At 34.4% G+C, this 57,671-nt stretch carries 50 protein-coding genes (1 of these 50 running past the window's edge); 21 read left to right on the top strand and 29 right to left on the bottom strand.

Annotation, left to right across the window (positions count from 1 at the left end):
- Positions 1-727: glucose/sorbosone dehydrogenase-like protein (locus H0V01_01225; GenBank protein ID MBA2581988.1), on the bottom strand; the 727-nt coding region annotated here is incomplete at its 3' end.
- 393 nt (positions 728-1,120) lie between these two features.
- Between H0V01_01225 and H0V01_01230 the strand changes: the two genes are divergently transcribed.
- The 8 genes from H0V01_01230 (at position 1,121) to H0V01_01265 (ending at position 8,888) form a co-directional block, all read left to right on the top strand.
- Complete coding sequence (locus H0V01_01230; GenBank protein MBA2581989.1) at positions 1,121-1,549, top strand: hypothetical protein; 429 nt, start codon at positions 1,121-1,123, stop codon at positions 1,547-1,549.
- A gap of 11 nt (positions 1,550-1,560) precedes the next feature.
- Positions 1,561-1,941, top strand: a complete 381-nt coding sequence (locus H0V01_01235) for a hypothetical protein (protein ID MBA2581990.1) — start codon at positions 1,561-1,563, stop codon at positions 1,939-1,941.
- Positions 1,942-2,155: 214 nt separating this feature from the next.
- Positions 2,156-2,503 (top strand): hypothetical protein, encoded by a 348-nt coding sequence (locus tag H0V01_01240; GenBank protein MBA2581991.1) that lies wholly within the window; start codon positions 2,156-2,158, stop codon positions 2,501-2,503.
- 71 nt (positions 2,504-2,574) lie between these two features.
- The gene (locus H0V01_01245; protein MBA2581992.1) at positions 2,575-2,823 is read left to right on the top strand and encodes a hypothetical protein; all 249 of its coding nucleotides are present in this window, start codon (positions 2,575-2,577) and stop codon (positions 2,821-2,823) included.
- Positions 2,824-2,984: 161 nt separating this feature from the next.
- Positions 2,985-6,545 (top strand): PAS domain S-box protein, encoded by a 3,561-nt coding sequence (locus H0V01_01250; GenBank protein MBA2581993.1) that lies wholly within the window; start codon positions 2,985-2,987, stop codon positions 6,543-6,545.
- Between the two features lie 361 nt (positions 6,546-6,906).
- Positions 6,907-7,539: a hypothetical protein gene (locus H0V01_01255; GenBank protein ID MBA2581994.1), complete on the top strand. Its 633-nt coding sequence runs from the start codon at positions 6,907-6,909 to the stop codon at positions 7,537-7,539.
- A 245-nt stretch (positions 7,540-7,784) separates the two neighbouring features.
- The gene (locus H0V01_01260; protein MBA2581995.1) at positions 7,785-7,931 is read left to right on the top strand and encodes a hypothetical protein; all 147 of its coding nucleotides are present in this window, start codon (positions 7,785-7,787) and stop codon (positions 7,929-7,931) included.
- Between the two features lie 255 nt (positions 7,932-8,186).
- Positions 8,187-8,888 carry a response regulator transcription factor gene (locus H0V01_01265; GenBank protein ID MBA2581996.1) on the top strand — a complete coding sequence of 234 codons (702 nt, stop codon included), beginning with the start codon at positions 8,187-8,189 and terminating at the stop codon, positions 8,886-8,888.
- 151 nt (positions 8,889-9,039) lie between these two features.
- On the opposite strand, the gene H0V01_01270 is transcribed toward H0V01_01265, so the two are convergent.
- Positions 9,040-9,258, bottom strand: coding sequence for a hypothetical protein (locus tag H0V01_01270; protein MBA2581997.1), 219 nt, complete (start codon positions 9,256-9,258; stop codon positions 9,040-9,042).
- A 186-nt stretch (positions 9,259-9,444) separates the two neighbouring features.
- Between H0V01_01270 and H0V01_01275 the strand changes: the two genes are divergently transcribed.
- Positions 9,445-9,714: a hypothetical protein gene (locus H0V01_01275; protein MBA2581998.1), complete on the top strand. Its 270-nt coding sequence runs from the start codon at positions 9,445-9,447 to the stop codon at positions 9,712-9,714.
- Here H0V01_01275 and H0V01_01280 read toward each other — a convergent pair.
- Together H0V01_01280 and H0V01_01285 are read right to left on the bottom strand one after the other, a co-directional pair.
- Positions 9,658-10,878, bottom strand: a complete 1,221-nt coding sequence (locus H0V01_01280) for a multicopper oxidase domain-containing protein (protein ID MBA2581999.1) — start codon at positions 10,876-10,878, stop codon at positions 9,658-9,660. The two genes, H0V01_01275 and H0V01_01280, sit on opposite strands and share 57 nt — an antisense overlap.
- A 317-nt stretch (positions 10,879-11,195) precedes the next feature.
- The gene (locus H0V01_01285) at positions 11,196-12,062 is read right to left on the bottom strand and encodes a multicopper oxidase domain-containing protein (protein ID MBA2582000.1); all 867 of its coding nucleotides are present in this window, start codon (positions 12,060-12,062) and stop codon (positions 11,196-11,198) included.
- 100 nt (positions 12,063-12,162) lie between these two features.
- Here H0V01_01285 and H0V01_01290 point away from each other — a divergent pair, with 100 nt between their 5' ends.
- The 4 genes from H0V01_01290 to H0V01_01305 all read left to right on the top strand — a co-directional run bounded on the left by H0V01_01290 (position 12,163) and on the right by H0V01_01305 (position 15,777).
- Complete coding sequence (locus H0V01_01290) at positions 12,163-12,639, top strand: hypothetical protein (protein MBA2582001.1); 477 nt, start codon at positions 12,163-12,165, stop codon at positions 12,637-12,639.
- A gap of 152 nt (positions 12,640-12,791) precedes the next feature.
- Positions 12,792-13,235 (top strand): hypothetical protein, encoded by a 444-nt coding sequence (locus tag H0V01_01295; GenBank protein MBA2582002.1) that lies wholly within the window; start codon positions 12,792-12,794, stop codon positions 13,233-13,235.
- Positions 13,236-13,273: 38 nt separating this feature from the next.
- Positions 13,274-14,260, top strand: coding sequence for a GHKL domain-containing protein (locus H0V01_01300; GenBank protein MBA2582003.1), 987 nt, complete (start codon positions 13,274-13,276; stop codon positions 14,258-14,260).
- Entirely contained in the window at positions 14,257-15,777 is a 1,521-nt protein-coding gene (locus tag H0V01_01305; protein MBA2582004.1) for a 2,3-bisphosphoglycerate-independent phosphoglycerate mutase, read from the top strand. The genes H0V01_01300 and H0V01_01305 overlap by 4 nt, the downstream gene beginning before the upstream one ends.
- 50 nt (positions 15,778-15,827) lie before the next feature.
- Here the strand turns inward: H0V01_01305 and H0V01_01310 are convergent, their stop codons facing one another.
- A complete protein-coding gene (locus H0V01_01310) occupies positions 15,828-18,989 on the bottom strand; it encodes a PKD domain-containing protein (protein ID MBA2582005.1) in 3,162 nt (1,053 codons plus the stop codon).
- A 200-nt stretch (positions 18,990-19,189) separates the two neighbouring features.
- Between H0V01_01310 and H0V01_01315 the strand changes: the two genes are divergently transcribed.
- From H0V01_01315 to H0V01_01325, 3 genes are all read left to right on the top strand, one after another.
- Positions 19,190-20,557: a dipeptidase gene (locus H0V01_01315; protein ID MBA2582006.1), complete on the top strand. Its 1,368-nt coding sequence runs from the start codon at positions 19,190-19,192 to the stop codon at positions 20,555-20,557.
- A gap of 197 nt (positions 20,558-20,754) precedes the next feature.
- A complete protein-coding gene (locus H0V01_01320; protein ID MBA2582007.1) occupies positions 20,755-21,219 on the top strand; it encodes an LEA type 2 family protein in 465 nt (154 codons plus the stop codon).
- A gap of 54 nt (positions 21,220-21,273) precedes the next feature.
- Positions 21,274-22,491, top strand: a complete 1,218-nt coding sequence (locus H0V01_01325) for an NAD(P)/FAD-dependent oxidoreductase (protein MBA2582008.1) — start codon at positions 21,274-21,276, stop codon at positions 22,489-22,491.
- A gap of 57 nt (positions 22,492-22,548) precedes the next feature.
- Here the strand turns inward: H0V01_01325 and H0V01_01330 are convergent, their stop codons facing one another.
- Positions 22,549-23,937, bottom strand: coding sequence for a zinc-dependent peptidase (locus H0V01_01330; protein MBA2582009.1), 1,389 nt, complete (start codon positions 23,935-23,937; stop codon positions 22,549-22,551).
- Positions 23,938-24,078: 141 nt separating this feature from the next.
- Between H0V01_01330 and H0V01_01335 the strand changes: the two genes are divergently transcribed.
- Positions 24,079-26,115, top strand: a complete 2,037-nt coding sequence (locus H0V01_01335) for a thioredoxin domain-containing protein (GenBank protein ID MBA2582010.1) — start codon at positions 24,079-24,081, stop codon at positions 26,113-26,115.
- 136 nt (positions 26,116-26,251) lie between these two features.
- Here the strand turns inward: H0V01_01335 and H0V01_01340 are convergent, their stop codons facing one another.
- Both H0V01_01340 and H0V01_01345 read right to left on the bottom strand, forming a co-directional pair.
- Positions 26,252-27,736: an MCP four helix bundle domain-containing protein gene (locus H0V01_01340; protein ID MBA2582011.1), complete on the bottom strand. Its 1,485-nt coding sequence runs from the start codon at positions 27,734-27,736 to the stop codon at positions 26,252-26,254.
- 228 nt (positions 27,737-27,964) lie between these two features.
- A complete protein-coding gene (locus H0V01_01345; GenBank protein MBA2582012.1) occupies positions 27,965-29,869 on the bottom strand; it encodes a tetratricopeptide repeat protein in 1,905 nt (634 codons plus the stop codon).
- Positions 29,870-30,082: 213 nt separating this feature from the next.
- On the opposite strand from H0V01_01345, the gene mscL reads away from it, so the two are divergent.
- From mscL to H0V01_01365, 4 genes are all read left to right on the top strand, one after another.
- On the top strand, positions 30,083-30,499 hold the full coding sequence (gene mscL / locus H0V01_01350) for a large-conductance mechanosensitive channel protein MscL (protein MBA2582013.1): 417 nt from the start codon (positions 30,083-30,085) through the stop codon (positions 30,497-30,499).
- 95 nt (positions 30,500-30,594) lie between these two features.
- Positions 30,595-31,224, top strand: a complete 630-nt coding sequence (locus tag H0V01_01355) for a hypothetical protein (protein ID MBA2582014.1) — start codon at positions 30,595-30,597, stop codon at positions 31,222-31,224.
- Between the two features lie 45 nt (positions 31,225-31,269).
- Entirely contained in the window at positions 31,270-31,818 is a 549-nt protein-coding gene (locus H0V01_01360; GenBank protein ID MBA2582015.1) for a WG repeat-containing protein, read from the top strand.
- A gap of 335 nt (positions 31,819-32,153) precedes the next feature.
- On the top strand, positions 32,154-33,053 hold the full coding sequence (locus H0V01_01365) for a hypothetical protein (GenBank protein MBA2582016.1): 900 nt from the start codon (positions 32,154-32,156) through the stop codon (positions 33,051-33,053).
- 31 nt (positions 33,054-33,084) lie between these two features.
- Here the strand turns inward: H0V01_01365 and tsaB are convergent, their stop codons facing one another.
- The 21 genes from tsaB to H0V01_01470 all read right to left on the bottom strand — a co-directional run.
- Positions 33,085-33,780: a tRNA (adenosine(37)-N6)-threonylcarbamoyltransferase complex dimerization subunit type 1 TsaB gene (tsaB, locus tag H0V01_01370; GenBank protein MBA2582017.1), complete on the bottom strand. Its 696-nt coding sequence runs from the start codon at positions 33,778-33,780 to the stop codon at positions 33,085-33,087.
- Between the two features lie 5 nt (positions 33,781-33,785).
- On the bottom strand, positions 33,786-35,114 hold the full coding sequence (locus H0V01_01375; protein MBA2582018.1) for an efflux RND transporter periplasmic adaptor subunit: 1,329 nt from the start codon (positions 35,112-35,114) through the stop codon (positions 33,786-33,788).
- A 14-nt stretch (positions 35,115-35,128) separates the two neighbouring features.
- Positions 35,129-36,565 carry a TolC family protein gene (locus tag H0V01_01380; GenBank protein MBA2582019.1) on the bottom strand — a complete coding sequence of 479 codons (1,437 nt, stop codon included), beginning with the start codon at positions 36,563-36,565 and terminating at the stop codon, positions 35,129-35,131.
- A 455-nt stretch (positions 36,566-37,020) separates the two neighbouring features.
- Positions 37,021-38,172: a SpoIIE family protein phosphatase gene (locus H0V01_01385; protein ID MBA2582020.1), complete on the bottom strand. Its 1,152-nt coding sequence runs from the start codon at positions 38,170-38,172 to the stop codon at positions 37,021-37,023.
- Positions 38,173-38,563: 391 nt separating this feature from the next.
- Complete coding sequence (gene metH, locus H0V01_01390) at positions 38,564-42,229, bottom strand: methionine synthase (protein ID MBA2582021.1); 3,666 nt, start codon at positions 42,227-42,229, stop codon at positions 38,564-38,566.
- A 100-nt stretch (positions 42,230-42,329) separates the two neighbouring features.
- On the bottom strand, positions 42,330-42,608 hold the full coding sequence (locus H0V01_01395; protein MBA2582022.1) for a hypothetical protein: 279 nt from the start codon (positions 42,606-42,608) through the stop codon (positions 42,330-42,332).
- A 22-nt stretch (positions 42,609-42,630) separates the two neighbouring features.
- Complete coding sequence (locus H0V01_01400) at positions 42,631-43,158, bottom strand: DUF420 domain-containing protein (GenBank protein MBA2582023.1); 528 nt, start codon at positions 43,156-43,158, stop codon at positions 42,631-42,633.
- On the bottom strand, positions 43,155-43,862 hold the full coding sequence (locus tag H0V01_01405) for an SCO family protein (protein MBA2582024.1): 708 nt from the start codon (positions 43,860-43,862) through the stop codon (positions 43,155-43,157). The genes H0V01_01400 and H0V01_01405 overlap by 4 nt, the downstream gene beginning before the upstream one ends.
- Positions 43,863-43,868: 6 nt before the next feature.
- The gene (locus H0V01_01410; protein MBA2582025.1) at positions 43,869-44,237 is read right to left on the bottom strand and encodes a cytochrome C oxidase subunit IV family protein; all 369 of its coding nucleotides are present in this window, start codon (positions 44,235-44,237) and stop codon (positions 43,869-43,871) included.
- A 38-nt stretch (positions 44,238-44,275) separates the two neighbouring features.
- Complete coding sequence (locus H0V01_01415; GenBank protein ID MBA2582026.1) at positions 44,276-45,073, bottom strand: cytochrome c oxidase subunit 3; 798 nt, start codon at positions 45,071-45,073, stop codon at positions 44,276-44,278.
- Positions 45,074-45,129: 56 nt separating this feature from the next.
- On the bottom strand, positions 45,130-45,711 hold the full coding sequence (locus tag H0V01_01420; GenBank protein MBA2582027.1) for a cytochrome c oxidase subunit 3: 582 nt from the start codon (positions 45,709-45,711) through the stop codon (positions 45,130-45,132).
- A gap of 3 nt (positions 45,712-45,714) precedes the next feature.
- Positions 45,715-46,644, bottom strand: coding sequence for a protoheme IX farnesyltransferase (cyoE, locus tag H0V01_01425; GenBank protein MBA2582028.1), 930 nt, complete (start codon positions 46,642-46,644; stop codon positions 45,715-45,717).
- Between the two features lie 90 nt (positions 46,645-46,734).
- Entirely contained in the window at positions 46,735-48,366 is a 1,632-nt protein-coding gene (locus H0V01_01430; GenBank protein ID MBA2582029.1) for a hypothetical protein, read from the bottom strand.
- Positions 48,363-49,424, bottom strand: coding sequence for an undecaprenyl/decaprenyl-phosphate alpha-N-acetylglucosaminyl 1-phosphate transferase (locus tag H0V01_01435; protein MBA2582030.1), 1,062 nt, complete (start codon positions 49,422-49,424; stop codon positions 48,363-48,365). Before H0V01_01435 ends, H0V01_01430 begins: the two co-directional genes overlap by 4 nt.
- A gap of 84 nt (positions 49,425-49,508) precedes the next feature.
- On the bottom strand, positions 49,509-51,116 hold the full coding sequence (locus H0V01_01440; protein MBA2582031.1) for a hypothetical protein: 1,608 nt from the start codon (positions 51,114-51,116) through the stop codon (positions 49,509-49,511).
- A 21-nt stretch (positions 51,117-51,137) separates the two neighbouring features.
- A complete protein-coding gene (locus H0V01_01445) occupies positions 51,138-52,073 on the bottom strand; it encodes a GDP-L-fucose synthase (protein MBA2582032.1) in 936 nt (311 codons plus the stop codon).
- A 23-nt stretch (positions 52,074-52,096) separates the two neighbouring features.
- Positions 52,097-53,191 carry a GDP-mannose 4,6-dehydratase gene (gene gmd / locus H0V01_01450; GenBank protein MBA2582033.1) on the bottom strand — a complete coding sequence of 365 codons (1,095 nt, stop codon included), beginning with the start codon at positions 53,189-53,191 and terminating at the stop codon, positions 52,097-52,099.
- A 21-nt stretch (positions 53,192-53,212) separates the two neighbouring features.
- A complete protein-coding gene (locus H0V01_01455) occupies positions 53,213-54,097 on the bottom strand; it encodes an aldehyde dehydrogenase family protein (protein MBA2582034.1) in 885 nt (294 codons plus the stop codon).
- 158 nt (positions 54,098-54,255) lie between these two features.
- Entirely contained in the window at positions 54,256-55,719 is a 1,464-nt protein-coding gene (locus H0V01_01460) for an aldehyde dehydrogenase family protein (protein MBA2582035.1), read from the bottom strand.
- Positions 55,720-55,822: 103 nt separating this feature from the next.
- A complete protein-coding gene (deoC, locus tag H0V01_01465; protein ID MBA2582036.1) occupies positions 55,823-56,716 on the bottom strand; it encodes a deoxyribose-phosphate aldolase in 894 nt (297 codons plus the stop codon).
- 277 nt (positions 56,717-56,993) lie between these two features.
- On the bottom strand, positions 56,994-57,671 hold the 3' portion of the coding sequence (locus tag H0V01_01470) for an energy transducer TonB (protein MBA2582037.1). Its footprint extends 21 nt past the window's final position; 678 of the gene's 699 nt are visible here — the last part of the coding sequence; the start codon falls outside the window, past its right edge — the gene reads right to left on this strand; its stop codon occupies positions 56,994-56,996.

Raw genomic sequence — 57,671 nt, forward strand, 5'->3', positions numbered from 1 at the left:
TACCTGTTTGCGGGGCAAAAGAACCGGACTCAGTAACAAACAAATTGTTTTCGAACCCGAATTCAGTACTGGTGGATGGGGCAAAACCAGTTACAGAAACAGACTGTCCAACTGTAGCAAAAGCATCCTTGACCACAAGGGTATTTGCGAAGCTTTGTGCGAACAAGGGCTCTGCACAATCAGTATCCTCTAAAACTGGCGAATCGCAGAACATGGGATCTGCTACGCTCAAAGGTTCATTGGTTACCGGATCGTGAAAATAATCAGGCCATCCGAAAAACTCCACAACACCACCTACCGTAATCTCAAACATATCGTCTTTGTCATTGAAGAGGGGACGGTTTCCTTGAATTACGTAAGTAGCAGGGTTAAGTGGATCATTAGGATCACCGGCCTGTCCGCGAATATCAGTTCCATTATTAGAAATGAACAATTGACTGGCGTTACTTGCGTCAAATGCTATTCCGAAGGGATTCCTAAGCCCCCAGCATTCGAGTACAAGTGAACCCGCTACATCAGCAGCCGATGGATCGAAAGAATATACTGAACCTACACCAGCGATTATCCAATCCTGAGGATTGTTTGGTGTAGCCGCGGCAACTACATACTCGCTGGTTTCTTCCCCAGTATCAAATGCACGGTATGCTGCAGTTACTGCGTTTGAATCTGGATCTAAAGGAGTTGGTACGCGGGCAGTAAAGCCATTGGGCGCGAATGTAATGTCCACAGGCGCCATGTCCCTGAAGCCAGGGGCATCTGCTACCCAATTAAATGCATTGTCCGAACCAACTACACCTGAGTTAGTGGCCGTACCAATGCTTATATACCCTCTTCCGTTCGGTGCGAATTCGATGGTATTGAGGGAATTGATTTTTTTTGCAAAAGTTGAAAATACACTCAGTTAATAGATTTTAAGGTTTGATTGAAAATTCCGTTTGGAATAGTAAAAGCCCTACAAAAGGCGCATTTTGCCCATTAATACAGGAAAATAGAGCATCCATTCATTCAGACTTGAGAGTATTTCATTCGGCATCTAATTAACCCCACTTACCGAAAAAAGCAACATTAGCAACCGGTTCTTTAATACTATTGTGCTATAATTAATTAAACACAAAAAATTATGAAAACTATTGTTATACTATTCCTTGTACTATTTGCTTCAAAAGCAAATTTTGCTCAAGATGCAAAACTTGGAGAAAATGCAAAACCAGAATTGAAAAAATTTACGGGTCAATATTACGATTCTAAATTGTATTTTAATTGGTTGGTTACAAATGTTAAGGATAATGGTGTATTTGTAATAGAGAAAAAAGCAAATAATTCTTATACTATTGTTGCAATTAAAGAGGCTATAGGTGTAAAGATTAGTTTGCCTATTTTATATTCTCACAATTTGGAGGATATCAGTTTTATAGGAGGAGTTTATAGAATAAGATTTATAAGTGATGGATATTCTTTTACAGGAAATGACATTCATGTAAACTGTAAAAATGTAGAAGAAACATTGTATCAGGCGGAAAAGCTGGGGGGAAGAAACAAAAATCATTAAAAGTTTAAATCATGAGCTATACTCTGATTGCGTTGCTAAATATTATTTCAATGGCAAACATTGCAATAATGCCTAATTCTGTTCCAGAAAAAAAGGGAGATATGACTGAATTTGTTGTATTATCTGGTGAATATCATTATCCGAACATTCAATTGCACTGGGTGGTTAAAAATGTAAATACCGATGGAGTTTTTTTGATTGAAGAAAAAGTGGATGATGTTTATAGTCCTATTGGTTTACAAAAAGTAGAATGTATTGAAATTGCAGAACTGCAGCATTTTTCCCATAATATTGATGATACATCTTTTAATAAAGGAATTTTTCGAATACGGTATATTAATAAAACGAATCACTGGATTGATGGACCAGATTTTACAGTAATGCTGAAATAAATTTTGAAATTTAATTCAAGAGCTATTCATGAAAAAAAAACAGGATTTTTTTTATTCATTTATTTATCAAATGGTTCTATGCCGGGATTAATTAATAAGATTTTTTATTCATTTATTGAGTCATTTATTTTTTTTACTTTTTATAACTTAATGCTTCCTTTTTTGACAATATTTATCAAACAGAGATCAACAATGAGATCTTAGTAAAGAAATTATGAAACAGAAAATTCTCGTAGTAAATGAAGATTGCACTTTACTGGCAATAACTAAAATAAGCATAGGGAAATTTGGTTATGATGTAAAAGCAATCTCAGAAAGCCAAAAGATTTATACATCGATAAAAGAATTTGGGCCCCACCTGATTATTCTTGAAGAAAGGCTCAACGAAAAGGAAGCCATGAAGCTTGACCAAATGATTAAAAGTGACGCTTCTATAAATACCCCATCTGTTATTTTATATTCCGGGCTTACTTACCCAGGTGAAGTGCATGTTGAAGATTTCATAGAAATGCCTTATGATATGTATTTTTATAATTGCACCTTGAAGCCTTTCTTACAATAAAAAAACAAAAGTCAATGTTTTCATTTATTGAACGAAGTAAAAAGTAGTATTGATATTTTAGTAGTAAAAATATGGAACCAGCAAAGAATATAAAAATATTAGAGAATACAAATTCAACCTCCTGGATGGATGAAAAGGGAATAATATATTCAGTTTCCAAAAAAGCTCCACAACCCACTATTGAACAATCAAAAAAAGACCTCGATGAATTCAGGAAACAATTCGGAGAAGGAAAGTTTTGCTTTCTAATGGATATTTCTGAATCAACACCATCCTCCAGGGAAGCAAGAGATTATGCCGCAGAAGAATTAAAAAAATGATTAAAGCGATGGATCTAATATCAAATTCAGCTGCTGGGCGTATGATTGCAAATCTTTTTTTTGGTTTAAAGCCTCCTTCTTTCCCCACTAAAATGTTTAACAACGAAAGTGTTGCAAGAGAATAGTTAAATCAATACTTGGATTAAAATTACAATTAAGATATGTCTGCATTAAAAAAATCAAACGAGGAAAAACGGTTAATAAAGGCTCTTAATCAACTATCGGAATTTTCAAAAGGCAATTATTCAGTTCGGGAAAAACCTTCAGGAAAGGGCGATGAATGGGATAAATTACTTTCTGGGATAAATGCACTTGGGGATGAATTATCTGCTAAAGTTTTGGCAATAGGGCAGGATGATCGTATGCATGCAATTTTGGAAGGGGCTCTTCAATTGAATTTAGGGAATTATCATCACACAATTCCCCTTTCTGAAAAAAACGATTCACTTGATGCTTTGTCTATTGCTTTAAATACGCTTTCTGATGAGTTAATGAATTCCAAAAAGGTAATCGATAGCTTTGAGGAAAGGATCAATGGAATTCTGGAAAGTCTTTTGAAATTCACTTTAATGGATTTTTCCCAGAAAGTGGAAGTGACAGGTAAAGGAGATGAGTTTGATGCCATTGCCATAGGCGTAAATACTTTAATTGAAGAACTGGAAGCATCATTTAGAGCAGAGAGGGAGCAGGCAAAAGAATTAGAGACAGCCACCAAAATATTAATGTTAAAAAACCAGGTATTGAAGGGGGTTGAGGAATTGAACGATGCAATTCGTGGTGAAAAATCAACAGAGGCGCTTGCACAAAGTATAATTAGTTACCTGGCCTCTCACCTTAACGCTCAAATAGGGGCTTTTTATGTTATCGAAAATAAAAAACATTTAAAGTTTATAGCTGGCTATGCATACAGTAAAAAACATCATGCTCAGGGAAATTTAATACATTTTGGAGAAGGGCTTGTAGGACAGGTTGCTCTTGAAAAGAAAAAGCTCGTATTAAGGAACATTCCAAAAGATTATATCAAAGTAAATTCAGCTACAGGAGAAACCTCACCTAATGAAATACTAATTATTCCATTCTTTTTTGAAGGGGAATTAATAGGGGTAATCGAACTGGGCACACTTGGTTTATTTAATGAGGAGCATCATGAGTTTTTAGAAATCATTAATCAAAAAATTGGTATTGCAATAAATTCTTCTCAGGACCGTGAACAATTGAAGTTGTTGTTAGAAGAAACCCAGGCCCAGGCTGAAGAATTGCAAACCAATCAGGAAGAACTAAGACTAACAAACGAGGAGTTGCAGGGAAAAACTTCTCATTTAGAAAATTCAGAAGCAGAGCTTAAATTACAACAAGAGGAGTTACAACAAACCAATGATGAGTTGAAAGAAAAAGCCAATCTTTGTGCAGAAGACAAGTTAAAAGAAAATGAAGCTTTTTTGAATTCCGTTTTGGATAACATGTGGGAAGGAGTAATAGTGGCAGATAAAGACGGGAGTATGATTTATTTTAATACTGCAGCAAAAAAATTGTTTGTTAAGGAATTTATCGATGATTTGCCTGGAAAAAAGTTAAAGGAGTTTTTGATTTATTATCCCGATACAATCACCCCCATTCCCAAAGAACAATCGCCTTTGTTTAAAGGGTTAAAAGGGAAAGAATCAATAAATGAAGAAGTTTTTGTTAAATACAATAGCAAATCTAAAGGTGTATTAGTTAATATTAGTTGCATGCCAATAAAAGGGTCGAATTCAGAAATTACTGGAGCCGTTCTTGTTTTTAAAGACATTACTAAGTACAAAATAGCGGAGCAGGCATTAATAGAAAGTGAATCAAGATTCAGAAATCTTTTCGAATTTGCTCCAAATCCTATGTGGGTATTTGATTTGGATACTTTTGAATTTCTGGTAGTAAATAAAGCAGCAGTAAAACATTATGGTTATTCTAAAGAAGAATTTCTAGCTATGAAGGCTACTGATTTAAGGCCAGAAGATCAATTCGAGAAGTTTTTTGATGCTTTAATAAGGATGAAAAAAGAAGATAAAAACCTTTGTTCTTCAACCGGGTGGGTTCATAAATTAAAAAACGGACAATTAATAGATGTTGATATAACCTCTCAACGTATAGAAATTAATGGAAGAAAAACCTTGTTAACCACAGCCATTGACATTACAAAATGGAAAAAAGCGAAGGAAGACTTAAATAAAGCAAAAGAACTGGCTGAAAATTTACTGAAAACACAAGAAATTTTCATTGCCAATTTCAGTCATGAAATAAGAACCCCAATGAATGCTATTTTAGGGTTTACCTCCCTTTTGAACCGATCGGAATTAAATCCCGAACAAAAAGAACAAATCAGTGCAGTTCAGCAATCAGGTGAAACACTATTAACTTTAATCAATGATATTTTAGATATGTCAAAAATAGAGTCAGGTTTAATAACCTTTGAAAAGACTCCATTTGACATTAAATTAATTCTTCAAAATTTAAAAACTATTCTTTATAAAAATGCAAAGGCTAAATCTGTTGTTTTTAAAATAACAGTTCAAAATGAAATTCCTAATTCAGTAATAGGCGATCCGGTAAGGTTAACACAGATTTTGTTAAACCTTATACATAATGCACTTAAATTTACAGAACAGGGTGAGGTAACCGTTTCGGTTAAATTAACAGAGGCCAGCGGTGATGATTTAAAAATACAATTTGAAATAAAGGATACAGGAGTTGGAATTCCTGCTGATAAAATAGACCTGATATTTCAAAGGTTTTTACAGGCAAATTCGGATACTACTCGAAAATTTGGTGGAACAGGCCTAGGCCTTAACATAGTAAAAAACCTGGTAGAATTACAAAATGGAACAATTCAGGTAAAAAGCACTGAAAATATAGGGTCGTTATTTACAGTTAACATGGTTTTTAAAGAGGATAAAAATTTAACATATTTAAAAAATGAAGCACTTGATTATTCTAAAATCACCATTAATAAGAGTACAAGAATTTTGTTTGTTGAGGATAATTTTTTCAATCAGAAATTAGCTGTAACTGTACTTAAAAATTTTGGGTTTGATATAGTAATAGCCAATAATGGCAAAGAAGCCGTTAGGATGGTAAAAGAAAATGCGTTTGATTTAATATTAATGGATTTGCAGATGCCGGAAATGGACGGGTATACGGCAAGCAAGGTAATAAGAAATGAGTTGTTATTGGATATTCCTATTATTGCAATGACAGCGCACGCCCTTCTCGGAGAAAAAGAAAGATGTATTAAACTAGGGATGAATGATTATATTTCAAAGCCCTTTAACGAACAAGATTTGTTAAAAAAGATTCTTTATTTTCAAAAACCATTTGGGAAAAATGAAGTGGTGAGTGTTAAAGAAAACCTTATAAACCTTGAATATTTAAAAAACCTTTCTACAAGCAATGAGAATTTTATTAAAGAAATGATACAGGTTTTTATTGATGGAGCACCTCTATTGATGATTGAACTAAAAGATGCTGTACAAAAGAATGATCTTACAAGGATTATGGTAAATGCGCATACTTTAAAATCAAATCTTGCATTTTTAGGTGTGAATAATTTGAAACATATATTAGAGCAATTGGAAATAAATGCGAAAGGGCTTGTAACAGGTTTTAATTATTCTGCCGAATTCCTCCACATTGAACCAGTTTTTAATGCTGTTCTTGAAGAAGCCAAAAGTAAAGTGGAAAAATTATAGAAATTATCATTAAAATTTCTCGATCCAATCCATAGCCAATTGGTATTATTCCCGCTGTTTCTTCTTTGCCTTTAAAGAATAGACGGTTTTAACCTGCTGTTTCAAAAATCATTTTAAATTTTACTATTTCAAGTCGAAATTAGTTTTTTTTTCAAATTCAAATGATGTAAATTCAACTTATGCTGCCTGATTATTTCTAGCAATATTGGGTGTTCTATGGTTTTAAATTAAATAAAAAGCACTCAGTCTTAATTTAGTTTTACTCAGCAGTGAAATTACTTCACTTAACGAAAGCCAAGAGTTATCCGCATTAGGTTTAAATACATTTGCTCCATAAACAAACAAACTTATAACGGACAACATGAAAACTCTAAACAACTCAAAAAAAGATTTGAAAAATTCTTTAAACAGAAAAAAGTCATTCAATTTATTTGGAAATAAAATGGCATTAAATTGTTTTGGCAGCTTATTTCTTTTCCTATTAACAGGATTAACAATTACAACAAGTGGTCAAAACAATTCAATTAAATACGGGGCCTCAATAAATAAGACTTTTACAGGCTCTGGAGTTAAAACTTTAATTAGTCCATCAGTATCAGTTCAAAAAGAGCGATTTTCACTTTCTGCCGGACCAAATATAAAAAATGTGAATTTCGATCTGTCTGGAGGCCATTTGGAAGTAAGGTTTCTCCCACCAATAGAAAATCCGACTGTTTCCCTTTTCTTTCATTATTCTTCAGTGCTAAATGTGCATACAACTATGAATTATTCTTGTGAAGTAGAACGCAAGGTTAATTTAAGTGAAAAACTGGACCAAAGGGTAAATGCCTATGAACATTATGTTGGCTTTGGTATTGAAAATACACTTACAAATGCAATTTTTCTACAAACTTCGATAGGTGTAGGTGCTATTCATACAACCTTTAGTGACGGAAGCAATCTTACCATGGCTACAGTAATGTTTAAATTAGGAATAAACATAAGGAGTTTGTAATAACTAAGCCTGGTATTTATTCTTATTTGTAAAACTACACCCTTTTTATCCTAAATGTTTTTTAAAAATAAATCAATGGAAAATATAATTGCATCAGAAACTGTAAAGCGAAAATTGTTTTCTTTTTGAACGTATTCATAATAGGAAAAAAGAAGAAAATCTGCTTAATTTGAAACGTATTTTTGATTTGTCACCAGATATAATTTGTATTGCTGGACCTGATGGCAATTTTAAACTTATAAAATATGGTGGACGAAAACCTTCAAAGTCCTCGTTATGCCAGAAGTTTGCAGGAGGATATTGTGCCTTATCCTAATTCTCTAGTGAACATTTTTCCTGATTCATTTATTTACAATAAACCAAAACAAATTGTATCGGGAGACTTTTTTTGATTTGATCAAACAGAAAACAATGCTTTTATATCTGTGGGTGACTGTACCGGTCACGGTGTGCCGGGGGCAATGCTATCAGTAATGGGTGTAAATGTTTTCTTTTTAACTAATTTTTTTATTTTTATATATCTATTATAATTATATTTGAATAAATATCATTTCCAATAGTTGTTGTTTTAGCAATAACAAACCGGATTGCAACAGTGAGTTGTAAAAATTTTTACTTCTAAAAATACAACAAAAATTAGTTCAGCTATGACCTGTGTAATTCTTGAAGATGATTCAATGGCAAGAAAACTGTTGGAACAAATGGTAAATGACACTGAATCCCTGGAATTAATTAAATCTTTTTCTTCATCTGTTGAATGTTATAAATTTTTAATGGTCAATAAGGTTGATTTGATTTTTTTAGATGTAGAAATGCCGGAAATGTCTGGATTGGAAATGATATCCAATCTTCCAACTGAACCGCTTGTTATATTTACAACAGGGAATAAAGATTATGCCATAAACAGCTTTGATCATAGGGTTGTGGATTATTTGGTGAAACCATTTAGTTATGTAAGAATTCTTAAAGCTGTTATGAAAGCAGAGGGTATATTAAACACCGGTACTGCTTCTGTTACTATTGAAAAAAATGAAAAAGATGCAAATCACTTGTTTATCAAACAAGCTGGCCAATATATAAAACTTCCTTTTTCAGATATTTTATATATTGAAGCTTTGGGCGATTACATTAACATTCATGTACAGGAAAAGAAATACATAATACATGAAACCATGAAAAGTTTTCTTGGCAGGCTTCCTCAAAATTTTCTCCGGGTTCACCGTTCATTTGTAGTAAATACAAATTTAATAACATCCATTGAGGACAATACAATTTATATTCAAAAAAAGGCAATACCAGTAGGCGTTTCTTATAGGGAAAGTGTATACAAGAGTTTGAAATTAAGTTGATTTAAACGCCTTTGTCCTGCAGGATTTTTTTTCGCATGATTACTATGAACGCCATGCTTTGAAATCTTTTCTTATCTCTTCTATTGTTGGGGGATTTGAGTGTGGAGATAAAAAGTTAGGTATTTGCCCTGGAAAGCCTTTTTTTTGTAATCTAATTTTCTGCTTTTGTTAATTTTATTGATGCAGATTTTTTTCTGTGTATCAATATGTAAATTAGTGGTAAAATACCTGCAGTATTAATAAGGGCAATACAAATAAACCAGGCAATATGATTGTTTCGCGCAGCTTTCCACATTGCTATTAATTTCCAAATGACTTCCCAAATAATTAGAATAATTATAAGTGGCATAAACCCTTCAAATACTTCCATGAAATAGTGTTTCTTGTCCATTTATTTTAAGTTTTTATTTTTAATTTCTATTGTTTAGTTTTTTCAATTTTTGGGGTAATTAAACCCTATAAACAAATATAATGTTTAATTAAACAAAATAGGATTTTTATTAGATGGAAAAAGTATATGTATTTGAAAGCATAAAAGCGCAATGCCTTAATTTTTATGCTGCACTTGCCCATTGTTAGTGCAGGATCAGCTCAAACCATTTGTGCAGGAGATGCAATTACACTTTCTGGTTCAGGAGCAGTATCCTACAATTGGAATAATGGAGTAACCGATATGATTTGCTTTTTAACTGTCAGCCCGATTTATCGGGATAGCCCTGTTATATTCATTAGCGTTTGTGAATGGTTCGTGCATGGCTATTTCTATTTTTTATCTCCCAATTATTATTTTTTTATTCAAATTATCATTCCCAATAAGAATGTTTAAATAATAGATTCCCGGGTTTAAATCACCGACTTCTAATATAAGACTTTCATGAGTTTTTTCAGAATTTCCTGATTTAACAACTTGACCAAGAGCATTTATTAAAGTAAAATTAATTTTATCCTTATCCTTATTTTTGAAGGAAATTTCCAAATAATTATCCGTGGGGTTTGGAAATACATGAACAGGGTTATCTAAAGTATTTTCATTTAATCCAACATAACCATTAATGGCAACAGGAACATATTGCACATTCCAAACTGAATCAGTATTCATATTTAAATATTTAACAATGACATTTCCAGTAAATTGACCAGAAGCATTAAGCATAACTTCAAAACGTTCACCTGGCATTATCTCCAGGGTATCACTTTGAATTGCATTAGGCATTGGCCTTCCATCTGAGGAAAGTATTGTAGCATTCAGTATTGAAGGAAAAATAATTCGGTTATTAAAATAGCCAATGTTCGCAAGCCGCATATAAATTTTTTCACCCTGGGTTCCTGTTATTTTAATGGAATCATCCTGAGCTATTTGTTGTTCAGATTTACCATTAATAAGAAAATAATCAGGCAAATAAGCAGGTACAAGTATCATATCGCTCACGGTATCATGTTGAGGAGGATTTAAATGCCATTGCGAGTCAATTTCTGTCATTAACCATTTATAATCTTTATCAAATGATGGCCCACCTGTCCATGCCGATTTAACTCCATTGGCAGCACGAACCACTATTAATCCATACATTCCCATTTGTAAATGCACCACATCTCCAACATGACAATGATAAATATAGGTGCCTGGATAATCAGCAACAAAAGTGTATGTAGTGTCCTGCATGTGGCTAAGCCAGAATGAAGTAGCAGGGTCTCCATCATTGCGCGTATCCACATCCAATCCATGTAAATGAACGGTATGATGCTCTCCCTGTGATACATTTCGGGCAGTAATAATTACAGTATCTCCTTGTTCTGCATAAAGTATTTTTGCAGGCAAAGTGGGTGGGGTTGATAAAGTAGAGGAAAAACCCCAAATTGCAACACTATTCCCGTCCCACATGCTTGCTGAACCGGTATTGCTACGCAGTATAACGGTATATTTAATTGTTTTTTGTGCCATTAACTGGAAAGAAGCTAAAAAAACAATCAGGGTAATTCTATATTTCATATGTAGATAATTTGTTTTTTTAAGGTCATCCCGATTTATCGGGATAGCCATGTTATATTCATTAGCGTTTGTGAACGGTTCGTGCATGGCTATTTCATATGTATATAATTTGTTTTTTTAAGGTCATATGGTATAGCCCTGTTATATTCATTAGCGTTTGTGAACAGTTCGTGCATGGCTATTTCATAATTTATTCGTTTTTTAATTATGCTCCAGGGAACTCATGAATGCTAAAGCATTTGTCTTTTAATTTTCATCCCCATATTCTGTACGCCTGTTAACTTCATCGGTCTGTGTGCGGGATTGCGTAGGGTTTTTCATTGTTCTACTTTCATAATTAAAAACATTCCATTTGGATGAATCCCTCCTCCTGAAACTGCTACTAAATTATGATCATGCACGCTGTATTCTCCAATTTTATCGGGAACCAGTTCCAGAACCATTGCATCCATCCTCCTAAAAGGAAAAGTATCTTTAGACCATCCTATTTGGTGATTCTGATTGGAATAAATGATGTTGCAATGAAAACCATGGAAATGTAAAGAATGGGCTGCCTGGCCTGTATTGGCTATAAAAATATGAATTGTATCTCCTACATTACATTTTACCCTTGCGGTTGTATCGTTTTGCAAATCGGGAAAACTCTTACCATTAATAGTAAAATAATCAGGATTGTACTGAGTCCAATCCACTGTATTGTTTTCAGAAATCAGGGTGTTAAATTCTGATTGAAAATCTTTTAAATTCCAGTAGTATTTTTTGGAAGTTGAATTGTTTACACAAATCATTCCACCCGCTCCCATGTTTTTGTAATTGGGATATTGATATTCATCATAATAAATGTAAAGCCCTTGAGCAGCAAAAGTTAGAGTATCAGTTATGGAATCTGCAGGACTAATTGTGGCATTAACACCTGAAAAGCCTTTAATATTAAAACCATGAATAATTGTGTCGTTGTTTATTATTTTAATTACAAGTGTATCGCTGGTTGTACAGCTTATCACTGTATTTAATGAAACAAATGAACCTGTTTCATTAAATACAAAGCAAGGAAAAGTTGTGTTATTTACAGTTGTAAAAGTTCCTGAATTAATAAACAGTGTCTGATTTTTTATCGCAGCACTACTGTTAATTACAAACAGCAATGGCAAACAAGTCAAAAATAATTTTATACTTAATTGCATCTTTTTCGTTTAATTGTAAATATATTGTAAATTTATTTAGCAGAGACTTTTCAAATTTGATTTTTTTAACTGCCTTGATGTAATTATAGTAAAACAAAGAATGGAAACCGCAACCGATCCTAAAAAAAAAGAATTAAAAAAGCAGCTTAAATCACATTGCATTTACCTTTTAGAGCAAAGAATAACAACCGCAAGAAAAGCCATGGAAATGGCCCAGGAATCGGCAAACAGTGAGGAAAAAAGCTCAGCTGGAGATAAGCATGAAACTGCCAGGGCTTCAAGCCAACTGGAACGGGATATGAATGCAAGACAACTTGACCAGGCAAAAAAGGAACTGGAACTTGCAAAAAAAATAGATGTCGAAAAGATTCATTCCTCTGCTTCAATTGGATCAGTTATAGTTACTTCTGAATTTTGGTTTTTTATTTCTATTGGATTAGGAGGAGTAACAATTGACGGAAAAAAAATTCTTTTCTTGTCTCCTAATGCCCCAGTTGCTGGATTATTGAATCAGAAAAAAACAGGAGAATCATTTATTTTTAATGGAAAAATTACTCAAATAAAAGAGGTTTTCTAAATTTAAGCATTTCCTGAAATTTTCTATATTCCTTTCACTCGTTTTCTATTTTAAATGCTGAACTATTTATATTGGTGCAAATGATTCTGAAATAGAATAACTTATAAATGTTTAAATTTGCAACAATGAAAAATGCCATGCGTTTCTGATTTATGTATCAATTTCTATCTTTATTTTTGCTAGTCCCTGTTTTTGCAATTAGCCAGGGAAATTATGCAGGAACCTATTCAGGTCAAAATTTTGAAAAAGATTCACAGTTAAAGATCATATCTCAGGTGAATCACAAACTTATTCTAGAAAAAGATTCCAGTTTTACTTATTCCAAAATCAACAGCACCAATCATTGCAATTCTATTTATGCAGGATATTGGGAAACAAAAAACAGGGAAATTGTATTAAATTTTATTGACGAGGATCCTCAATTTTTATTCGTTAACGAAAAGGCGGGCTTTTGCACTTTAGAAAGCAGGTCTGAGCAGCTTTCACTTACTAAACAAGGGCATAGGCTCTATGAATCTGAAAAAACAACAACAAAAGCAAATAATTTAAAAAAGAAGAGCAAAGAGCCGCCATGCCCAACGTTTAAAAAAAGATAAGATGAAAGCAATAGCATTGTTATGAATATTAGGCTAAAATGAATAAATCAAAACCTCTTTTTATTTTTTACCTGCTGGTAGGCTATGTATGCCTTCAGTTTATTTGGTGGGCCTTTATGTTGTTTGAATTAAACAATGAACTTTCTCAAAAGAAAGCTGAGTTATTGGTATCAAAACAAGAACAAGGAATCATTCAAAATGAAACACTTCCTGAACTAAAAGGAAAACTGCATAAAAAATGGTTGATGATAGCCGGAGAAGGAACGGTTTTTTTAATTCTTCTTATAGTAGGAATAGCTAAAACTCATAGCACATTTAAAAAAGAAATTGCTCTTTCGGACCAACAGAAAAACTTTCTGCTATCAATAACACATGAACTAAAATCACCACTTGCCTCAAACAAATTGCATCTGCAAACTCTTTTAAAACATGAGCTCGCAAGGGAAAAACAACAAGCATTATTACTTTCTGCCCTTAATGATACAGAGAGATTAATTAGTCTTGCGGATAATTTATTAATGGCTGCAAAAATTGATTCCAATACATTTGATTTACTTCTAGAGTCTACAGATTTAGCCAAACTTATTGAAAATACAATTTCCAATGCCGAACATTTGAAAAAAAACAAGCATACGATTAAATTAGATCTTCAGGCTGAAATATTTTTTCCTGTTGACAGGCTGACTTTCCCTTCTATTTTATTAAATTTATATGAAAATGCTGTTAAATATTCACCCAATGAAACTGAAATACATATTTCTCTGAATAAAAAAAACAGGCAAATATTTATAAACGTATCCGATGAGGGAAGCGGAATTCCTGAACTGGAAAGAGACAGGGTTTTTCAAAAATTTTACCGTATAGGAAATGAAGAAACAAGGAAAACAAAAGGTACTGGGCTAGGTTTATTCATAGTTAAGAATCTGGTGGAAAAACACAATGGAGTTATACATGTTAAAAACAACAATCCTAAAGGCAGTACAATTGAGATATGTTTTGACAACAATATAGAACAACGTACATGAATAATAAAAAAATAGCACTTCTTATACTGGATGGTTGGGGAAAGGGAAATGGATCAGAATCTGATGCAATTGCAAATGCACAAACCCCATTTATTAATAGTCTTTATAAAAAATATCCCCATTCCCAATTAGTAACTTCAGGGGAATCTGTTGGGTTGCCTGAGGGGCAAATGGGAAATTCAGAAGTTGGCCATTTGAATTTGGGAGCAGGAAGAATTGTTTACCAGGATTTAGGAAAAATAAACATGGCCATCAAGGACAAGAGTATTGAAACAAATGCTGTTCTTAATGATGCTTTTAATTATGCCAAAGAAAACAACAAACCTGTTCATTTTTTAGGTTTGCTATCTGAAGGGGGTGTTCATTCCTCGCAGGCTCATTTGCATAAATTATGTGATATGGCAAAAGATCATAAAATAGAAAATGTATATATTCATGCCTTTACAGATGGCAGGGACACGGATCCAAAAAGTGGGTTGAATTATTTATCCCTTTTGCAAAAACATCTTGAAAATTCAGCAGGACAAATAGCTACCGTAATAGGACGTTATTTCGCAATGGACAGGGATAAGAGATGGGAAAGAGTTATGATAGCTTATAACGCAGTGGTTAAAGGCCAGGGAAGCAAAACAAAAGATGTTCTTAATGCTGTAAGAGAATCCTATGAAAATGGTGTAAGCGATGAATTTATTAAACCAATACTCAATACAGATGAAAACGGGACTCCCATAGGGTCAGTAAAACAGGGAGATGTGGTAATTTGCTTTAATTTTAGAACGGACAGGTGCAGGGAAATAACAATGGCTTTACATCAACAGGATTTTCCGGAATATGAAATGCATAAGTTGAACTTGTATTATGTTACAATGACAAATTATGATGATCGTTTTAAAAATGTTAAAATTATTTTTGAAAAGGATAATTTAATCAATACTATAGGTGAAGTACTTGCCAGGGCTAATAAAAAACAATTAAGAGTAGCGGAAACAGAAAAATACCCTCATGTTACTTTTTTCTTTTCAGGAGGACGCGAAAAAATATTTGAAGGCGAAAAAAGAATTTTGGTTGCCTCTCCAAAGGTTCCAACCTATGATTTAAAACCTGAAATGAGTGCACAAGAACTTACATTAGAATTAATTCAGCAAATAGAAAATTCAGAGGCTGATTTCATTTGTGTTAATTATGCAAATCCTGATATGGTAGGGCATACTGGCGTTTATAAAGCTATTGTAAAAGCAGTGGAAACGGTTGATAAATGTGCAGAACAGGTAGTTAAAAAAGGATTAGAGAAGGGTTATTCTTTTTTAATACTCTCGGATCATGGCAATGCTGATTATGTATTAAATAAAGATGGCTCCCCAAATACAGCCCATACTACCAACCCTGTTCCCTGTATATTGATTGATCGGGATTATAAACAAATAAAAAATGGCAAATTAGGCGATATTGCTCCAACTATTCTAAAAATGATGGCGGTAGAAATTCCAAAGGAAATGAATGGCGATTGTCTTGTTTGACCTGGTTTTAAAAACTCTTTTGCCGACTTTTTTAGAAAGTTTAAAGTCTTTTATCGGAGCAAGGTAACATGTCCAGAAAAAACAAAAGAACGGTTAAAAACATTAGTAAGTGAAATAATATAAGAATAAACCTCCTGTTGAGCAGGAAGTTTTCCATTCTTAGCTCTTCCATCCCAACCGATTTCTTTATCTGTTGTTTTAAAAATCATTTCTCCCCACCGGTTGAAAATCAACATTTCGTACTCCCTTTCACCAATTATTATTGGCTTAAATACATCATTAAGTCCATCTGAGTCAGGTGTAAAGGCATTTGGAACATAAAACCGATATTCTGGGTTTACCCTAACAATTCCTGAAGCAGTATCGGGACATTCAAATTGGGAGTAAACTATTTGAGTTATTTGATAATCTCCGGTATCAGCATAGAAATATTCAACATCACATTGTGATGAAGTATTTCCATCTCCAAAATAATAAATACACCTTGAATCTCCTTTTGATTCATTGGTTAAAATAAATTTAGGTTCAAATATGGACGCTTCAAGAGGAAGAATGGTAAAATTTGCTTCAGGGAAAGGATGAACAGTAACTAATCTAGGAATTGAAATTGAGGACGAATCAATACAACCAGTTTCCGTTTTTACAGTAAGGCTAACATCATAAGATCCTGGGTTGAAAAACATGTGTTCAGGACTTTTTTCATCTGATTTGTTTCCGTCTCCAAAATTCCAGAGATAAGTTAAAGGAGTTGCCGAAGTTGAGGCCTCTTTAAATTCAACTTTCAAAGGCATGCACCCTGATTTTTCAATGAGTTCGAGGGCAGCAACCGGACTAAGAAGTAATTCAACATTGGCTGATTTAACAGAGGTACAACCATTTTCCTGGATTATTAAATTAACATTAAATATACCCGGGGAATTAAAGAAAACATTAGGAACCGTTGCATTAGTTGAGCTCTGAATGTTAGCATCAGGGCCAAAGTCCCAGAAAAAGGAAGCCGTTTCACCAAATACTCCACCTGCTGCAAAGCTTAAATCATGTGCCTTGAAACACAGTACACCCGGATTAACAAAATCAGTCTTTAGAAGCGGATAAATTGAAAAGGTTTGGGAAACTGTACTGGAACAAAACGGTCCTGTAGCTACAAGTGTAACCGTATACCATCCACTATCGGGATAAGTATAGGATGGTTCAAATTCAGTGGAGTAAGCTCCCGGGTTTGATGGATCCCCAAAAGTCCAGTAATAAGTATCGGCATTTTGACTTAAATTTGTAAAATCATAGGTATAGCCTCCACAAAAAACACGCTGCTGGTCAATATCAGCAACAGCATCGGGCACTACCACAACAGTTGAAGAAACTGTTCTACTGCAGCCATTTTCTATTATTGTTAATGAAACCTGAAATAAGCCAGTATCAGGAAAGACTATACCTGTGGGATCTTGCTGGTTTGATGCATTCGGATTGCCTTCAGGAAATGACCAGTTAAAATTTGCATTAGCTCCAAAACTTCCTCCGGCATTAAAACCAAAATAATTCCCTGTAAAACAGGAGGGATTTGGAGCAGAAATAAGAGGCTCAAGCAAGGGATAAACTTCATATGTTGAATAGGCAGTATCAGCACAGGAAGTATAAGGATTTGCAACTAGAGTTATGGTATAAATACCGCTTGAGGGGTAAGTAAAAGTTGGTGTGGCAAAACTAGAGGTATCGCTGGTAATTCCAGGAACCCCAAAATCCCACAAATAAGAATTTGCATTGAAACTGTTATTTGAAAAAGAAACAGTAAAACCATCACAAAATATAGCTTGAGCAGGAAATTCAGCAATAACATCAGGGATTACATTCACACTGCCAGTAACTGTTTTACTGCAACCATTTTCAGATATTGTTAATGACACTGGAAAAGTACCTATATCAGGAAAAGTAATTCCTGCAGGATTCTGCTGATTTGAATTAGAGGGAACCCCTGATGAGAATGACCAGCTAAATTCCGCTGATGAACCGAATACCCCTCCAGCATTAAAACCAAAACTGTTACCAGTTAAACATAAAGGATCAGAGGTTAACAAAATAGGCGCAAGCAAAGGTTGAACATCGAATGTGGAATAAGAAGTATCAGAACAGGATGTATATGGATTTGCAATAAGAGTTACAGTGTAAGTACCACTTGTTGGAAATGTAAAAATTGGTGTGGCAAGAACAGAGGTATCATTTGAAACTCCTACAACCCCAAAATCCCATAAAAAGGAACTCGCATTGAAACTGTTATTCTGAAAGGCGACATCAAACCCATTACAAAACAAAGTTTGTGAAGGAAATGCTGAAACTATAAGTCCGGGACAATTTATTACGTTGAACTGAAAATCCCTTATTGTCCTGCTTAATAATACTCCATTTCTATATTCACTTACACAAATTCCAACAACCCATTGTCCTGTCAAATTTGGTCTTCCTATTAGCACACCTGTCTGGGGATTTATAGAAAGAACAGGGTTTGAACTCATTGGATAGGAGCCATTGTATGGAGGATTCCAATTCACATAATAATATGGTGGGGGCATTGGAGGATCGGGCATTGGATCCGTATTTGTTGCCCCGGCAAATGGATCACAAATTTCATAAACAAGTGAATCACCATCTATGTCAGTTGCAGAATGATCAAATTCAAGGGACATTCCATTGCAAAGAAAAATAGGTGGAAATTCTTTGTAAACAGGATTGCTGTTACATGTAGTAATAACTTCCGTCCCCGGGATATGAGCGGTAAAAGTAGCTCCGGTTGCACCTGGATCAACTAAATTTAATATAGTATTATTACGGCAACAGCGTTGATAGGTAATTGTATAACCTCCTGGAATAGGGGGCAAATTATTAACTATTACAGTATAAATTGCTTCTTCTACACAGATATTACTTGGTGGTGAATAACAGGGGCTGTTAATTGTTGTAGCCAATTGAACAGATCCAGGAAAAGGAATATCAATATCTTTAATAAGTACATTGGCAGAGTTATAAATAGCAACATTGGCAGGATTGTCAAATGCAGCAGTTCCGGATTTACAATCCCTGTACATTGCAATAGTAATCCTATAACTGTTGTTTCCCAGGCATTCATAGCTTACAACACCTCCAATTATATGTGTGGCTTTAATACTGAAGGAATTACCCAACAATAAAAAAATAATACATATAAAATTCAGTTTCTTCATTTTTCTTGTGCAATTTACATTAAAAATAAGAAAAAAAAATTAATCCCCTTACAAGAAACAATTGCAAACTTATTGAAAAACAGACAAGAATAAAGGGAACTAAGCCTGAAAACCAATGATGACTTAAAAAAAAGAAGGGCTGTTTTTTATCAAAAATTCTTATTATATTTAATACTTTTGCCTGAAAAATAGTTAAAAAAATGATAAAGGCATACATTCAGGCAAATAAAGACAGATTTATACAAGAACTTGTTGATTTATTGAAAATTCCCTCTGTTAGTGCTGATTTAAAATACAAAGAACATATTAATCAGGCAGCCCTTATGGTTAGCCAAAGGTTAACTGAGGCAGGAGCAGATAATGTGGAAATATGTGAAACCGCTGGCCATCCTGTTGTTTATGGACAAAAAATAATTGACCCTGAATTGCCTACTGTTTTAGTGTATGGCCATTATGATGTTCAACCTGCTGATCCAATTGAGTTATGGGATTCTCCTCCATTTGAACCAATAATAAAGGATGATAAAATATACGCACGTGGAGCTGCTGATGATAAAGGACAGATTTATATGCATGTTAAGGCTTTTGAATTAATGATGAGAACGAATTCGCTCCCCTGCAATATTAAATTTATGATTGAGGGGGAAGAAGAAATTGGTTCTCAACATTTAGGTTTATTTATTCAGGCAAATAAAGAAAAACTTAAAGCGGATGTCATTCTTATTTCTGATACAAGTATTATAGCAAACGATGTTCCCTCAATTACAGTAGGACTGAGAGGACTAAGTTACTTACAGGTAGAGGTTACGGGGCCGAATCGCGATTTACATTCGGGCCTTTATGGTGGAGCAGTTGCAAATCCTATTAATATTTTGTGTATAATGATTGCCTCTCTTGTAGATGAAAACAATCATATTGCTATACCTGGTTTTTATGATGATGTAATTGAATTATCCTCTGAAGAAAGAATGGAAATGGCCAAGGCACCTTTTGATTTAGAAGAATATAAAAAGGCCTTGGATCTAAAAGATATTCATGGTGAAAAAGGGTATACAACCAATGAACGAGCATCTATAAGACCTACCATGGATGTAAATGGAATTTGGGGAGGTTATACTGGTGAGGGGGCAAAAACTGTTATTCCATCAAAAGCACATGCTAAAATATCGATGAGGCTTGTACCTGGTCAGGATCCTGATAAAATCACTCTATTGTTCAAAGAATATTTTGAATCCATTGCACCAAAATCAGTAAGGGTGAAAGTAGAGCCACATCATGGAGGAAAACCTTATGTTACTTCAATAGATTCTCCAGCTTACAAAGCAGCAATCAAGGCAATGGAAGTTACTTTCGGTAAAAAACCAATTCCTGAAAGAAGTGGTGGAAGCATACCAATAGTGGCCCTTTTTAAAGAAGTTCTTGAGCTTGATTCAATAATGATGGGCTTTGGTCTTCACTCGGATGCTATACATTCTCCAAATGAACATTTTGGTGTTTTCAATTATTTAAAAGGAATTGAAACTATCCCCTACTTTTTTCACTATTTCTCTGAACTTAACAATAAATAAAGTTTTTTAAGAGTTATTGCAGCACCAATATTTAATTCTGTAATAACCCACTTTTACTTATGAAATTGTAAGATAGCCACCATACACAAACAGGAATAAATTTAACATGGCTATTCAATATCAAAATTAAAAAACAAATGCTTTTGCATTCATGAGTTCCATAGAGGATTAATTAAAAAACGAATAAATTATATACTATGAAAAAGCCTGTTTTATATTTGTTTATTCTGCTTGCAGTTGTTTCATTTTCTGCATGCTCATCAATTGAACCTTTGAGTGTAAGTAAAGTTGAGAATATTAAACTTCAAAATTTCAGTAAAAATTCCCTTGCCCTGGAAGTTACTTTTATAATAAAAAACCCAAACCGCTACAAATTCAAAATTACAGACAATAATTTCAACGTTTTTTTGAACAATGCAGAGTTAGGAACAGCAAAAATTAAAAAGAAATTAATCATTCCAAAAAAATCTGAGGATTCCTACACCTTTATTATTGAAACACAATTCTCAAAATTGGCAATGGGAAGTATACCAAGCCTATTGAACATGTTCAGGACAAAACAGGTGGAATTTAAACTCATAGGCGAAGTAAAAGTTAAGACATTGGGGGTAGGCAAAAGATTCCCAGTTGAAATTGTTGAAAAAGTGGCTATTGGAAAATAAATAACAAAGAATTGTTATTCTCTAATTCGTTTCTAAAAAGGTGGCTTTGAAACAATGAAAAATAAAAGCATTATAATTGTTGGAGCGGGTGCAGCCGGAATTTTTGCAGCAATAAACGCTGCAAAAAAAAATCCTCAAATAGAGGTTACAGTGCTTGAAAAGTCTTCAAAATTATTGGCTAAGGTAAAGGTTTCAGGTGGCGGAAGGTGCAATGTTACCAATGCTTGCCAGGAGACAAAGGAACTAGTAAAAAACTACCCCCGGGGAAATAAAGAACTTGCCTTGTCTTTTTCAAAGTTCAATACAACCGACACTGTTAATTGGTTTTCACAAAGAGGAGTAGAACTTAAAGCAGAAGCTGATGGCAGAATGTTTCCTCTCACCAACAGTTCGCAAACAATTATTGATTGCCTGCTTAAAGAATGTAAGGATTTAGGAGTAAAAATATATACTAATTCAGATGTTAAATCGATAGTTAAAAAAGCAAATAGCTTTGACCTTTCTCTTGCTTCGGGACAAATCCTTGAATGCAATAAATTATTAATTGCAACTGGAGGAAGCAATAAAGCAGAATCTTATAAATGGCTTGAAGTTCTTGGGCATAGCATTGAGATTCCCCTCCCCTCTTTGTTCACTTTTAATATAAAGAATAATAGTCTTTCTCAATTAGCAGGTATTTCGGTTAAACTGGCCACTGTAAAAATTGCAGGAACAAAATTAATTCAAAAAGGCCCTGTACTTATAACCCATTGGGGATTAAGCGGGCCTGCAGTTCTTAAACTATCTGCGTGGGGAGCACGCATACTTTATGAAAAAAAATACATCTATACGGTATTAATTAACTGGCTTTTGGAGCAAAACGAAGAACAGGCCAGGGAATTTCTGGAAGAATACAAAACTGCAAACCCTTTAAAAAAAGTTTCAGGAACATCTCCTGTTAATCTTCCTTTAAGACTATGGCAGTATTTGGTTTCAAAAGCAGAAATAGATGCAGAAACAAAATGGAACAATCTTTCGGGGAAAAATTTCAATAGGTTAATAAATAATCTTGTTTGTGATGCATATGAAGCTTCAGGAAAAACAACATATAAAGAGGAGTTTGTTACCTGCGGAGGAATTAAACTAAATGAAGTAGACATGCAAACTATGGAAAGCCGTTTATGCAAAGGACTATTCTTTGCAGGTGAGGTAATAAATGTTGATGGAGTAACCGGAGGTTTTAATTTCCAGGCAGCATGGACAACAGGCTGGCTAGCATCCCAGGCAGTGTAAGGAACATTGCATTTTGAACATTGCTGCTTGTTTATTATGACTTGCTGCTAAAAACACCTAGAACAATTGGTTATTCAGGTGTGTTTTATATCCCATTATGCCATTTCCAAACTTAATTCTAAGTGTTGTATATCCCTTTTCATATATAGTATCTGGAATAGAGGATTTTTTCATTGTTCGAATCAATGGATATTTTCCATAGGAATCATTTTCTAATTGAAACACAATTTCTTCACCCCGGTTTATTATGTTAATAATTTTATGATCTTCCACAACAATACCACTACTTACAAGAAAATTTGTTAAAAAAAACAGGCACAGTACAGCTGGCATAATTCCAAAAAAAGCATAAAGCACAAAGTCCATGGGCTTTAGAATATTGTTATTAATTACCAGATACCGATACTGAAAAAGTGTGGCCAAGACTGCTCCAATCAATGCAATTTTCACTAAATCTTCAATTGGTATAATGGTAAAAGACGGGAAAAGCATCATGGTAATAATGCCCAGGAATATGCCAAATAACATTACAGAATAGGTCCAGTGCCAGGTGTGGTATTTGTAATTCTTTTTTATTGTTTTTGGAATTGGAATTAATCGTGCATTCCTGTTAACACTTTCCAAAAAATTTACATTGAGCATGTAATTGCTGTTATTATTTAGTGGATCCTGATTGAGTAAAAAACATAGGTGATTGTAAATATCCGGTAGTTCCTCCTTGAAAGAAAGGGGATTTTCAAAAAAATGTTCTATACATACTGCGAAAAATTCATGTCTGTTTGTTCCACCGTATTCCCTTAATAGAGATTTATTTTTTCTTTGAAGCCTTGCAAATTCTGTTTTGCCAATTTTAAGCCATTCATCCAGATAAAAAGAAAATTTTTCATCAAAATGCTTTCCCTTTAAAACGTTAATCTTAAGGACATGGGCCATTTCATGCAAACCCAGGTTATAATTGTCATGCGGGTATTTATAGCCTTTTAAAAAATCTTCCCATGAAATCATTAGAACTCCTTTATTTGAAGCACCACCTTTTATCTCCGCCTGCAAAAGTTTTGAATAAAAATAACGTGGGTAAATTTTAATTGTAGTAAAAAAATCCAATAAAAATTCATCCAGGCCAAAAGTAAGCTGAATGGCTGAAGCCGAAATTAAAACCTTCATTTCATTTGTAACCTTTAGTTTTTCCATCCCCTGAAATTTCTTTAATCTGATAAAATCCACTAACCTGGCCATAAATTTTACTTTTCCTTCCTTATTCAAATTTGTGTAATATTGAAAGTATCGGGATAATATTTCATCGTATTGGGAATAATCAGAAAAATTAAAGGATGAATACTGGATTGCTTTTTTTTTGACTAAATTCAAAATGCTATCCCTGAACTCTGTAAGTGAGAGCATAATTAGGGAAATAGCAGCAAAAAAAACCAGGTAGGGTAATATCATGCATTGAATATATATAAAAAAAACGAATTGTTAAAAAATTTCAAAAATAATAACAGGAGTTTTTAACTAGAAATTAATGCGTTTTTTTTATTAAATTTAACTATTGAAATTTCAGAAAAATCAAAATGTAAAACTATTTTTATGGGGAAAGAAACGACATTTACAAATAGGCTTGCAGAGGAAACAAGTCCTTATCTTTTACAGCATGCACACAATCCTGTTGATTGGTTTCCCTGGAGTGATGAGGCTTTTGAAAAAGCAAAGAAAGAGGATAAACTAGTTTTGGTTAGTATAGGATATTCAGCCTGTCATTGGTGCCATGTTATGGAGCGGGAATCTTTTGAGAATCAAGAAACAGCAAGATTAATGAATGAAAAGTTTATTTGTATTAAAGTTGACCGTGAAGAAAGACCAGATGTTGATCAGGTATATATGACAGCTGTTCAATTAATGACAGGTACTGGTGGATGGCCTTTGAATTGTTTTACCCTCCCTGATGGAAGACCAGTTTATGGAGGCACCTATTTCTCACCAGAGGATTGGAAAGCGGTTATCAATGATCTTTCTGAAGTATATAAAACTCAACCTGAAAAAGTACTTGAATATGCAGAAAAGTTGACGCAAGGGGTTCATTCAAGTGATTTTGTTCAGGTGAATACAAAAGCTCCTGAATTTACTATAGATACATTAAAAAGTGCAGTAAGAAAATGGTCGAAAAAATTCGACCGAATTGAGGGAGGTACCACACATGCACCAAAATTCCCTATGCCAAACAACTACTTGTTCCTTCTTCAATATGGGTATTTAAGCAAAGATGAACAAGTAAACAATTATGTAAAAACCTCACTTGAGAAAATGGCAATGGGTGGAATTTATGATCAGGTAGGGGGAGGTTTTTCACGGTATTCAACAGATATGCTATGGAAAGTTCCACATTTTGAAAAAATGCTATATGACAACGCTCAACTTGTAAGTTTGTATTCGGAGGCATATCAGGCTGAAAAAAATCCGTTGTATAAACAAATAGTTTACGAAACAATTGAATTTGTAACCCGGGAATTAACAGCGGCAAATGGTGCTTTTTATTCCGCACTCGATGCCGATACTGAGGGTGAAGAAGGCAAGTATTATGTTTGGAAAAAAAACGAATTGGAAAACCTGTTAGGAACAAATTTTAAAACTGCCGTTGAATATTACAATATCAACAATTATGGAAAATGGGAAGATGGTTTTATTTTGTTAAGAAGGCATAGTGATGAGTATGTATCAAAAAAACTCAACATTGGTTTAGATGAGTTACAAAAGCAGGTGAAAGACATTAAATCTGTGCTTTTTCAGGCAAGGGAAAAAAGAACCAAGCCAGGTCTTGATGACAAATCTTTGACCTCCTGGAATGCTTTAATGCTAAAAGGTTTTACTGATGCATACAAAGTTTTTGGAGAACAGGAGTTTTTATTTGCTGCACTTAAAAACGCGAATTTTATTTCCGGTACTCAAAAGACTACTGATGGAGGATTATACCACAATTACAAAGAAAACAAATCAACGATAAACGGATACCTGGAGGATTATGCATTCACCATTGAAGCTTTTATAAGCCTATATGAAGTAAGCTTTGACATCCAATGGCTGGAAAAAGCAAAAGAGTTGATGGAATATACAATTGATAATTTCTATAACACGGAAAATGGGATGTTCTATTTTACTTCAAAAAAAGACAAGCCATTAATTTCCCGTAAAATGGAAATTACTGATAACGTAACTCCTGCATCAAATTCAAGCATTGCAAAATCTTTGTTTATGCTGGGGAAATATTACGAAAATGAAAAATATGCATCCATGTCTAGCAAAATGCTTAACAACATAAAGGATGAATTGGTTGAATTTGGAGCTAGTCATAGCAATTGGGCTATTTTGATGCTTTATTATACTATGCCGTTTTTTGAAATTGTAATAATGGGGGTTGATGCTGAATTTAAAAGACAAGAACTCTCCAATTATTATATCCCTAACAAAATTCTTGCAGGCGGAACACAGGAAAGCCATTTGCCGCTTTTCACAGACCGCCATATTCATGATAAAACAACTATTTATGTTTGTGTAAACCAGTTTTGTAATCTTCCGGTTAACGATATTAATGATGCTGTTAAGCAAATAGATGAATTGTTGGGTGGATAAAAGAGGGTTTTGTTAAATAAATGTATTTAAAAATTATTAAGCCAATTTTTCGAGCTGTGTTGCAGATTGAGGGTGATCATAACCTTGTTTGGTTGGTTAAGTCTTTTCAAGGGAATAATAAGAGTGATGTTTCCCATTAAAAAAAATCTTCTTTGGGTAAACTAAATGTAATTGTTGTTCCTTTCTCTTCTTCACTTTCAATGGTAATTTTCCCTTTATGCTTTTCAACAAAGCTTTTTACAAGTGTTAAACCTAATCCGCTGCCAGCTTCATTTTCTGTCCCTATTGATGTTGGGAATATATTTTCCCTAAATAAATTATCTCTAATTTGAGCAGTCATTCCAACTCCGGTATCTTTAATTTTTATCTCAACCCTTTCGCCTTTAACCTGCGCATCTACTGTTATTTTCCCATATTTAGGGGTGAATTTTATGGCATTGGTTATTAAATTTTGAATTATTGAGCGCAGCATATTTATATCGGCTTTAACTCTAATTTCAGCACTAACATGGTTATTGATTTGAATTTCTTTCTTCTGTGCTAACTCCCTGATTAATTTTATGGAATCTTCAACTGCCCCGTATAATTCAATTTTTTTAGGTAAAAAGATTATTTTATTCTGCTGTGATTTAGCCCAATCTACTAATTCATCAAATTGCTTTACTAGTTTATTCGTTGAATTGTTTATTACCAGGGCCATTTGTTGAATGTCATTTAAGTCCATTTTATAAATATTTTTAGCTAAAATCTCGGAAGAACCTGCCATTGCTGCGAGGGGATTTTTTAGATCATGAGAAATTACTTGAATGAATTTATCCTTGCCTTTATTGAGTTCCTGCAATTCGAAATTTACATTTTCAAGCTCCAGGGTTCGCGCCTCCACCCTTTTTTCCAGTTGCTCATTCATTTTTTTTAGTTCTTCCTGTGATATTTTTAAAAGGCGATAATCATTGCTTATTCTTTTGTACATTCTAATAAGGAAAAAGGTCATAAAAAACACCGTGAGTATTCCAATGGCAATAAGACAATTACTGATTTGTTTAAATCCATTGATTTTAGCAATTGATTTATTGGTTTCATATTCAGCATCTTTAATCATTAGGTCTGAAAGTTCATCCAGTTCAGTTATATAAATGTCAAAATAAGGCCTTATTTGCTGCTTTTCATAATTTATTGGAATAGAAAGGGCTTCCCTATTACTCAATGAAATTCCTTCATTCAATTTCTGCAAATATTTATCCCTTGCTCTTTTAGCATCATCAAATTTATTTCTTACTAAAGGATCTACAATTGAAATAGGGAGATCAACATAAAGTTCAAAACTTTCCTGAAGCATTCCATGCAACTCTTGTTCTAATAAAAACTTTTCCTTTATATCAGTTTCATCTAAATGATGTAGCAAATATATTTCCTGTAAGCCTGCATTGAGCTGAATTTTTCCAATTGAAGAAAGTTGTTCCAGTGAGGTTCGCTTTAAAAATTCTATTGCTCTTTTATAATTCTGAATACTTAAATAATTATAAATGGCGACTGTAATTAACAGTGTTGTAATTATTATGAAGATAAAAAGAATTTGTTTTCTAATTGAAAATCCTCTTGTTTGTATATCCTTAAATATCATTTTCTATTTCTTTCATTTGTTCCATTTCATTAACAGTTTTGACAAAAATTAGTCCTAAGTTCAGGGCTAATGAATACAATGCTCTTTGTACCTTTTTTAGATAAATAATCTACTAAAAATTGAGTATAAATTGAAACACCGATAGAGCAGCTTTTCACCATTTTTACTTTTTTTATGGACTTAATGAAAAGGAATAATAGCAAAATCATAAAAACAATTAAACCAATATTATACCCTCACTCCCATTACACAAACATCATCCACTTGTTCGTAATTTCCTTTCCATTTGGTGAACTCAGTGTCTAAAACCTGCATTTGAACACTTGGCAGATCATTCATTATTCGAATAAGGTTTTCTTTAAATGCTTTATACTTGTATTTCTTTCCATTAGGGCCACCGAACTGATCGGGAAAACCATCGGAAAATATACAAATGATGTCTCCTTTATGAAGTTGTATGATATGATTTGTATAGGCAGTTCTTTCGGAATGAATGCCTATTGGTTGTTTATTTGGTTTAAATTCCACTAACTGTGGCTTGACAGCTAATTTTTCCGGGAAAAATACAACTTTTGAGCTTGCCTTAAATCTTTCATTAGCTCTATGGGGAAGTATGTAAAGGGGGTTATTGGCTCCTGCCCACTGCAACTCATGAGTTTGAGGATTAAAGGAGCACAAGGAAATATCCATTCCGTCTTTTACTTCCTGCTCACTTTTTTCAAATGCTTCGATTACCAACTCGCGTGTTTTATTTAATATTTGCGCTGGTTCAGTAAGGAGAAATTCTCTCACACTCCTGTTTAATGCATTCACACAAACAATGCTAACCATAGCTCCGGGCACACCATGACCTGTGCAATCAGCAACTGCAAACAATATAAGCTTTTCTGCTTTTCTGCCTTTTGGTGTAACTGTTTCTAACCAATAAAAATCGCCACTAACAACATCCTTTGGTTTGTAAAACAAAAAACTTTCAGGCAGAACCTGGGTTAACAATTTAGCAGGAGGCAAAATCGCTTGTTGGATTCTGAGTGCATATTTTATGCTGTCCTTAAGTTCTCCGTGGAACTCTTCTATCAGCTCCTTTTGCTTGGAAATTTCTTCGTTTTTAATTTTAAAGAATTTGGTTTGCTGTTCAGAAAACATATTGGATTTTATTTCCTCATATCTTTTAAAATAGTCAAGGGATTGCTTCCAATCGTTTAACTTTTCATAACATTCTGCAAGATATTTATAAATGGATTGCGTTTTAACTATTGCATTGTATTTAAGGGTAGATACCAAGGCTTCTTTAAAAATGAAAATTGCATGGTTAAGGTCTCCTTTTTTAATGTTAAGACTACCCATTAGAATATACGAGGTTGTAGCTGCATCCAAAAGATTGGATTCAATCCTGAGTTCATAGCTTTTTCTGCAATATTCTATTGCTTTATCAATCTCTCCAACTAATTCATAATAAACAGCCATATCATACCAGCTCCTTGCTAGTTGGGAACCCGGACGCGCAGCTTCTATTGCAGCTATAAAATGTTCTTCGGATCTGGCATAATCCTTATTGTTTAGGTAAAGATTCCCTAAACCACTATAGAGTCTGAATTTTGCTGAATGAATTATATTCTCCTTTCCAAAATTAAGGCCCTGCTTGTAATAACTTTCTGCCGATTTAAATTCTCCTAATGTAACATGCAATTCGCCAAGGAAATAATATGCCAATAAGGCATAAGTAGCATAGGAGCCCAGAGGGTTTATTAATCTTGGAACTTCAAGCAGGTGAAACAAGGCTTTATCATATTGGCCAAGACTCCTATAGTTACCACCACAGAACAATCTTGCCATTGCCTCAATCTCTTTGTTTTCCCATAGAACATTTGGAGGCAGAACAGCTAAAAAATTTATTTCGGCTTCTGCACAATTACTTTCAAAGAAACCCTCTATTGCGCATACCAGCCTTATATAATCCTCTGCGTGAGGGCTTAAAGAATAAATTGAACACAGTTCCTTAACGATTACGGACTGCTTTTTCAATTCATTCAAATCGCCATTTGAGGCTACATCCCAAAATGCTATAATTGCCTCATGTAATTTATCGGGGTTAAACTGAATTTGTGGAATTGTTAGCTTTATAACACTCATACTAATAATAATTGCGCCATTGAAAGGAGTTTGTGTTACTTTGCATCCTGTTTTCAAATATACCCAAAATGTTAACTGTGTGTTTATAATGGAAAAAAAATATTAACATATTGAGAAATAATATATTTTTGATTACGAGTAGGAGGGCTTATCAGGGAACAAGAAGGGTTAAAAGTAAATCACAACTTAAGTATAAAATTTAAACTGAAAAACATGAGCATAATAAAGGAATTCAAAGAATTTGCCATGAAAGGCAACTTAATTGACATGGCTGTTGCATTTGTAATGGGAGTGTCCTTTGGAAAAGTAGTAAGTGGATTTATTGATGGTATTGTTATGCCGGTTGTGGGTAAAATTATTTCAGGAGTTGATTTTAAATCATTGAAATATATTTTATCAGAGGCACAAATAGACGCCTCAGGTAAAGTAATTGCACCGGAAACATCAATTAAATATGGCGAATTTATTACAATTTTAATCGACTTCATTTTAGTTGCTTTTTTTATGTTTATGGTAATTAAAACAATGAATAAGTTAAAGAAAAAACAGGAGGTTGCACCCGTAACACCTCATCTTACTACACTGGATCAAAAACTTTTGAAGGAAATACGTGATTTATTGAAAAAATAAAAAGAATAAACTGAAGTGGTAAACCAATTTAGAAAAGTTAATTGGAATCGAAAAATTTTAAAAAATAAATTGAATTAACTCAAAATAGTATGGTAATGAATCCTAACATGAGTAGATTGGTTTTAACTACTCATATTACATTTTCAGCAGGCTGGCTTGGTGCAGTGGTGGTTTTCCTTGCCCTTGCCATAACAGGTATAACTAGTCAGGACACCCTTCTGGCCCATTCGGCTTATCTTGCAATGGAATTAAGTGCATGGTTTGTTATCATACCATTTTGTTTGGCTTCATTAATTACTGGAATTGTTCAAGCATTGGGGACTAAATGGGGCTTGTTTAAACGTTATTGGATAATAGTTAAATTATTTCTGACACTTGTTTCCACAGTTGTTTTGTTGCTTCATATGCAGCCTATTAGTCATCTTGGAGCATTAGCAAGTGATTTATCATCATCAAAAATTTTACAATCAAATTTCCGCATACAAGTAATAGCAGAAGCAGGTGCCGCTATTTTAGTTTTACTTGCAGCAACAACAATTTCTGTTTATAAACCATGGGGGAAAACAAAGTTTGGCCAGGATGAAAAAATTCAAAAATTAAATACGCAAGAAAAGACTGTGCAAACCAAAAAAACATTGAAATTTTATATGATTTTTGGTTTAATAAGTTTAATTCTTATTTTTATTTTAATGCATCTTTTAGGGGGAGGTATGGGAAGACATTAACTTTTAAATCAAATAGAAAAATTAGTTGAAAAAAAATAACCTTGCATGAAACTCCACGCTAATAAAAAATCCCTTGTTTTAATATTACTCTTGTTTTGCTTTATAAGTTGTGTTCAAACTAACAAGATGGATGATTACTTGATTTCTTTTTCAGATGAAGAAAACAATGATTATGGCTATAAAAATAAGATGGGAGATACCATAATTCCACCTGGGAAGTACACAATTTGCTTTACTGATACTTTTAAAACTTATGCTATTGTATTTGAATCAAGCATTGGCTTTGTAGCTATCGACAGGCAGGAAAATATATTATATAAAGTTTATCCTTTTGATAATGGCCCTGATTATCAATCTGATGGATGTTTTAGAATAACACATGAAAACAAAATCGGGTTTGCTGAAGCTGAAAGCGGAAAAATTATTATTGAGCCCCAGTTCGATTGTGCTTATCCATTTGAAAAAGGCCTTGCCAAGGTGAGCATAAATTGCCAGGCACAGTCAGAGGGTGAACATGCATTATGGATCAGTGAAAATTGGTTTTACATCGATAAAACAGGAAAAAAGTTTCACAGCCCGACAAATACTAAATAATGAACTTAAAGGGTATATAAACAGGAAAAAATTCAATAAAGTCAGCTCCGGACAGCAAACAAATGAAAAAGGAGCAAATTTTTGGCAAACTATATTCATTCTTTTGTTTATTAATTCCCTTAACATGAAAAGGAAAAACCAATTGGCAGAAAAAATTTATGGTTTTCTATTTCCTAAAATTGAAACTTCAAAAAAACATTTCAACACAATTCAATAAAAGGTTTTAATTGTTTAAAACCCGAATATTTTTAAATTCTCTTTTTGAACATTGATTGTAATAACAAAAACAAATATTACGTTTGTGCAACATAAATCAATTACAGCTTTCGCATTTTATGATTAAATTTTATTTCAGCCTTTTAATGGTGGTTTTTATTGTATTAAAATGCGATGCACAAATAATTGATGCCGATAGAAATCCTTATTCAAAAGAGCCTTTTTTTAATCCGGAATTTATTCTGAGTGAAAACATAAAATCAATTACAGGCGCATTTCATTACAAAAGAGACAACGAAAAAATGTATGACAAGGGCATTATTGTAAAATATGAATTTGACTGCAATGGAAGGCTCGAAAGACTGTATAACACCTTTAAAAAATATGGAGGGGAAACGGATACGCTTTTTGTTTTTTATGAATATGACAGCATTGGTAGATTAAATGTAAAACGAACTACCGACAATTTTGGCTTCTATTCAATAAATTACTCCTATAATGAATCCGGGAACATCTTTCAGGAAACCTATTCCAGGGAATTAAATGCAAATTCATATTCTGGACAGTTTATACTTTCTAAGCAATATGCAATGGGCGTTGAAAAGTTCGAATTTACTTATGTTTCCCCTGTTTATTATACCAAAAAGCTGCTAAATAGCTTGGGTTTGCCTTTTAAGGAAATTAGTTATTTGATGAATGAAAATGGAAAGTTAATTGAAGAAACAGGAACTTTCCTTTCCATTAGGCATGTTGAACGAAAAAAATATATTTATAACGATAATGGAAAGCTTAGTGAAAGCAATGAATCTTCTGATTTGGGGCAAAATAGTACCATACACTATATTTATGCTTATGATCAAAAAGACCAATTAATTGAAATAAAAAAACTGAAAAATGAAGAGCCGGTTAAGGTTACTGAATTTATGCTAAATGAGAAAGGTTTTTTAACCAATGCTCTCAGCAGGGATATTGCCGGGAAAATTATTGATGTTACTAAATTCAGTTATGAATTTTATTAAGTAAGGACTGGCTTTTTTAAACAGTAGAAAATCAGAATTTTTTTTTGGGTACTGTGCTTACAAAATCTTTTAAATAATAGGGTTCAAAATAAGCGGTATCTACGAACATCCTTTTATTAAAAGAGTTTTCTGCAAGAGGCGCCATTGTTGCAGATGATGGATAAACCTCATTCAAAAAAAAAGCATTTGGATTAGCTCCTAACAGATCTTTGCATTTTTGAGAACCATCTCCAAAAAAATATATTTTGTTCCTAGCCAAAAGATCATTAAAAGAATCATCCTGAATAATTTTAGCCTCAATTTCTTGTATCAGTACATTTTCTTTATTAAAAACAGCACAGTATACCTCCATTCTCCTTGCATCAATCATTGGGCAAAAAAGAACATCAGGGGAAGTATTTTTTAATTTTAAAGCAGCAGACAGAGCCATTTGTTGCAATGTACTCACAGCTATAAGTGGAATATCAAGGGCATAACAAAATCCTTTTGCTGCAGATACCCCTATTCGTAATCCTGTATATGAACCTGGGCCCATGCTTACTGATATTGCGTGCAGCCTATCCATTGTAAGGCCAGCTTGTTTTAATACATCAGAAACAAAAACAGTAAGTTTTTCAGCATGTGCATACTCTCCGTGATGTTCCTTTATTGCAACTACTTCTCCATTGTTAGATATGGATACAGAACAGACCTGAGTAGCTGATTCCAAATTTAATATTAACGCCACCTAATCTATTTCCTTTTAATTATTTCTTCCTCTTCAATTTTCAATACCACAGGGTCGCCTTCTTTAAGGGTTTTGGAAACCAAAGAATAGGGACCGGTTATTATTTGTTCACCGGCATTGATTCCAGAAACAATTTGAATGAATTTATTATCCTGAATACCAATTTTAACTTTTTTCATTACAGCTTTATCATTTTCCATCACAAATACACATTCCTGCATTACCGGGTCCACTTTAGCACTGTTGCCTGCTTTTGTTTTTTCTAAACTTGTGGCAGCAGTATCCTCCCTGGTAGTTACCGCCTGTATAGGTACGCTAATAACATCATATTCGGTTTTGGTTTGTATTTCAACCGTTGCAGACATTCCTGGTCGAAAAGGAGAAAGATGTGGCTTGTCTTCAAGAATTAAATCTGAATAGGAAGAGCGTAGGATCCTTATCCTTACTTCAAAATTAGTAACCTGGTCTGCACTTAAACCAAAAGTTTTAGCTGAGTTGGCAATCTGAGTGACTATCCCTTTAAATTTCCTGTCTTTATACGCATCAACTTCAATAATAGAAGTATCTCCAACCATAATCCTAACAATATCATTCTCGTTAACATCCACCTTCACCTCCATTTCTTTCAAATTTGCAATGCGCATCATCTCTGTACCTGCCATTTGTAAAGTTCCTACCACCCTTTCGCCCTGCTCAACATTAAGCATGGAAACGGTACCATCCACCGGGGCGAAAATAGTTGTTTTAAGCAAATTGTCACTTGCTTCTTTTACAGAAGCCTCTGCACTTTTCACATTATATTGGGCTGCAATAATACTTTGGTCAGCAGACTCTACTTCTGCTCTTGCAACCTCATAGGCTGATTTTGCCGCATCAAATTCAGATTCAGAAATTGCCCCGTCCTTAAATAAAGATTGATTTCTTTTGAAGATGGCCTCAGAATTTAAAAACTGGGCATTTGCCTGTGATAATCTTGCTTTTGAATTTGCAAGATTAGCTTTAGTTGTATTTAAAGCCGCAACCATTCTTTCCCGCATGGAGAGATAGATATCAGGATTTATTTTTGCCAAAAGTGTTCCTTGTTTTACTTCCTGGCCTTCCTTTATCAAAAGTTGAACTATTTCACCAGAAACATCAGGACTAATTTTTACCTCAACCTCGGGCTGTACCTTTCCATTTGCTGAAACAGTTTCGATAATTATTTTTCGCTCGGATAATTCCATGACCACTGATTCTGCCTCATTTGTCATTTGTTGATTAACTATAACTCCAACAAATAAAACAACTCCTGCAATAAGAAAATACCAGTAAGTTTTAATTTTTTTTCCTGCCATAACTCTATTCTTTTTTATTCTAATACCAAAGGTTTTCCCTGGTAAAAATCCAGTACTTTCAACTTAAAAATATAATCGTACTTGGCCTGAAGCAAATTGGATTCAGCATTCACCAAACGATTTTTAGCATTGTTGTATTCAATCGCATTTAACATTCCCACATTAAAACGTTGTTCAGCATATTTAAAAGATTCCTTAAGTGCTTCCATTGATCGTGCAGTTGCATGGTGTTTTTTCAATGCAGCCACTGCATCGGCATGGGCCTGTGTCACTGTTCTGCTTAGTTGCAATTCGGCAAGTTCTAAATTATATTGAGCATTGTAACGTGCAATTTTTGCTCTTGAAACAGCCGAGCGAGTTTGAAGTCCGTTAAATATTGGAATAGTCATGAAAAAACCAATTGATTTGTTGTAATTCTCATTAATTTGATCATTAAAAGGAATTGGCTCAAAAACAGGGTTGAATGCAGGAGTAACAACAAGTTCCTGGGTGTTTGCCGTATAACCTATGGTTTGAAAACCATCCGGTTCAGCTCCAATCAGCCGCTGTCTTAATCCTGAATAACCTGTTCCTAAAGCTCCATTTACAAATATTCTTGGGCTTATTCCACCTTTTGCAATTGCAACTCCCTTATCTGAACTTCTAACTCGGGCTTGTGCACTTTTAATTTCAGGCATTTCCTTTGCAGCATAGGTAAAAATAGTCTCTGGACTAGCAGTTAATATGTCTCCAACAGGAAGTTGCAGAATAGGTCTTACTATATTTAATTCCTTATCAAGCGGCAAGGCTAAAAAATGCCTGAGTGACAAGTAGGCCATATCCAATTGATTTTGAGAATTTACAAGGTTCAATTCTTCGGTAGCTAATTGTGCTTCCACTTCCAGAAGACTTCCCCTGGCAAGAGTTCCGGCCTCAACAAGCCTGGTGGTTCGCTTTACCTGCTGTGTTGTAATGTCAACCTGATTAATTGCAATTTGCATTAATTCCTCACTAAATAATATCTGCAAATAAGCAGTGGCAATGCTAAGAGAAATATCGTTTTTTATTCTTTCTGAATCATACTTGTTTGCCTGGTATTCAAGCTGTCCCTGCTTTATGCTATTTACGTTTTGAAAGCCACTAAACAAATTCAATCCTCCGGTTAAGGAAAAATTATTCGAACGAATCATGTCATCCGCAAATTGATTTGTAAAGGGATCAATGGTGCGTCCAAAATTATATGAATGTGATGCATTTCCATTTACACTTGGAAGGGAATTAGCTCTGTTTTGCCATGAATTTACATTGGCCAATTCAATGTTCAAATTAGCCTGCTTTACCTGTATGTTATGTTCAAGAGCATAATCAATGCATTGTTTCAAATTCCATTTCTCCTGTGAAAAAGAAATGATTGTTGTAAAGGATAAGAGCAACGAAAGCCAAATAGTGCTGTTTTTCTTAATCAGGTTCATTTATCTTTTGATCTTTTGGAAATAAATAGAATTACAAATGTAAATATACTTAAAGCAAACAATTGTGACCCGGAATACTTAATGAACGGATTTAAATGATTATGAATGGCATTAAAAAGCCCCGTTAAATAACGGGGCTTTTCATCCTTTTTAACTCTACAAGTAAACAGTAAAGCTTCAGTAGTCAAAATGAAAATTAATTCATTTTGACTACTGAAAGGTTTGAAATCTGTTTTACTGATAAAGTCTTATCGGAATTAGACATTTGAACCCTCCTTTCTATTTGTTAGACATAAGATTAGAAGCATGGGTAAATATCTTATAACCTGCTTTCAAACCCTGTAACAACCGTTACTATTATAAAACGCAGTATTTTTATTTTAATTTTCAAAAGATTTCTTTTTTTTGAAACAGATTATTAAACGGTTTTATATAACTTCCTTATCTAAAAGTGCTCAAATCCCAATTCCAATTATCAAAATATCATCGGTTTGCTCCTCCTCCTGTTTCCAATTTGTAAGGGCATAATCAAGAAAGCTTTCCTGCTCATCAGCTTCCATTTCATTAATTGTCAAAAGAAGGTCCTTAAATCTTTTCCGGTTGAGTTTTTTTCCCTGTTCACCTCCGAATTGATCGGCATAACCATCAGAAAAAAAATAAAAGGAATCATCCTGCTGCAATGGAATTTCCACTGACTCAAATGACTTCACAACATCCTGATAAAAACCAATAGGATACCGGTTTCCTTTGACCTCAAGAACTTCTTGATTTCTTACATATAGCAAGGTTCTGAATGCACCTGAGTAAGTAAGTACTTTCTTGTCGAAATCAAAAACCCCTATTGCTACATCCATCCCATCACTTGTTACAGTTTTACCTGAACGATTAATTGCCGTAAACAATTCCTCATCAAGAAAACGTAAAATTTGGGCAGGATCGTTTGTTCCTCTTTTTACTACAATATCCTTTAATAAAGAATTACCAATTACTGACATTAAAGCTCCCGGAACTCCATGGCCAGTACAGTCCACGGCAGCAACAAACACTCTGTTTCCTGTTTTATAGTGAAAATAAAAATCACCACTTACAATGTCTTTTGGATTATAATAAACAAATGCTTTTTTAAAAGAGGCCTTAATGGAATCTATATCAGGCAAAATTGCTTCCTGGATTGTTTGTGCGTATTTCAGACTATCCAGTAGTTCAGAGTTTTTCTTTTGCAATTCTCTGTTTTTTTCCTGTATCCTTTCTTCGGCAATTTTTCTTTCGGTAATATCATAACCAATGCCAATAACGCTATTATCTGGGCCTTTGGATGGGCTCCACAATATCCAGCGTTTTTCTCCCCTTGCAGTTTTGAATTCTCTTTCAAAAGGAGCAGGTAGAACCTCTGACTGAATCATTAATTTCACCTCCTCCTTTACATGAATCATTTCAGCCGCATTTTTCCGGGTTAAATTAAACCAACCCTGGCCATTTAAAATTTCAGGAGAAACCCCAAGCGCTTTTGAAACAGAAGGACTAACATAATCAAGTTTACCTTGATTGTTAATTACAACAAGGAGTGTATTGAGTTTTTCAAGTATTATATCAGATATAACAGTCATAACAAAAATTATTTAGCCTCTAAAGGCTTTAAAAAAGAAAAAAAAGAGAAAAAAATCGGGATTGCCTTTTAAAGGCGGTCAATTATTGATGAATGGAACAATAACGCATTCGATTATGCCAGGGGGTTGGCATCGAATTATAATAAATTGCGGTATTGTTTTTCATTTTCATTACTAAATCAGGGTGCAATGTTAAAAGAAATTAATCGATTATGCAAATTACCAATAAAGGATTTGTCCTTTAAAATTCCTGGAACTTAATCCCCTAATTATTTATTATCCTGTTGAATTCCCACTACAACAGTACTCCTGGAGTTTTTTAGCAATAAAAAAAAATGCTGAGTCCATCTATTTTGTCTCAGCTGCTTTCAAAAAAATCATAATGAATGTATCAATAACTAAGATTGCTACTTAGCCATTTTTCAATTTCAGTTACAGGCATGTTTTTTCTTTTAGAATAATTTTCAACCTGTTCTTTTGTAATTTTTCCAAGGCCGAAATATTGGGATTCAGGATGAGAAAAATACAAACCAGAAACCGAAGAAACAGGATACATTGCCATGCTTTCTGTAAGATTAATCCCTGTTGTTTTCTCTACTTCAAAAAGTTTGAATTGCAATACTTTTTCTGTATGGTCAGGACAGGCAGGATAACCTTGTGCTGGCCTAATTCCCCGGTAATTTTCTTTAATAATGCTTTCCTTATCCAGCTCTTCATCCTTTGCATAACCCCAAAACTCTTTCCTTACTTTAAGATGCATTAATTCTGCAAAGGCCTCTGCAAGACGATCGGCAAGAGCTTTTAACAGTATTGAATTGTAATCATCATGATCTTGTTCAAATTGCTGCACCCATTTTTCCATGCCAATACCAGTAGTTACAGCAAATCCTCCAATATAATCAGTTACACCGGAATCTTTTGGAGCAATAAAATCAGACAAAGCAAGATTACTATGGCCCTGAGGTTTCAAAGTCTGCTGCCTAAGGGTATGTAACACTGTTTTAACTTTCCCAGATGGCTCATCATCATAAATAATAATATCATCATTTGTGGAATTAGCAGGATAAAAACCTACTACGGCATTGGCTTGTATCCATTTCTCATTAATAATCCTTGAAAGCATCAGCTTTGCATCATTATACAATTTTGTTGCTTCCATTCCTTTTTCAGGATCGCTTAAAATTTTAGGATAACTTCCCTTCATCTCCCAGGTATGAAAAAATGGAGTCCAGTCAATAAATTCAGCAATTTGATCTAAGGGAAAAGCTTCGAAAAATTTATTCCCTATAAAAGCAGGTTTTTGTATTTGTGTTTGTTCCCAATTAATTTTAAGTTTATTTCTGCGTGCCTGATCCAAAGAAATGAATTTAACAGCTGAATGCGCATTCTTGTTTGCTTCCCTTAATCGTTCATATTCAACATTTGTCTTTTCCAAAAAATCAGCCCTCAAGTGATCAGATAATAAAGTGCTGGCAACAGTAACACTCCTTGATGCATCGTTTACATGAACAACAGGCAAAGAGTAACAGGGAGCTATTTTAACAGCTGTATGAACCTTTGAAGTAGTTGCCCCGCCAATTAACAAAGGCACCTTGAATCCTTGTCTTTGCATTTCTTTGGCAACATGTACCATTTCATCAAGAGATGGAGTAATTAAACCACTCAAACCAATAATATCAACATTTTCTGCCCTTGCAGCCTCCAGAATTTTTTCGGCAGGAACCATTACCCCCAAATCAATTATTTCGAAATTATTGCAAGCAAGCACCACCCCTACTATGTTTTTTCCTATATCATGCACATCCCCTTTCACAGTAGCTAAAAGCACTTTCCCTGCATTTTTTGAAACATCGCTTGCTGATTTTTCTGCCTCAAGAAAGGGGAGTAAATAAGCCACTGCTTTTTTCATTACCCTGGCGCTTTTTACAACCTGTGGTAAAAACATTTTTCCTGATCCAAACAAATCCCCAACCACATTCATTCCCTCCATCAAAGGCCCTTCAATAATATGCAAGGACCTGTCAAATTTCTTCCTTGCTTCATCTAAATCTTCTTCAATATAATCTACCACGCCCTTTACCAAAGAATGTGTGAACCTTTCTTGCAAATCAAGTTTTCTCCAGGACAAATCCTTTTCTATCTTTTTTCCTTCTCCTTTTAGCGTTTCTGCATAGGTAACCAGCGTTTCTGTTGCATCCTCTTTTCGGTTCAATAAAACATCTTCTACTAGTTCAAGTAATTCTTTTGGAACCTGGTCATAAACCTGCAACATTCCAGGATTTACTATTCCCATATCCATTCCCGCTTTAATTGCATGATAAAGAAAAGCAGAATGAATGGCCTCTCTCATTAAATCATTGCCACGAAACGAAAAAGAAACATTACTTACTCCCCCACTTACTTTTGCTAATGGAAGATTCTTCTTTATCCATTTTGTAGCGTTAAAAAAATCAAGTGCATTTAATTTATGTTCATCCATTCCTGTTGCAACAGGAAAGATGTTTGGATCAAAAATTATATCCTGGGCAGGAAAGTTAAGTTTATCTACCAAAATAGAATAAGCTCTGCTGCATATTTCTATTCTTCGCTCGTAGGTATCAGCCTGGCCTTTTTCATCGAAGGCCATTACGATTACTGCTGCTCCGTATCTTTTTACTTTAAGGGCCTGATCAATAAACACTTTCTCTCCCTCTTTCAAACTTATGGAATTAACAATTCCTTTACCCTGTACACATTTCAAACCTGCTTCAATCACATTCCATTTTGAAGAATCAATCATAATTGGAAGTTTGGAAATATCAGGTTCTGCAGCAATAAGGTTAAGAAATTTTACCATCGCAGCTTCAGAATCAATCATACCTTCATCCATGTTCACATCAATAACCTGTGCGCCACCTTCAACCTGGTCTCTGGCAATGGCAAGGGCACCCTCATAATCCCCTGAAGTAATTAATTTAGCGAATTTCCTTGAACCAGTAATATTAGTTCTCTCACCTACGTTCATGAAATTGCTTTCCTTTCGCATTGTTACGGGCTCTAATCCACTTAACCTTAACAAAGATTCAATAGCAGGTACAATCCGGGGCTTACCTTTAGCAGCAGCTTCAGCAATATGCCTGATGTGATCAGGAGTTGTTCCGCAGCAGCCTCCCACAATGTTTACAAATCCACTTGAAATAAAATCATGAATATGCCCGCACATATCAGAAGGAGATTGGTCATACTCACCAAATTGATTTGGCAATCCGGCATTTGGATATGCACTGATATAAAATGGTGATTTTTGTGAAAGCTCTTCAATATAAGGGCGCATATCAGCTGCTCCAAGTGCACAATTCAATCCTATACTAAGCAAACCTAAATGAGATACTGAATTAATAAAAGCCTCAACTGTTTGTCCGGACAATGTTCTTCCACTGGCATCTGTTATAGTTCCAGAAACCATTACAGGAAGTCTCTTTCCACAAAATTCGAAATAGCTATCAAGGGCATAAAGGGCTGCTTTGCAATTCAGGGTGTCAAAAACAGTTTCTATCAAAACTAAATCTACCCCTCCCTCTATTAGTCCTTTGGCTTGAACAGTATATGCATCAACCAATTCATCAAATGTAACTGCACGATATCCCGGATCATTTACATCAGGAGACATAGAGGCTGTGCGATTAGTGGGGCCAATAGCCCCAGCTACAAAACGTGGTTTATCTGGATTTAACAGTGTAAATTCTACTGCTGCCTTTTTTGCTATAACTGCAGAATTAAAATTAAGTTCATAAGCAAGTTCTTGCATATCATAATCTGCAAGGGAAATAACATTGGCATTAAAAGTATTGGTTTCAATAATATCTGCCCCGGCATTAAGATATGCTTTGTGGATGGCCTCTATAATTTCGGGTTGGGTGAGTGATAAAAGATCATTATTACCTTTAATATCTTTATGAAAATTTTTAAATCTTTCTCCACGGTAATCTTGTTCTGTTAACCTGTAATCCTGAATCATGGTACCCATTGCACCATCAATTACAAGTATCCTTTTTTCTAATTCTTTATTTATATTCACTTTTATACAGTTTTAAAGGTGCAAATAAAATTGCCATGGAATAATTTAAGGGCGGTATTTGAACCTGAAATTATAATGCTTGGGGAAGAAACATCTTAAATTAAAAAAGTTTAAATCCTGAAGCCTTAAACTTCATAAACTTCTCATTTATTTTATCCTTAAAAAACAGGTAAAACATTCCCATTAACAGCAAATACGGAACAGCCATTAAATAAAGTATGCCGGTATTCAAACCTTTTCCCACATTATTGGATTCATTTTCAATATTTGAGGTTGCTACTGCTTTACACATGGCGCACTGCCCAAAAACTGAATCCTGCTCAAGAACCAGGATCAAAAGCAGGATAAGGGGAAGAAAAAATTTCAATAGCTTTTGCATAAATCAAAATTAATAAAAGCGATTAATAATAAGGGGCTATCATTAAATAAACAATTACACCTGTAATTGAAACATAAAGCCAAAGGGGCAATGTCCAACGGGCAATTTTTTTGTGCTTGTCAAACTTTTCCATTAGAGCCCTTGAATAAGTTAGCAATACCAATGGCACTATTAAGGCGGCAAGTACAATATGAGTAAGCAGGAAAAAGTAGTATACATTTCTTATCATTCCAACTCCGCCAAAAATAGCTGGCTCAGCCGTTGCATGATAAGCAATATACAGAAGTAAAAATAATACCGAGAGAAAAAAAGCTGCATACATGAGTTTTTTATGACGGTCTATGTTTTTGTTTTTTATAGCCACAAATGCAAGAATCAAAACAAGGGCTGTTAATGCATTTATAACTGCATTGATTGCTGGAAGAATTGTAATTCTTCCACCTAAATCAGCTTTAGGAGCAAAAAACAAAATTGCTACGGCAAGGGGAATAACAATTGAAACTGCAATTATCAAAGGCAACAATGATTTTTCTTTTATGACAATATTCATTTTTCTTTTTTCTTAGATTTTTTTGGAACCATTTCCTCAGCAATAAGCACTTTTATGGCATCAATCAATTTGTTTATTTCTGTAAGACTTGTGCCATCATAGAATCCTCTTATTCTTTTTTTCTTATCAATCAAAACAAAAAGTTCCGAATGCAGAAACCCACCAGGAGCTAGTACATCCTCTTCTGCACTAACTAAATAGCTATAAACTCCTTGCTTGTATATCTCATCTTTATTGCCGGTTACAAAATGCCAGTTTTCCCCTGCATGTGCTTGTTGAGCATAAGCTGCCAGAGCTTCAACAGTGTCTTTTTCTGGGTCAACTGTATGCGAAAGAAACATTACCTGTGGAAAATCTTTTAGCTTTTCCTGAACCCTTAGCATTCCTGCGGTCATTTTAGGACAAATACCTGGGCAAGTGGTGAAAAAGAAATCGGCTACATAAATTTTATCTTCGAAATTCTTTTGCGTAACTATATCACCATGCTGATTAACAAAAGCGAAATCCTTAACAGTATGATATATTGTATCAACTACTTGCTTTCCATCAACCACGCTTATTTCAACATCCTTTTCACCATAAAAAGGAAGGGAAAGCATATTGTGCTTTCCCAAAGTAAGAATAAAGTAAACTGATGCAGGTAAAAGCAGCAGAACTACTAAAAAAATGGTTTTTAAATACCTGTTCCTTTTATTTTCTGACATTTCAAATTACCATCCAAACAATTTGTCGATTTGAAAAATATAAGTCGCCTCGATAAGTGAAATAAATATCAGATAAAAGATAAAGAATAAAAATGGTCCCAGGATAGTAATCCGTAGCGATTTAACCTCATCACCAAGATGCATGTATGACATTACTATATAACCTGCTTTTACAAGAGTAAGTGTAATAAAGGTAACAAATAGAAATGTTTTCATTCCTGGATCTCTGGAGAACATTAAACCAAGTGTAACCTCAACAATAGTTACAATTAGCAGTATCCAGAATATCTGCCATATTTTTTTTCTTTTTTTAACACCTTCCTCTTCTGAATGATGTGCATCCAATGAGTATTCAATTATGTCATCTCTCTTCATTTGACTATTTTATTTGTTAACGTGTGTTTATGTTTTTATTATAGAAGGTAGAAAAAGGTAAATACAAATACCCATACTAAATCCACAAAATGCCAGTAAAGACCAGTTTTTTCAACCATTTCATAATGACCCTTACGTTCGAATTCTCCATCAATTACCTTTGTAAGAATTAAAATGTTAATTATAACTCCGCTAAAAACGTGGAATCCGTGAAAACCAGTTATAAAAAAGAAAAAATTAGCAAAAAGTGGCACACCATATTCATTAACTACCATATTTGCTCCATGAACTACAGTGCCTGCCTCAATCATTGCAGCAGCTTCTGCTCCGGTAACAACAGCACCATTAACACCAGGGAATTTAAGACCATCCTGGATAAATTGTACAACAGTACCATCAGCAAGCATTAATGCACCTTGCTCAGTTCCATGAATGAAATGATACCACTCCCAAGCCTGGGAGCCAACGAAGATAAACCCTCCGATAATAGTTAATATCATCCATTTAATTACATTTTTCTTATCCATCCTGTGACCGGCTTCTACAGCAAGAACCATAGTAACAGAACTCATAATTAATATAAAAGTCATAAGACCTACATATGCAAGTTCTATATGTCCGGCATAAAACGGGAAATGTGTAAAAACATCTCCTGCTACGGGCCATACATCTTCAAACCTATGGCGCATAAAGCCATAAGCAGTTAATAATGCGGAAAATGTAAAAGCATCAGAAATGAGGAAAAACCACATCATCATTTTTCCGTAACTTATCTTAAAGGGAGATTGTCCTCCACCCCAAGGGTTTCCTTCAGCGGTTTGAGCTGCACCAGCCATACTTATTCTAGGTTTTAGTTAAAAATGTAATCTGTTATAAAATATTTTGTGCAAGTTTAACGAATTAAAAGCAAAAAGAGGAACAAATATATCCACAAAAAATCTAAAAAATGCCAATAAATAGAACACAACTGCAAACCTAGCAGATTTTTTGAATGATAAATATTATATAATGCCCTTACTCCTGTAATGAGCAAAGCAGCTAATCCGCCCAGTACATGAGCAAGATGAAGCCCGGAAAGAACATACAAATAAGAACCAGAGGCATTTCCCCCAGAAAAATAAATATCCTGAGAAATCAAATCTTTCCACCCTGAAAATTGAAAGCCAACAAAAGCAACTCCTAGAACAAAGGTTAACCATATAAATGATTTTACCCTTGCCATATCATCTCTTTTAGCTGCACTCATGGCCATGTTCATGGTTATGCTGCTTAACAAAAGCACGGCTGTACTAAAATAAAACATTTGAGGCAATGCAAAATCCTGCCAGTTTCCTTCGGCCATACGTACTATATACGCACTGGTAAGACCGGCAAACATCATTATTATACTTACCAACCCTACCCATAGAAGGGTTTTCTTTGCCTTTTTCCTGAGCTCTAACTCTTCCTGAGGACTTCTTAATGCCATTTCCATTAATTATAATTTATCCATTAATATTAATAACTGCACAATTGGAAGGAAAATAAAAGAAGCGAACATTAAACGCGAAGCATCTTTTGTTGAACAGTTACTGTAAACTTTATAAGCCATAAATGCAAAAACTGAAGCGCAAATAAATATAATAACTGCCGAAATATTTCCTGACATTTTGAACATTAATGGTAGTAAACTAATCGGTATAAGTCCGAGTGAATAAATAAAAATTTGAAATCCGCTACTTTTATCTCTTCCTGCTTCAGATGGCAACATTTTGAAGCCTGCTTTGCGGTAATCCTCATCAATTACCCAGGCAATGGCCCAAAAGTGGGGAAATTGCCAAATAAACTGAATTGCAAAAAGTATTAGTCCCTGCACATCTATTGCATTGGTTGCTGCTACATACCCCAATAAAGGTGGAATTGCACCTGGAAAAGCTCCTACAAAAACGGCAAATGGGGTTACTTTTTTTAATGGGGTATAAAGTGTAGTATACAATAACAATGCTAGTAAGCCAAGTATTCCACTTAAGGGATTCATGAAAAACCACAGTATAAAAATACCAATAACACCCATTAAAGATGCAAGCACCAAAGCCTCTGGTATGCTCATTCGTTCCTGTGGCAGTGGTCTGTTTTTGGTTCTTGTCATTAACTTATCAGTTTCCTTTTCCATAATTTGGTTAAAACCATTAGAGGAACCAGTAACAAGAAAACCTCCTATTACTAGCCATATCAGCTTTGTCCAGTCAAGATTTGAGGAGCCATAAATAAAGCAAATAACAGCAGAAAAAACTACAAGTGATGTAAGTCGGAATTTAATAAACTGAAAGTAATCAGATATCTTTGCCGTGATATTGAATTTTTCTTGGGTGTATATTTCTTCAGCCAGCAAAATTGCGTATTGTATAAGATTCTTTAGGGTTGCAATTTTACCAAAAAAATGCTAAACCGCCAAGAATTTGCAACTAGAAATTATAAATTATTTTGCACAAGGGGCAGTTCCATAACTTTTTCCATCCTACCTATCATAGTAAGCGTTAAAAAGAGTTGTACGAATTCCGGCATAAATAAAATGTGTTTTTTGCCTGTTGTCAATAAGCCCCTGCCACATCTCTCTGCCGGTATAGCCAATTTCTGCCTGTATATTACTTTTAGTGTTTATTAAGTAAGAAACTTTAAAATCTTTTACCAGCAAGTAGGTCTTTATTCCCTGTCCGGTATAATGTCCATGCTCATATGGTCTTTCACGGTAGGAACGGTAAATGTCTCTGCCATAATAAACATTATTCAAATCAGAACCAAAATCAGTGTATACAAGTTTTGCCTCTAAGGACAACCTGTTACGGAAATACCTTAAAATAGCCAGGGACTCCTTGAAATTGGCCCCTAATGGATGGGCTAAAGGTTGATTGAAGTGCCCGTAATTTTGGTAAACGCTTCCATGGGAATACGTGTAAGGCCGGGTAAAATTATACTCTGCTTGTAGTTGAAGATTTTTAATGGTTAAAAAATCAAACCATTTGTAACCCAGCTGGAATCCATATTTATTTGCCCACCAGCCCCACTTCCTTGTAGAATCTGGAAGTATTGCCTGGATAACATCTGAACGAATTTCTTTGAGCAAAAACTCATCAATAAAGGCTTGCCCATAAATTAAATGCTTATTAAATAATTTGTATTTAAAATTAAGTCCCATTAAAACATTATCTCCTGATCCTACTGAATATTCAACAGGACGGTAAAAAATAACCGGGTTCAGATAATTAATATCATAAGTGAATTTCTGCCCTAGTGTATCCCTGTTTTCAAAAATAACAGCCTCGAAAACACCAATATTTAAACGCTTTCCAATATTTAAACTTAAGAAATGAAATGTTCCGTATTTGTTGTAAAAGGAGCTGGAATTGCCTAAAGAACCACTAATGTCACTTAAATTAGTAAAAAGGTTTACGTACTGAAGTTTCCAAATTGTAGTTGTGATTTTAAAATAGGGATAACTGTATGCATTATCAGAAAGCAACAAGGAACGATAGCCATCGCCAATAAAATTTCTACCAAAGCCGGCCTGCAGGTCAACATACTTAATTGGGGAGTAGGACAAATAACCGCTATTGTTTTTATAATTCCAGGAATTGCCTCTTTCATTAGCATAAGCACCTCCTGGAACAACCTTTTCATTGTCAACTATGGAATCCAAATAAGAAGGAAAAATAGAATTTCCCTGAGAAAAAACAGTATTGAAATGCAATTTGTTTCCCAATGACACATCAAATGAAGCTCCATAAGCAGATTCAAAAGGAATTACTGTGTTTGCAGTTTCAAAACCGCTTATCAAATTAATTACAGGATTAACCTTTATTGATAATATTCCTCTTTTGTATGCTAATAGATTTTCATTAAAAAAGCGATTTGCAAACTTTGATTCGCTTTGCTTTTCCAGGGAATGGTTTATGGAATCAATTGCAAGCAATTCACTTAATTTAGAAATCTGGTAAGGTTTGCTTGCAGTATGGAAACCAACATCCTTACTATTTAGAAATGCATCGTATCGGCTTAATATATTTTTATTTAGCGATGCGTTTTGAGCGTGCATCTGAAAAATTTGCATCAGGGCAAATGCGATAAGAAATATTCTTACAAAATTTTTCAAGTAGCCAGGACTGCTTTATTTTTAACTTTTTTAAAGACAAAAGGTATTTGTGCAACCAAAATTGCAAAACCTGCAACAACAACAAAAGCCATTGTAGCTCCCATTTTTTGAGCCATAAAGGCTAATGCAATAGTAGAAATACTATAAAGGTATATCACAATTACAGTTTGTCTTTGATTGAGACCAATATCTAACAGCCTGTGATGAATGTGATTTTTATCTGCAGAAAAAGGAGAAACGCCTCTAACGGTCCGGTAAATAAAAATTCTTAGTGTATCTACTAAAGGATAAACAAGAATGGATAATGCCAGGATGGGTTTTGAAACATTTGCTAACTCGGCTGGCAGATATGCTACATTAAATTCAATCATTTTTATTGCCAGTAAAGAAAAAATAAAGCCCAGAGTAAGTGATCCGGAATCTCCCATAAAAATTTTGGCGGGAGAGAAATTATAAAACATAAATGCCAAGAGTGCTCCACCAAGAGAAATGGCCAAAACAGCCATTTCATTATTACCAGCAGTAAAAAACCAGAACCCAAAAGCAAACGAGGCAATTACGCCAACTCCCGAGGCCAATCCATCCACTCCATCAATAAGGTTAAATGCATTTACAATTACAATATATGCATACAAAGAAAGGAAAACGCTTGCCCAATGCGGAATATCCCTTATTCCAAAAAGACCATACAAGCTGGTAATTCTCACATCTGCCATCATTATTAGCATTAAGCCAACCAAAACGTGAGCTAAAAGTTTTTTAACCGGTGCAGTACCTATTATATCATCTTTAACGCCCACAAAAAACAATAACAGTCCTCCTGCTATTACATATTTAAGATTTTCAGGTGATTGTCCTGGGTACCAAAGTGAATATGTAAATAAAGCAGCCGCGAAAATAATAATCCCACCAATAGAAGGAATTCTCCTGGTATGGAGCTTTCTATCATCATCCGGGTTATCGGTTAAGCCCTTCATAATTGCAACTTTTATAAGTGCAGGTGTAGAAAGCAACACGATAAAAAAAGAAGTTAAAAATGTGAGTACAAGCAGTTCCAAGTTCATTTAAGCTAAAGGGTCAACAAAATTGCATATAATTCTTGAATTTTCTATTAGGTAACGCTGTTTTTAAACTTAATTATATTAAAAGTCATAATACCTGTTGAATAAATCCGTTCGCAATGCAAAAAACAAAATTCGGCTTTCCTGTCTTCTGTTTACATTTGCACTGATTCTTTCAGAAAAACCAACCATTATTTTCATATTCGTTTTCCGGTTAATAATATACCCAACTGAAATCTCTTTCCAAAACAAGGATGCTTCCAAAGACTTATCAGGCAATTGGGTTCCGGATAATTCTCCCTGAGCTAAAAAAATATTGCCACCATTATTATAACCGGAAGTATCATAATTCATTGTGGCATAATTAAATTTTACACCCAGGAACAAATCCTTTATTCCATAATCAATAAAACCTACAAATTCTTTAAACCCTGCACCAAGTGGATGAGCTAGAGATTGATTATAGTGCCCGTAATTTTGAATCGGATTTTGAAAAGAATAGGTATAAGGCTCTACAGAATTGAATTCTGACTGAAGGTGTAGGTTTTTAATCGAAAACAAATCAAAAGTTTTAAAACCAGCCTGCCATCCATAATCATTTGTTTTCAGTCCATTTATTAAAAACTGTCCGTAAAGTGTGGTTTTATTCAGGAGCTTATATTTAATATTTATTCCTGTAAAAACATTATTTAAAGTATCATTTAGTAATGCCACAGTATTAACAAAAATTACTGGATTGTAAAAAAGCGGGCTTACCTTTTGAGGGTAATTGTTTTCCGAGGCTTTCCATATAATTCCTTCAAAAACCCCAATCTGCAATCTTTTAGTGGCATTGAAACTCAGGTAGTGGAAAGTGCCTTGTTTTCTTATAAATAATTCCTCCCTTTGCGACACAACCTGAGTTTTCATTCGAATCAATGTTTGAAGAGAACTATATATATTGGTGTAATTTAAACGGTTTTTAAAAAATGCGGTATTGATTTTAAGGTAAGGATAAACAAAAGCATTATCGGAAAGTATTAAGGAACGATAACCTTCTCCTATGAAATGGTTTCCATGGCCAAGTTGAAGGTTTATGTTTTTAATGGGAGAATAGGATACGTTTCCTGAAGCCCAGGCATAATCATAACCGGATTTTTTAAACTCCTTTACCCTCCCCTGACCAGGCACAACACCCCATTGCTGCACATAATCATCAAGGTAACTTACAAAAAAAGATTGGTTTTCAAGGAAAGTAGTTTCAAAAGAAAACTTAGTAGTAATATCTCCGCTGGCCCTAAATCCTCTGGAATTTGTATAAAAACTGGAAGTATCAGCCCTTAAAGAAACATCTGCATTATCCTGATGAAATGAAAAATTAAAAAGCGGATCAATATGAAGTTTGAAATCTCCAGTATCAACATGAATTAAACTTTCGTATTTTATTTTCCTGGCAAATTTTGATTGAAATTGCCTGTGTTTTTGAATTTCATTTTCACTATTTGCAATGGAATCGCTATTAATTAATGAGCCAAGATAAGGCTTTACAGCTGTATGAGAGGAATTTCCAGGATGAGCAAGATGCTTTTCAATATTTAAAAGATAAGACCTGTTTAAGGGAAGATTTTCCTGCTGCGCATTTCCAACAAGAGGAAAAATCAAAAGAAAAATCAGAATATACTTGAAAAAATTCAAAAAGGTAGAAATCATTGCATTAGCTCAACTACAAAGTTACTCAAAAACTTTTGAAGTTTCAACTTCTTTATATACAGATTTTACACCTTCTTCTAGCCCTATGAGGTGCTTCCAGCCCATTTTATGGATCTTGGCAACGTCAAGTAATTTTTTAGGCGTGCCATCAGGTTTACTGGTATCAAATTTAATTTCACCTTCAAATCCGGTTATCTGCTTTACTAGCATGGCGAGCTCTTTAATTGTTAAATCCTTACCAGTGCCAATATTCACAAATTCCGAATCATTGTAGTTTAACATCAGAAAAAAACAAGCATCTGCAAGGTCATCCACATGAAGAAACTCTCTCATAGGTGCGCCTGTCCCCCATATTTCAACTACTTCCCTGTTCTCGATTTTAGCTGTATGAAATTTTCTAATCAAGGCAGGCAAAACATGTGAATTCTTAAGGTCGTAATTGTCGTTAGGCCCATACAAATTCGTAGGCATGGCACTTATAAAATTACATCCATATTGACTTCTATAAGTTTCACACATTTTTATACCTGCTATTTTAGCAATGGCATAAGGTTCATTGGTTGGTTCAAGAGGGCCGGTTAACAGATATTCTTCTTTTAAAGGCTGAGGAGCAAGTTTGGGATATATACATGAAGAACCTAAAAACAATAACTTTTTTACTTTATTTAAATAAGAGGCATGAATTACATTGTTTTGTATTTGAAGGTTTTCATAAAGAAATTCCCCCCTGTAAATATTATTTGCCAATATTCCGCCTACTTTGGCAGCTGCCAAAAAAACATAATCAGGTTTTTCATGGTTAAAAAAATCAAAAACATCTTGCTGGTTTCTTAAATCCAACTCCATAGATGTACGGGTAATAATGTTATTAAACCCTGATGCATCTAATTTTCTAACTAATGCGGAACCAACCATGCCACGATGGCCTGCTACATATATCTTTGCTTGTTTTTCCAATTTAACTTTTCTTTAACTGATTCTTATTCATAAGAATTTAAAACCTTATGCCCACCTTCCAATAAATATTTATCTCTTTTGAAAAGCTCCAAATCTGAAAGCACCATTTCCTTTACAAGTTGTTCAACCGTAATTTCAGGTTCCCAACCCATATTTGCTTTTGCTTTAGAGTAATCTCCAACCAATAAATCTACTTCTGTTGGACGGAAATATTTGGGATCAATTTCAACTATAACTTTTCCAGTTGCAGCGTTAATTCCCTTTTCATCAACTCCTTTTCCCTTCCATTCAATTTTAATATTCATATGTTCAAAAGCCATTTCAATAAACCTTCTCACAGAAACTTTTCGTCCAGTTGCAAGAACATAATCGTCTGCTGTTTCCTGTTGTAGCATCAACCACATTCCTTTTACATAATCTCTTGCATGACCCCAATCTCTTTCCGAATCAATATTACCCATAAATACCTTTTCTTGCAACCCCAAACTTATACGGGCTGCTGCTCTTGTTATCTTCCTTGTAACAAAGGTCTCTCCTCTTACCGGGCTCTCATGATTGAACAAAATTCCATTGCAGGCATACATGTTATAAGCCTCCCTGTAGTTCTTTACTATCCAAAAAGCATACAATTTGGCCACTCCGTATGGACTACGGGGATAAAATGGAGTAGTTTCCTTTTGAGGCACTTCTTGCACTTTCCCATACAATTCAGAGGTGGAGGCTTGATAAAACCTGGTTTTTTCCTCTAACTTCAATATTCTCATTGCCTCAAGTAAACGAAGTGTGCCTAATGCATCTGAATTAGCAGTATACTCAGGAGTTTCAAAAGAAACCTTAACATGAGACTGGGCGGCAAGATTGTAAATTTCATCCGGTTGTACATCTTGTACAATTCTTATAATATTTGTTGAATCAGTAAGATCCCCATAATGCAAAGTAAAATTTACTTTTTCTTCATGTGGATCTTTATATAAATGATCTATTCTATCCGTATTAAAAAGGGAGCTTCTTCTTTTAATTCCGTGAACTATATATCCCTTGGAGAGAAGCAGTTCACTTAAATAAGCTCCATCCTGCCCAGTGACTCCTGTAATTAACGCAACTTTTTTCTTTGACATTTTTCTTACTTTTATTATTTGTTAATATCCTGCTTTTGACGATCCTATGTTTTCAACCGGATGCCAGGTTGTTTTTATTTCAAGGGTATCTAAAATCAGTTCCGGGCCTTGAGATTCTTGCTTATTCCAATCAATAGTGTCATAAACAAAAACTCTTTTCATATTGTTAACGGCTGTTTGCTGAATTACTTTTATTTCTTCCTTATTGTCTCTTGCATATACAACCGCATTTACATCCATATGCGATGCAAAATGAGTATGCAATTCCTTACTCTTGCCTGTCAAAATATTTATTACCCCTCCAGGCACATCAGAAGTGACTAAAACCTCAGCAAAAGAAACAGCACATAAAGGTTTATTTTCAGAAGCAAGCACTATGCAAGTATTGCCACCGGCAATCGCAGGTGCTACTACTGAAACCAATCCCAGCAAAGAAGTTTTTTCAGATGCAATAATTGCAACCACGCCAGTTGGTTCAGGAACTGAAAAATTAAAATGAGAGGAAGCAACAGGATTTACAGAACTGTAAATCTGTGTAAACTTATCGCACCATCCAGCATAATAAACAAGCCTGTCAATGGCAAGATCAACCTCAACTTCTGCAGCTTTGTTAGTTCCTCCCTGAAAAACGATTTCAGAAATGAATTGCGCTTTCCTTCCTTCCAGCATTTCAGCAATTCTGTATAAAATCTGGCTGCGATTAAAAGCAGATCTGTTACTCCAATCACCAAAGGCTTTGCGCGCTTCAACTACTGCATTTCTAAAATCCTTTCTTGAAGAAAGACAAATGTTCGCTAAATGCTTCCCCTGCTTGTTTTCTAAAGGATAAAACCTTCCTGATTCAGTTCTTGGGAATTTTCCTCCAATATATATTTTATATGTTTTTAAGATTTCCAATCGCTTCATCACTGAATTTGAGTAAATAGAGAATTTCAAAGATATAATAAATAGGTTATTTCTGCCTAATAAAACCAACAAAAAAACTTCTTGAATTTGGTGTATACCTAAGCAATATTTAAAAAAGAGGTTAAATTAATTGCCCAAATTCATCACCACAAATAGGATTAAACCTCTAAATAAGCTGCTAAACCATGTAAACCGCCCTCTCTGCCAAATCCACTTTCTTTGTATCCTCCAAAAGGGGACACAGGATCGAATTTGTTATACGTATTTGCCCAAACAACCCCGGCCCTTAATTTGCTTGTAAGGTTAAAAACTTTTGATCCTTTATCTGTCCAAACTCCTGCTGAAAGTCCATAAGGAGTATTGTTTGCTTTTTCAATAACTTCTTCAATGGTTCGGAAAGTTTGAACGGCCAACACAGGGCCAAAAATTTCCTCCTGAACAATTCTGTGTGACTGGCTGGCATTTAAAAAAAGGGTTGGTTTACACCAAAATCCTTTTTTGGGAACAGAACAGGAGGGTTGATAAAACTCAGCTCCTTCATCCTTACCAATTTTTAAATATTTATTAATGGTGTTGAGTTGTTCTTTAGAATTAATAGCTCCAATGTCCGTGTTTTTATCTAGAGGATCACCTACAATCAGGGTATTCATCCTGTCTTTTAGTTTTAAAATAACTTTTTCAGCCACATTTTCCTGCACAAACAATCTGGATCCGGCACAACATACATGCCCCTGGTTAAAGAATATTCCATTGATAATCCCTTCAACGGCCTGATCAATAGGAGCGTCTTCAAAAATTATATTTGCAGCTTTTCCACCAAGTTCCATGGTTGATCTTTTGCCGGTTCCTGCAATGGCTTTTTGTATGCTTTTACCCACATTGGTAGATCCTGTAAAGGCAATTTTATTAATTCCGGGATGATTAACAAGTGCGGCCCCTGTTTTTCCAGCTCCTGTAATAATATTAACTACTCCATCCGGCAGGCCTGACTCCTGAATAATCTCTGCCAGTATAAGTGCTGTTAATGGAGTGGTTTCAGCGGGTTTTAAAACAAGTGTATTTCCTGTTGCAAGGGCAGGTGCAATTTTCCAGGCAGCCATTAAAAGCGGGAAATTCCATGGAATAATTTGTCCTGCAACCCCTATTGATTTAGGATTTTTACCTGGAAAAGCATACTCTAATTTATCTGCCCATCCTGCATAATAAAAGAAATGATTTGCCGCCAATGGAATATCAATATCCCTGGATTCGCGAATTGTCTTTCCTGAATCAAGAGTTTCAACTACTGCCAATTCCCTGGCTCTCTCTTGTATTAATCGCGCAATTCTATATATATATTTACCTCTTTCCTTGGAAGGCATTTTACTCCAAACTTTCTCGTATGCAACACGTGCCGCTTTTACTGCTTTGTCCACATCCTCATCAGTAGCCTCTGCTACATCGGCTAGTTTTTCCTCAGTTGCCGGGTTTATAGTTGTGAAATATTTTCCTTTAACCGGATTTACAAACTTTCCATTAATGAACAGTTGATATTGTTTTTTTATATTTATATGATCTGTACTTTCCGGGGCTGGCTCGTATGCCCAGGTTGAAGTAAAGTCTAATACCGGTTTTTTACTCATTTCAATTGTTTTATTTTTTTAAACATTTAAATTGTATGCTTAATTTGATTTTTTTTGAAAAAATGATCCTAATTAAACTAATTATAATAAATCTGATAAAATATCAGTCTTTAGAAAAATAATCCCCGCTTTGATAAGCTCCCGTTTCTTCCTTTGCTAATTGCATCAATATATCATTCGCTAAACTACTGGCGCCAAATCGGAACCATTCATTTGACAGCCAGGCATTGCCAAGAGTTTCCTTAACCATTACCAGATTTTGCAAAGCGGCTTTAGCAGTAGAAATTCCACCTGCTGGTTTCATTCCAACCATTTTACCTGTTGAATAATAAAAATCGCGAATGGCCTCAAGCATTACTAAAGTAACAGGCATTGTAGCTGCCGGAGAAATTTTTCCTGTTGAAGTTTTTATAAAATCCGCTCCTGCATACATGGCAATTTCACTCGCTTTTCTTACAGCATCAAGGGAACTTAACTCACCGGTTTCAAGTATAACCTTAAGTCTTGCATGTGCACATGCTTCTTTAATGGCAATAATTTCATCAAATACAAAATTGTAATTTCCCATTAAAAACGCCCCTCTTGATATTACCATATCCACTTCATCTGCTCCATTTTCTACAGCATACCTTGTATCCGCTAATTTAATTTCCAGAGTAGATTGTCCTGATGGAAAAGCAGTGGCAACGGATGCAACCTTTATGGCAGTGCCTTTTAAAGCATCTTTTGCTGTTTTTACAAAAGTTGGATAAACACATACAGCAGCAACACATGGAATTCCAGTCATGACATCATGCATATGGGCTGCTTTATAGCACATTTGCCTTACTTTCCCCTCTGTATCCTTTCCCTCCAAAGTAGTAAGGTCAATCATATTCATTGCCATTTTTAAACCTGCAACCTTTGCTGATTTTTTAAGGCTTCGTGTATTAAACCGAGCAACCCTTTCTTCTACACCTACTTGATCTATACTCTGAGACTTGGTGAAATCAAGCATTTCAACTATCCTGCGCTTATCTGTTTTCATTGTCATTGGTTAATCAGCTGGAAAGATAGGAAATTTAGAAATAAATCCATTTATAGAAATCAATGAAATACAAAAAAGAGTAAAAGAAATTTTAAAAATTTGCTTGTTCAATTAAATTATTTTCAAAGAATTTAATCTCATTTATAAACAAAAACAATTGGCAGGGTCTGATAAACGGGAACAACTACATTTCTTTGTTTTCCAGGTTTTATATTAAGCCTGCTCAAAGATGAGCAGGCTTGGAAAATTATCTTCTGCTAAATTTAAAAGGCAGAGTATATGCAACAGTTACAGGCTTTCCCCTTTGTTTGCCAGGGCTAAAAACCGGGAAAGATTCAATTACCCTTATTGCTTCATCGTCAAGTCCCTTTACACCCCTTGCAATGGAAATGTTTTTTGTTTTTCCATCAGGACCTATAGTAAAACTAACATATACAGTGCCTGTAATACCTGCATCAAAAGACATTTGAGGATATTTTGTGTTTTTGAACAGAAACTGCTGAATCTTTTCATCCGTACACATTTTTCTCTGGTCAAAATCTACAATACTTTCACAACCAGGAAAAGAGGGCATTTCTTCAACAATTCGAAAAAATTCCACCTCGTCAATACTTTCCACCTCTGGAATAATTTCAACATATGTTGTTTGATCGGATTCTGTGCTATTTATTTCCACTTGCTTTTCAATTGCAATTTCATTATCAACCAATACCAATTCAATTATTACTGGAGGAGCAGGAGGCAATGGGATTTCAGGAATTGTTATTGGTATCATTTCCTCCTCTGCATGGTTAATAAGTAATTCACCAAGGCCAGAGGAATTTCCTTCATAACTTTTCCATTCTAAGGCCATTAATACTAATGAAATTGAAATTACAAGACCTATTTTAAGAAACATGGGCTTCTTTTTTTCGAGATCTACCTG

The organism is Bacteroidota bacterium, from assembly GCA_013696965.1.
In the GTDB taxonomy this organism is placed as follows: Bacteria; Bacteroidota; Bacteroidia; order JACCXN01; family JACCXN01; genus JACCXN01.

Bases quoted from the DNA above. Each gene is read 5' to 3' on its own strand.
- H0V01_01230 (MBA2581989.1), top strand. From the start codon at position 1,121: ATGAAAACTATTGTTATACTATTCCTTGTACTATTTGCTTCAAAAGCA.
- H0V01_01235 (MBA2581990.1), top strand. From the start codon at position 1,561: ATGAGCTATACTCTGATTGCGTTGCTAAATATTATTTCAATGGCAAAC.
- H0V01_01240 (MBA2581991.1), top strand. From the start codon at position 2,156: ATGAAACAGAAAATTCTCGTAGTAAATGAAGATTGCACTTTACTGGCA.
- H0V01_01245 (MBA2581992.1), top strand. From the start codon at position 2,575: ATGGAACCAGCAAAGAATATAAAAATATTAGAGAATACAAATTCAACC.
- H0V01_01250 (MBA2581993.1), top strand. From the start codon at position 2,985: ATGTCTGCATTAAAAAAATCAAACGAGGAAAAACGGTTAATAAAGGCT.
- H0V01_01255 (MBA2581994.1), top strand. From the start codon at position 6,907: ATGAAAACTCTAAACAACTCAAAAAAAGATTTGAAAAATTCTTTAAAC.
- H0V01_01260 (MBA2581995.1), top strand. From the start codon at position 7,785: ATGGTGGACGAAAACCTTCAAAGTCCTCGTTATGCCAGAAGTTTGCAG.
- H0V01_01265 (MBA2581996.1), top strand. From the start codon at position 8,187: ATGACCTGTGTAATTCTTGAAGATGATTCAATGGCAAGAAAACTGTTG.
- H0V01_01270 (MBA2581997.1), bottom strand. From the start codon at position 9,258: ATGGAAGTATTTGAAGGGTTTATGCCACTTATAATTATTCTAATTATT.
- H0V01_01275 (MBA2581998.1), top strand. From the start codon at position 9,445: ATGCTGCACTTGCCCATTGTTAGTGCAGGATCAGCTCAAACCATTTGT.
- H0V01_01280 (MBA2581999.1), bottom strand. From the start codon at position 10,878: ATGAAATATAGAATTACCCTGATTGTTTTTTTAGCTTCTTTCCAGTTA.
- H0V01_01285 (MBA2582000.1), bottom strand. From the start codon at position 12,062: ATGCAATTAAGTATAAAATTATTTTTGACTTGTTTGCCATTGCTGTTT.
- H0V01_01290 (MBA2582001.1), top strand. From the start codon at position 12,163: ATGGAAACCGCAACCGATCCTAAAAAAAAAGAATTAAAAAAGCAGCTT.
- H0V01_01295 (MBA2582002.1), top strand. From the start codon at position 12,792: ATGTATCAATTTCTATCTTTATTTTTGCTAGTCCCTGTTTTTGCAATT.
- H0V01_01300 (MBA2582003.1), top strand. From the start codon at position 13,274: ATGAATAAATCAAAACCTCTTTTTATTTTTTACCTGCTGGTAGGCTAT.
- H0V01_01305 (MBA2582004.1), top strand. From the start codon at position 14,257: ATGAATAATAAAAAAATAGCACTTCTTATACTGGATGGTTGGGGAAAG.
- H0V01_01310 (MBA2582005.1), bottom strand. From the start codon at position 18,989: ATGAAGAAACTGAATTTTATATGTATTATTTTTTTATTGTTGGGTAAT.
- H0V01_01315 (MBA2582006.1), top strand. From the start codon at position 19,190: ATGATAAAGGCATACATTCAGGCAAATAAAGACAGATTTATACAAGAA.
- H0V01_01320 (MBA2582007.1), top strand. From the start codon at position 20,755: ATGAAAAAGCCTGTTTTATATTTGTTTATTCTGCTTGCAGTTGTTTCA.
- H0V01_01325 (MBA2582008.1), top strand. From the start codon at position 21,274: ATGAAAAATAAAAGCATTATAATTGTTGGAGCGGGTGCAGCCGGAATT.
- H0V01_01330 (MBA2582009.1), bottom strand. From the start codon at position 23,937: ATGATATTACCCTACCTGGTTTTTTTTGCTGCTATTTCCCTAATTATG.
- H0V01_01335 (MBA2582010.1), top strand. From the start codon at position 24,079: ATGGGGAAAGAAACGACATTTACAAATAGGCTTGCAGAGGAAACAAGT.
- H0V01_01340 (MBA2582011.1), bottom strand. From the start codon at position 27,736: ATGATATTTAAGGATATACAAACAAGAGGATTTTCAATTAGAAAACAA.
- H0V01_01345 (MBA2582012.1), bottom strand. From the start codon at position 29,869: ATGAGTGTTATAAAGCTAACAATTCCACAAATTCAGTTTAACCCCGAT.
- mscL (MBA2582013.1), top strand. From the start codon at position 30,083: ATGAGCATAATAAAGGAATTCAAAGAATTTGCCATGAAAGGCAACTTA.
- H0V01_01355 (MBA2582014.1), top strand. From the start codon at position 30,595: ATGAATCCTAACATGAGTAGATTGGTTTTAACTACTCATATTACATTT.
- H0V01_01360 (MBA2582015.1), top strand. From the start codon at position 31,270: ATGAAACTCCACGCTAATAAAAAATCCCTTGTTTTAATATTACTCTTG.
- H0V01_01365 (MBA2582016.1), top strand. From the start codon at position 32,154: ATGATTAAATTTTATTTCAGCCTTTTAATGGTGGTTTTTATTGTATTA.
- H0V01_01375 (MBA2582018.1), bottom strand. From the start codon at position 35,114: ATGGCAGGAAAAAAAATTAAAACTTACTGGTATTTTCTTATTGCAGGA.
- H0V01_01380 (MBA2582019.1), bottom strand. From the start codon at position 36,565: ATGAACCTGATTAAGAAAAACAGCACTATTTGGCTTTCGTTGCTCTTA.
- H0V01_01385 (MBA2582020.1), bottom strand. From the start codon at position 38,172: ATGACTGTTATATCTGATATAATACTTGAAAAACTCAATACACTCCTT.
- H0V01_01395 (MBA2582022.1), bottom strand. From the start codon at position 42,608: ATGCAAAAGCTATTGAAATTTTTTCTTCCCCTTATCCTGCTTTTGATC.
- H0V01_01400 (MBA2582023.1), bottom strand. From the start codon at position 43,158: ATGAATATTGTCATAAAAGAAAAATCATTGTTGCCTTTGATAATTGCA.
- H0V01_01405 (MBA2582024.1), bottom strand. From the start codon at position 43,862: ATGTCAGAAAATAAAAGGAACAGGTATTTAAAAACCATTTTTTTAGTA.
- H0V01_01410 (MBA2582025.1), bottom strand. From the start codon at position 44,237: ATGAAGAGAGATGACATAATTGAATACTCATTGGATGCACATCATTCA.
- H0V01_01415 (MBA2582026.1), bottom strand. From the start codon at position 45,073: ATGGCTGGTGCAGCTCAAACCGCTGAAGGAAACCCTTGGGGTGGAGGA.
- H0V01_01420 (MBA2582027.1), bottom strand. From the start codon at position 45,711: ATGGAAATGGCATTAAGAAGTCCTCAGGAAGAGTTAGAGCTCAGGAAA.
- H0V01_01440 (MBA2582031.1), bottom strand. From the start codon at position 51,116: ATGATTTCTACCTTTTTGAATTTTTTCAAGTATATTCTGATTTTTCTT.
- gmd (MBA2582033.1), bottom strand. From the start codon at position 53,191: ATGTCAAAGAAAAAAGTTGCGTTAATTACAGGAGTCACTGGGCAGGAT.
- H0V01_01455 (MBA2582034.1), bottom strand. From the start codon at position 54,097: ATGAAGCGATTGGAAATCTTAAAAACATATAAAATATATATTGGAGGA.
- H0V01_01460 (MBA2582035.1), bottom strand. From the start codon at position 55,719: ATGAGTAAAAAACCGGTATTAGACTTTACTTCAACCTGGGCATACGAG.
- deoC (MBA2582036.1), bottom strand. From the start codon at position 56,716: ATGCTTGATTTCACCAAGTCTCAGAGTATAGATCAAGTAGGTGTAGAA.